The organism is Methylobacterium sp. WSM2598, assembly GCF_000379105.1.
Classification (GTDB): Bacteria; Pseudomonadota; Alphaproteobacteria; order Rhizobiales; family Beijerinckiaceae; genus Methylobacterium.
Genome location: NZ_KB900609.1, coordinates 6,042,684 through 6,098,326, shown reverse-complemented (window position 1 = coordinate 6,098,326; position 55,643 = coordinate 6,042,684). Strand labels below are relative to the sequence as shown.

Sequence of the window (55,643 nt, the reverse complement as noted above, 5' to 3'; positions counted from 1 at the left end):
GCAGGGATCGACCAGGGCCGGCGCCTGCGCGGCCCGGCGCTCCAGCTTGCGCAGGGCCGCCGAGAGGTGGGCGGCGGGGGAGCCCTGGCCGCCGACCGCGTCGAGGGCCTCGTTGAGGTCGCGGGCCACCTTCTCGCCCTGCTGCATGGCGGTGCGGCGCTCGGCGAGGTCGGCCTCCTCGCCGGGCTTCGGCGCGAGCGCGCCGAGCTCCTCCACGGCGTGGCGCAGGAAATCCGATTCCTTGCGGGCGGCCTCGACCCGGACGCGGTGCTCGGCGAGGCGCGCGCGCGCCTGCCGCACGCCCCTCGACGCCTCCGCCACCGCCGCCTGCCGCTCCTGCAGGTTGCCGAAGGCGTCCAGTATGGCGCGGTGGGTGGTCGGGTCGGCGAGCGCCCGGTCGTCGTGCTGGCCGTGGATCTCGACGAGGGCCGCCCCGATGGCGCGCAGCACCTGCACGCCCACCGGCTGGTCGTTGACGAAGGCGCGGGTGCGCCCGTCCGCGACCTGGACCCGGCGCAGCACGAGGTCGCCCTCGGTGTCGAGGTCGGACGCGGCCGCGATGGCGCGGGCCGGGTGGTCGAGGGGCACGTCGAAGACGGCGGTGACCTGCCCCTGCGCCTCGCCGTGGCGCACGAGCCGGCCGTCGCCGCGCCCGCCCAGGGCGAGCGTGAAGGCGTCGAGCAGGATCGACTTGCCGGCCCCCGTCTCGCCGGTCAGCACGCTGAGGCCGTCGCGGAAATTCAGCTCGAGCTTGTCGATCAGGACGATGTCGCGGATGGCGAGCTGAACCAGCATGCCGCCTGGCCGGGTCTCTCTGAGTGCGGAACCGCGCGTCTCTACAGGAGGACGGGCCGCGGCGCGAGGGGGACGCGCGGCCGCACGCGCGGCCATTCGCCCGAGCGCCGGGCGCGAGCGGCGGTGGGCCGGCCCGGGATCCGGGACCCGCCGGCGGCGCGCCGCCGGCGGTCGCTTCCGCCTACTGCGCCTCGGCGGTCTCGATCCCCACGATGCCGCGGAAGGCCTTGCTGATCCACGAGGACTTCTCCTCGCGGGGCTCGACGCCGCCCGATTGCAGCAGCGCGTAGGCGTCCTTGTACCAGGGCGAGTCGGGGAAGTTGTGGGCGAGCACGGCGGCGGCGGTCTGGGCCTCGGCCACGATGCCGAGCGCCATGTAGGCCTCCGCCAGGCGCTCCAGCGCCTCCTCGGCGTGGCGGGTCGTCTGGTACTTGCTCACCACCTCGCGGAAGCGGTTGATCGCGGCCGGGAAGTTGCGCCGATCCAGGTAGTAGCGGCCGACCGTCATCTCCTTGCCGGCCAGCTGGTCGCGGGTGATCTGGATCTTGGCCTTGGCGTCCGCCGCGTATTCCGAGGTCGGGTACTTCTGCACCAGCTCCTGCAGGGCGGCGAGCGCGCGCTCCGAGCGCTCCTGGTCGCGGGTCACGTCCGGGATCTGCTTGTAGTGCGACATCGCCAGGATGTACTGGGCGTAGGCCGCGTCCTTGCTGCCCGGATGGCGCTGCAGGTAGCGCTTCGCCGCCGTGATCGCGTCCTCGTACTTGGCGCCCTCGTAGTTCGCGTAGGCCGTCATCAGCACGGCTTTGCGCGACCAATCCGAGTAGGCGTATTCCTTGTCGAGGTTCTGGAACCGCTTGACCGCCTCGTCGTAGTCGTGGTCCTCGAGCTTGGCGAGGCCCTCGCTGTAGATCTTGTCGGCCGGGCGGCGCTCGATCACCTCCGGCTTGTACTTCTCCGGTCCGAACGGATTGATCGAGTCGAGCGCGTCGCAGGCGCTCAGGCCGGCGCCGCAGGCCGCGAGCAGCGCGACGCGAAGAACGGCACCCTTCGCACCGCGAAGCGAGGAGGCGAGAGGCATACGGTTCATCCTCAGGCAGGCGGCCCGCGCGGGCGCCGCGTTTGTCAATCCACTCCGCCCGCGGGTCCTTGACGGTCCGAGGCGCGGCGTCGACCTGTGCGGGGTGATTTGGGCGCGAAAACGGCGCGGTCCCCGCGGGGAAGGCCGGTCGGCAGGGCGGCGCGGGGTCAGGTCCGGCGGAAAGCTGCGCGCTGTGGCTTCGGTGCCACCTTCGGCCGCGAGGGCCGGTTGCGCGGAAGGGGCTGCCTCAGAGATCGGGGGCGTAGGCTGCCGCGCCGAGGCCGACGCCGAATTCGGCGAGGACGGGCTCGCGGCGGCTGCCGGCCGCCTCGACCACCGCGTAATTGGCGCGGTCCGCGAAGAGGGCGTCGAGGACGGCGACGTTGAGCCCGTGGCCGCCGCAATAGGATTGGTAGGCGCCGAGGATCGGCAGGCCGGCGAGGGCGAGGTCGCCCACCGCGTCGAGGAGCTTGTGGCGGACGAACTCGTCCGGGTAGCGCAGGCCCTCGGGATTGACGACGCCGCCGTCGCCGACCGCGACGGTGTTCTCCAGAGAGGCGCCCAGCGCGAACCCGGCTTTCCAGTAGCGCTCCACGTCGCGCATCATCCCGAAGGTGCGGGCGCGGGCGATCTCGCGGCGATAGGCGGCCGGGGTGAGGTCGAGGGCCTTGCGGCTGCGGCCGATCACCGGGCTCTCGAAGTCGATCTCGACGTCGAGGCGGAAGCCGCGCTCGTAGGGACGAAGCTCCGCGAAGGCGCGGCCCTTCTCGGCCCGTACCGGTTTCAGGACCTTGATGAAGCGGCGCGGGGCGCCGCAGGAGACGAGGCCGACCGAGTCGATGGCGGTGACGAAGGGGGCGCTCGACCCGTCGAGGATCGGCATCTCGGGCCCGTCGATCTCGACGAGGGCGTTGTCGACCGCGAGCCCGCGCAGGGCGGACATCAGGTGCTCGATCGTGGCGACCGCGCCGCTGTGGCGGTCGCCGATCACGGTGCAGAGCTCGGTGGCGGAGACTTGGCTGTGATGGGCCTTGATGATGCGGTCGAGGCCGGTCGGCATCCCGGTCCGGAGGAACTCGATGCCCTCGTGGGACTCGCGGGGGTGGAGCGTGACGGTGACGGGGTTGCCGGAATGGACGCCGATGCCGGAAAGGCTCACGGCTGAGCGGAGGGTCGTCTGCTGACTCGATCTCATTCTTCAGCCCCCGGACGCGATCCACCGTCGCGTCCCGCTTGGGAGACACGCTCGAGTGAGACCCATCCGCTGTTCGAAGCCCCTTGGGCGCTTCGGCCCGTCTGCGGCCCGCGCCCCTGCTTTGCTGTTGGGACACCTATAGTCGCGCTCGAAAGCGCGGCCAAATCACGGTTTCTTACGCTCTGTAACAACGCGGCGGCCCCGTTTCGGTCCCTGATTCGCTTTATATCACAGTGCTTTAGACAAGCGCCTAAGCCCCGGGACAGCGGGTCCCGGGGTGTGTCCGAAACACCTCAATGGCGGGTCGGGATGGCGTCCGTGCGGCGCCATCGCGGCCCTCCCGGGGCGCGTTCGTCCCGGTGCGGAACGGCCCCGTCCCGTTCCGGGACGGGGCGCGTCGGGGCTCAGTTCGCCTGCCGGCGCAGGAAGGCCGGGATCTCGAGCTGATCGTCGTCCATCATGCGCGGGGCGGGCGCGGCCCGGCCCTGCGGGTCGAGGTTGCCCTGGGCCGGCCGGTAGCCCTGCGGCTGCGCCGCGTAGCTCTGCGGCGCGGGGGCGCGCGGCGCCGGCGGAGCGAGCGGGGCCTGCGGGGCGCGGGCGACCGGCGGCTGCGGCGCAGGCGCGTGCAGGCCTTGAGCGTGCAGGCCTTGAGCGTTCAGACCTTGGGCGTGGTGCATCGCCGGGGCCTGCATGGCCGGTGCCTGGGGCGCCGCGGCCGGTGCCTCGTCGGCGCGCAGGCCTCCGAAGCCGACCGTGGCGAGGCGGCGCAGCAGCGAGGTGCGCTTGGCGTCCGGGGCGGCCTGCTGGGGCGCGGGCTCCTCGCCACGGCTGGCGCGGATCTGGGCCTGGGCCGGCAGCGGCAGGTCCTGGACCCGCGGCATCCGCGGCGCCCGCACCACCGCCGGGGACGGCGGGATGAAGGGGGCGGAGGCCGAGACCATCGGCTGCTCGACCTGGGGCGCCGGGGCCGGCGGCTCGTAGGCCGGCATCGCCCGCGGCTGGGCCGGGGTGATCTGCACCTCGTCGTGGATCAGGGCCGGCGCCATCTCGGCGCGGGGCGCCTCGGCCATCGGGGCCGCCATCGGGGCGACCGGCTCCGGCGCCGGAGCCGGGCGCGCGGGCGCCGGCTCGGCCGCCCGGTAGGCGCCGGCCGCGGGGGCCTGAGTCTGGTTGGCGCGGGCGCGGGCCTCGGCGCGCAGCCGGTCGGCGACTTCCGCGATGCGCTGCTCGGTCTGGGCGAGGTCGGGGGCGTTCACCGCGTGGGCGGTGATCAGGGCCGGCTCGATGCCGGTCGCCACCACCGAGACCCGGATGATGCCGTCGAGGCTCTCGTCGAAGGTGGCGCCCAGGATGATGTTGGCGTCCGGATCGACCTCCTCGCGGATGCGGGTCGCGGCCTCGTCGAGTTCGTAGAGGGTGAGGTCGTTGCCGCCGGTGATCGAGATCAGCAGGCCGCGGGCGCCCTTCATCGAGACGTCGTCGAGGAGCGGGTTGGCGATCGCGGCCTCGGCGGCGCGGTTGGCGCGCTTCTCGCCCGACGCCTCGCCGGTGCCCATCATCGCCTTGCCCATGCCGCGCATGATCGCCCGCACGTCGGCGAAGTCGAGGTTGATCAGGCCCTCCTTCACCATCAGGTCGGTGATGCAGGCGACGCCCGAGTAGAGCACCTGGTCGGCCATCGCGAAGGCGTCCGCGAAGGTCGTCTTCTCGTTCGCCACCCGGAACAGGTTCTGGTTGGGGATGACGATCAGCGTGTCGACGGCGGCCTGGAGCTCGGAGATGCCCGCCTCGGCGGTGCGCATCCGGCGCACGCCCTCGAACTGGAAGGGCTTCGTCACCACGCCGACCGTCAGGATGCCCATGTCGCGGGCGGCCCGGGCGATCACGGGCGCCGCGCCCGTGCCGGTGCCGCCGCCCATGCCGGCGGTGATGAAGCACATGTGGGCGCCCGAGAGCTGGTCGCGGATCTCGTCGATCACCTCCTCGGCGGCGGCGCGGCCGACCTCCGGCTGCGAGCCGGCGCCCAGGCCCTGGGTGACGCCGATGCCCATCTGGATCACGCGCTCGGCCTTGGAGGAGGTCAGCGCCTGCGCGTCCGTGTTGGCGACCACGAACTCGCAGCCGAGCAGCCCCGACTCGATCATGTTGTTGACGGCGTTGCCGCCGGCCCCGCCCACGCCGAAGACCGTGATGCGCGGCTTGAGTTCCCGGATGTCCGGCGCTTGGAGACTGATGGCCATGATGCGCGTGCCCCTTGTGGTGTCGTGAGCGCCGACCGGCGCCGGTGTGTCGTCCCGCTCGCCCCCGGGGCCTGTTCGAGCCCGGCCGGGCGCTCGATTGCTCAGAAGCTCTCCCGAATCCAGCGCCCGACGCGCTCGATGTAGGTCGAGTCCGTGTGTCCCTTGCTCCCGTGGTGCCCCTTCGGCTCGAAATGCTCGACGTGGGAGACCTGCGGGTAGACGAGGAGCCCCACCGCCGCCGAGAAGGCCGGCCCCTTGGCGGCCTCCGGCAGACCCTTGATGCCGAGCGGCCGGCCGATGCGGACCTGCCCCTGCAGGATGCGGCGGGCGACCTCCGGCAGGCCGACGAGCTGGCTCGCCCCGCCCGTGAGCACCACCCGGCGGCCGGCCTGGGCGGCGAAGCCCGCATTGCGCAGCCGGTCGCGCACCAGCTCCAGCACCTCCTCGACCCGCGGCCGGATGATGCGCACGAGCTGCGATTTCGGGATGTGATGCGGCAGGTCGCGCTCGTCCTCGTCGACGCCGTGGACCGCGATCATGTCGCGCTCGTCCGAGGCGGTGGCCATGGCGGCGCCGTAGAGCGTCTTCAGCCGCTCGGCGGCCGCCACCCGGGTCGAGAGGCCGCGGGCGATGTCCATGGTGACGTGGTGGCCGCCGACCGCGACCGCGTCCACGTGGACGAGGTGGCCGCCCGAGAAGACGCCGACGCTGGTCGTGCCCCCGCCCATGTCGACCACCGCGACGCCCATCTCGGCCTCGTCGTCGACCAGGGCCGAGAGGCCCGAGGCGTAGGGCGTGGCGATCACCGCCTCGACCCCGAGATGGCAGTTCTCGACCGCCAGCATCAGGTTGCGCGCGGTGGCGATCTCCGAGGTGACGACGTGCAGGTCGACCCCGAGGGTCTCGCCGATCATCCCCGAGGGATCGACCACGGCGCTCTGCTGATCGAGGGAGTAGCCGGTCGGCAGGGCGTGCAGGACGGCGCGGCCGGGACTGACGCTGTGCGTGCTCGCCGCCTCCAGCACCCGCTGCACGTCCGAGCCGGTGACCGGGCCGGTGCGCACCGGCACCCGCGCCTCGAAGTGCTGCGAGCCGAGCCGTCCGCCCGACAGGTTCACGATGACCGATTGCACCTCGCACTTGGCCATGCGCTCGGCGGCGTGGACCGCGTGCCGGATGGCGTTCTCGGCGGCTTCGAGATCCACCACTGCCCCGCCCTTCAGGCCGAGGGAGCGCTGGTGCCCGATGCCGATGATGCGCGCGAGGTGCGTGCGGCCGCGCAGGGTCGACAGGGTCTCGACCGGCAGGAGCTCGGCCACGAGGCAGACGACCTTGCTGGTGCCGACGTCGAGCACCGACAGGGTCGCGCTGCGCCGCGCGGAGAGCGGCTTCAGGCGGGGCGTGAGGCCGTGCTGGAGGAGACTCATGACGCAACGCCCGCGCGGACAGCTGGGATGGGGAGGGAGGGGGCGGAGCGCGTCATGTCTCGGTCCCCTTCGCCTTCGGCTTCTTCCTCATCGCCTCCTGGCGGGCGGCGGCGCCCTCCTCGGTCAGGCGCACCACGACCCGGTCGGGCATCCGCAGGTCGACCGCGATGATGTCCTTCTCCAGGAGGCGCGACTCCGCCTCGATCCGCACGAGGCGGGCCATCGCCTCCCGGGCGCCGCTCTCCGGCAGGCGCACGTCGATGCCGTCGAGCTTGAGCGTCCAGCGCCGGCCCGAGACCAGGGTCCCGGCGCGGATGCGCTCCCGCAGCGGGCCGGCCGCGTCGAGGAGGTCGAGGTATTCCTTGGTGCGCAGGTTCGCCTCGTCCCCGACCACCAGGGGCAGGGTCGCGAAGCGCCCGTCGCGCATGCGGTCGATCACGGTGCCGTCCGCCGAGATCACCGAGATCTCGCCGTTGCGCTGCCACAGGGCGCTCGGCTCGCGCTCGGCGAGCGTGACCACCAGTTCGTGCGGGTAGATCTTGCGCACCGAGACCGAGCCGATCAGCGGCACCTCGGCCAAGCGGTCGCGCACCGCCACCACGTTGAGGAAGGGCAGCGAGTTGCGCCGGTCGATGCCCGCGGCGTGCAGGATCTCGGCCGGCTGCAGCTGCACGAGCCCGGCGATCGTGACCTTGTCGAGGCCGAACCCGGCCGCGCGGGCGACGATGTCGAGGGGCGTGCCGGAGCGCGCCACCATCTCGGCATAGGCGCCGCTCGCGACGAAGCCCGCCGCGCCGACGAGGCCGAAGAAGCCGAAGACGAGGCTCGTCCCGACGAGATGCGGCAGGCGCTGCTCGGCCGGGATCGCCACCGAGGCGCGACGCGGCCGCAGGAAGCGCGGCAGGTAGCGGCTCAGATCCCCGGGCAGCCCCCTTCCGGCCGGAGCCGCGGCGGGGGCGCTGCCGGCCGCGCCGCCGGCGGGGCCGGCGGCGATCGGCGGTTCAGGAAAGCGTCCTCCACCATCCATGGGGCGAGTTCACCGAAACTGGACCCGACGCGGGCGATCTGATCCGACGCGGACGGCCCCCGGTCCCCTGGATCCGGCGTGCCGGCGGCTCCACCTCCCGCCTCGCGCCGGGGCGTGAACCCCGACGGTCGCGGATCGCTGGAGGCCGGCACGCCGCTGCCCGGGCAGCCGAGTGCTTGATGCGCCGTTAACGCCGACTGTCGAACCAGCTGGTAAATTTTCGGTTTAATTTCGCCGGCAGACGAGGTGGCGATCCACTGGTCGCGCCGGCCGTCGCGCCCGCGCAACGCCCCGCCCCGGAGCCTAGGCCGGAACACCGATCCGTTTGATTTCCCAGTGCAATTCGACGCCCGACTGCGCCCTCACCCGCGCCCGGACCTCCTCGCCCAGCCCCTCGATCTCGGCCGCGCTGGCGCCGCCCGTATTGATTAAGAAGTTGCAGTGCATCTCCGAGACCTGGGCGCCGCCGCGGCGCAGGCCGCGGCAGCCGGCCGCGTCGATCAGCTGCCAGGCCTTGCGGCCTTCCGGGTTCTTGAAGGTCGAGCCGCCGGTGCGCTCCCGGATCGGCTGGGCCGCCTCGCGGGCCGCCGTCACCCGGTCCATCTCGGCGAGGATCGCCGCCCTGTCGCCCGGCCGGCCGCGGAAGAGCGCGCCCGTGAAGACCACGCTCTCCGGCACCGCGGCGTGGCGGTAGGAGAAGCCCATCTCGGCATGGCCGAAGCGGCGGATCTCGCCCTCCCGGGTGACGCCGCGCGCCTCGACCAGCACGTCGGTCGTCTCGCCGCCATGGGCGCCGGCATTCATGCGCAGCGCCCCCCCGACCGAGCCCGGGATGCCCCGGTAGAAGGCCATGCCGTCGAGTCCGGCCTCGGCCGCGGCGCGGGCGAGCCGCACGTCCGGCACGGCGGCGCCGGCGCGGACCGTGTCGCCTTCGATCTCAATGCTCCCGAAGGCGCGGCCGCCGAGGCGGATCACCAGCCCCCGCACGCCGCCGTCGCGCACGATCAGGTTCGAGCCGAGCCCGATCACGGCGACCGGCACCTCGGCCGGCAGCGCCCGCAGCGCGGCCGCGAGATCCTCCTCGTCGGCGGGGGTGAAGAGGAGGTCGGCGGGGCCCCCGACGCGGAACCACGTCAGGTCGGCGAGCGGGTGGTCGGGCAGGAGGCGTCCGCGCAGGCCGGCGGGCGCGAGGAGCGCGAGGAGGTCGTGGGAGGTCATGGATCCATCCGCGCTCGACACGGGGTGCCGAGCGGTCTCAAGTGTGATTGACGCGGCGTCGATGGGTCGGACCGTGGTCTTCTCGCGCGCCGCCCGCGCGCTCGGCCGCTTGCCGGGCAACGTCGAGGCCCTCATCCGGGAGAAGCTCGACCCCCTCGCGGCGGAGCCGCACGCGCTGACCGACAACGTCGCCGCGCTGCGGGGATAGCCCGGCGACCGGCTCCGGGTCGGGCCTTGGCGGATCCTCTTCACGACGGCGGGCGATCGCATCATCGTCCACGCGGTCGGGCCGCGCGGCTCGGTCGACGAGTCGGATCCGGCGCATGACCATCGTCCGCACCAAGACCCCGGCCGGCGAGCCCGTCGTGATCCTGTCCGAGGAGGCGTTCGAGCGGCTGCGCAGCCTGGCCGAGGAGACGGAGCACGGCCGCGTCGTCGCGGCCTCCAGGGCGCGGCTCGAGGCCGGAATCCCGGCGCGCCGGCCGGCCGCGATCGAGCGGGATGAAGCCGTCGCCGACATCGAGGTGGATGCTAGGCTGGCGCGGGCGCCGCGGATCGACGTCGAGGATCTCGTCCGGCAAGCCGGATGAGCCCGCGCGCGGTCGCGGGCGGGCACCGCGCCGGTTGGCGCCCGGGGCCGCGCATGCCTCGCGGGGCCGCTCACGCCGCCTTCTCGCCGAGCGCCGAGAGCTCGCCCGGCAGCGCGTAGGCCCATTGCGTGATGTTGCCGGCGCCCAGGCACACGACGTAGTCGCCGGGGCCGACGAGCCCGTTGACCAGGCCGGCGAGATCCTCGCTGCGCTCCAGCGCCACCGCGTTGCGGTGGCCGCGCGACTTCAGGCCCGCCACCAGCGTGTCGCGGTCGAAGCCCTCGATCGGCGCCTCGCCGGCCGCGTAGACCGGGGCCACGATCACCGTGTCGGCGTCGTTGAAGCAGGTGCAGAAATCGTCGAACAGCGAGGCGAGCCGCGTATAGCGGTGCGGTTGCACCACCGCCACCACATTGCCCTCGGTCGAGGCGCGGGCGGCCTTCAGCACCGCCTTGATCTCCACCGGGTGGTGCCCGTAATCGTCGAAGATCTGCGCGCCGTTCCACTCGCCCGTGCGGGTGAAGCGGCGCTTCACCCCGCCGAAGCCGGCGAGCGCCCGGCGGATCGCCTCGGGCGCGACGCCGAGCTCGTGCGCCACCGCGAGGGCCGCGGTGGCGTTGAGCGCGTTGTGCTTGCCCGGCATCGGCAGGACGAGATCCTCCATCTCCAGGCGGAAGCCCGGCCGGCGGTCGCGGATCATCACCCGAAAGCGGCTCTGGCCCCCCCTCAGGTCGACGTCGATCAGGCGGACATCCGCCTGCGGGTTCTCGCCGTAGGTGATGATGCGGCGGTCCTCGATGCGCCCGACGAGGTCCTGCACGGTCGGGTGATCGATGCACATCACCGCGAAGCCGTAGAACGGGATGTTGTCGATGAAGGCCCGGAACGCGTCCTTGATGGCGTCGAAGGAGCCGAAATGGTCGAGGTGCTCCGGGTCGATGTTGGTCACGATGGCGATGTCGGCGGGCAGCTTGAGGAAGGTGCCGTCCGATTCGTCGGCCTCCACCACCATCCACTCGCCCTCGCCCATGCGGGCATTCGTGCCGTAGGCGTTGATGATGCCGCCGTTGATCACCGTCGGGTCGAGCCCGCCGGCGTCGAGCAGCGTGGCCACCAGCGAGGTCGTGGTGGTCTTGCCGTGCGTCCCCGCCACCGCCACGCAGGACTTGAAGCGCATCAGCTCGGCCAGCATCTCGGCCCGGCGCACCACCGGCAACCGGCGCTCGCGGGCCATCGCCAGTTCCGGGTTGTCGCGGCGGATCGCCGTCGAGACCACGACGAGCTCGGCCTCCGCGAGGTTCTCCGCCCGGTGGCCGACGAAGGTGCGGATGCCCTTCTCGGCGAGGCGCTTGACGTTGTAGTTGTCGGCCGCGTCCGAGCCCTGCACCGTGTAGCCGAGATTGTGCATCACCTCGGCGATGCCGGACATGCCGATGCCGCCGATGCCGATGAAGTGGATGGGTCCGAGCTTGTTCGGCAGCTTCATGGGTCGGGTGTCCTTGGCGAACGGTCAGCGGGTCGAGGCCGCGATCGCGGTCTCGACCACCAGGGCGGCGAGGCGCTCGGCGGCGTCGGGGATCCCGGTCCTGCGGGCGGCGGCCGCGGCGGCGGCGAGCCGCTCGGGCGCGCCGAACAGGGCCTCGAGATCGGCCGCGAGCCGCTCAGGAATGAAGTCCGTTTGTGGTCGGGGAAAGGCAGCGCCCGCCGCGCCGAGCACGGCCGCGTTGGCCGCCTGGTCCTGGTCGAGGGAGCCCGGCAGCGGCACCAGGATGGCGGGCCGGCCGATCACCGCGAGTTCCGCCACCGTCGAGGCGCCCGAGCGCGCCACCACCAGGTGGGCGGCGGCCATCCGGGCCGGCAGGTCCTTGAAGAAGGGCGCGACCGAGGCCGAGGCGAGCCCGGCGCGGCCGTAGATGGCCTCGGCCCGGGCGAGGTCCTCGGCCCGGGCCTGCTGCACCACGTGCAGCCGGGCGCGCAGGGGGGCCGGCAGGCGGGCGACCGCCTCGGGCACGACCTCGCTCATCACCCGGGCGCCCTGGCTGCCGCCGAAGGCCAGGAGGTGGAGCGGGCCGTCCGGTGACAGGGCCGGGTACGGCGTGTCCGCCGCCGCCAGCACCGCCGGGCGCACCGGGTTGCCGGTGTGGACGCGCCGCGCGCCCGCCCGCGCGGGCACGCCGCGCACCTCGGAGAACCCGGTCGCGATCACCGAGGCGCCGCGGGCGAGGAAGCCGTTCGCGCGGCCCATGACGGCGTTCTGCTCGTGCAGGAGGGTCGGCACCCTCAGCATCTGGGCGGCGAGGAGCGGCGGCACGGTCGGGTAGCCGCCGAAGCCCACCACCACCGCCGGGTTGAGCCGCCGCACCGCCCGGATCGCCGCCGCGAAGCCGCGGCCGAGCGTCAGGAAGGCCGCCCCGCGGGCGAGCGGCGAGCGCCCCGAGGGGGTGGCCGAGGGGATCGACACGATCTCGGAGGCCGGGAAGCCGCCCGAGAGCGCCTCGACCCGGCCGTCGCTGGCGAGCACCACCCGGATGCCGCGGTCGCGCAGGCGCAGCGCCAGGGCCTCCGCCGGGAACAGGTGCCCGCCGGTGCCGCCGGCGGCGAGGAGGACGAGGGGTTGCGCGACCGTCATGGCGGGCCTTCCATCTCCGATGCCGGCCGCTCTTTAGGCAGGTTCGGCCGCAAGATCACCCCCGGGTTGCGTCCCTTCGGGGGCGCCGCGCCGGCGGGCGCCCCTCACCGCGCGAGGCCCTCGTCGCGGTTGAGGAGGGCGGTGCGCGGGCGGCGCCGGGTGAGCGCGACCAGGAACCCCATCCCGAGGGCGAGCGAGATCAGCGACGAGCCGCCGGAGGAGATGAAGGGCAGCGTCATGCCCTTGGCCGGCATCAGGCGGACATTCACCAGCATGTTGATGCAGGCCTGCAGTCCGAACAGCGTCGTCAGGCCCGTGATGGCGAGCCGGCAGAAGATGTCCTCGCTGCGCCGCGCCAGCGTCAGCCCGCGCATCACGATGAAGGCGAAGAGCAGGACGACGCCGATGCAGGCCAGGGTGCCGAACTCCTCGCCCGCCACCGAGAAGATGAAGTCGGTATGCGCGTCCGGCAGGTGGCGCTTGGCCACCCCCTCCCCCGGGCCGGTGCCGAACCAGCCCCCCATCAGGAAGGATTCCTTCGACCAGAAGCCCTGGAAGTTCTCGGTCGGCTCCTTCTCGAGGAAGCGGTGGATGCGGTCGCGCACGTGCGGCAGGAACTGGTAGGCGGCGCCGACGCCGAGCAGGCCCGCCCCGCCGAGGCCCCCCACCCAGATCCAGTGCAGGCCGGCCACGAACACCATGCAGCACCACACCATGGTGAGCAGCATGGTCTGGCCGAAATCGGGCTGCAGGATCAGCGGCACGATGGTCATCGGCAGGAGCATCACCGCGAGCGTGCCGCCCGGCATGTCCCGGCGCCGCGCTCCCTCGGCGAAGGCCCAGGCGGCCAGCACCACGAAGGCCGGCTTCACGAATTCGGAGGGCTGGACGCCGATCGAGCCGAACTGGATCCAGCGATGCGCGCCCTTGATCTCCGGCCCGTACTTGGTGGCGACCACGCAGAGCACGATCCCGATCAGGTAGGTGACGAGGGCGAGCCGGCGCACGTGGCGCAGCGACAGGAACGACACCGCCAGTATCAGCCCGATCGAGGGCACCAGGAACATCACCTGGCGGTTCAGGAAGTGGAAGGTCGGCAGGCCGAGGCGCTCGGCCACGGGCGGGCCGCCCGCCATCAGGAAGACGAGGCCGATCGTCATCAGCGTGCCGAGGCCGGCGAGCAGGGCCCGGTCGACGGTCCACCACCAGTCGCCGAGATGCGAGCGTTCCGCGCGGGAGATCATGGGGTCGGGGATCCTCGCTGGCGGGCGGGCGGCCGCCCGCCGGGCCGCCGCCTGCCGGGCGTCCGCGGCCTGCGCCGCCACGGCGGGCCGAGCCGCGGGCGGCCTCTCCATCCCCTGAGGATCGGGCCGAATGGTAAACCGCGCGTTTCCGCGCCGCCCGGAACGGCCATCCTCGGCGCGAGGGGGCGATTTCCCCCTGGACAGCGGCTCCCCGCTCGCCACATTCCGGCGTGACGGAATCAGGGAGACCGGCATGAATCCGCTGAAGGCGCTGCATGCGGAGCAGGGTCAGGCCGTGTGGCTCGACTTCGTGGCGCGCGGCTTCGTCGCCGGGGGCGACCTGCAGCGCCTCGTCGCCGAGGACGGTCTGCGCGGCGTCACCTCCAACCCGGCGATCTTCGAGAAGGCGATCGGCCACTCGGACGCCTACGACGCGGCCCTGCGCGAGGCCGGCGACGGGGCGGTGATCGAGCTCTACGAGGGGCTCGCCATCGCCGACATCCGGGCGGCGGCGGACGTGCTGCGGCCGGTCTACGACGCGTCCGGCGGGCAGGACGGCTTCGTGAGCCTCGAAGTCTCGCCCTACCTGGCGATGAACACCGCCGAGACCCTCGAGGAGGCGCGCCGCCTCTGGGCCGCCGTCGGCCGCGACAACCTGATGATCAAGGTGCCGGCGACCCCCGAGGGGCTGCCGGCGATCCGGGCCCTCACCGCCGAGGGCATCAACGTCAACGTCACTCTCCTGTTCTCGCAGGAGGTCTACGAGGAGGTGGCGACGGCCTACATCGCGGGCCTGGAGGAGCTCGCCGCCAGGGGTGGGCCGGTCGGCCGGGTGGCGAGCGTCGCGAGCTTCTTCGTCAGCCGCATCGACTCGGCGGTCGACGCGAAGCTCGACGCGCGGATCGCGCGGGCGGGCGGCGACGAGAGGGCCGCCCTGGAGGGGCTGAAGGGCAAGGTCGCGATCGCCAACGCCAAGCTCGCCTTCCAGCGCTTCCGGCGGCTCTTCGCCGGGCCGCGCTGGGCGGCGCTGGCGGCCAAGGGTGCGCATCCCCAGCGCCTGCTCTGGGCCTCCACCGGCACCAAGAACAAGGCCTACTCGGACGTGCTCTACGTCGAGGAACTGATCGGGCCGGACACGGTCAACACCATCCCGCCCGCCACGATGGACGCGTTCCGCGATCACGGCCGGGTGCGGGCGAGCCTGGAGGAGGATGTCGGCGGGGCCGAGCGGGTGCTCGCCGACCTCGCGCGCGCCGGCATCGACCTCGACGCGGTGGCCCGGGACCTCGTCCGCGAGGGCGTGCAGCTCTTCGTCGACGCCGCCGACAAGCTCCTCGGCGCGGTGGCGGCCAAGCGGGCGCAGATCCTGGGCGACCGCCTCGACCGCCAGGCCCTGTCGCTCGGCGCCCTGCGAGAGGGCGTCGACAGGGAAGCCGAGCGCTGGCGCGCCGAGGGGCTGGTGCGCCGCCTGTGGCAGCGCGACGCCTCGGTCTGGACCGGGGCCGACGAGGCGCGCTGGCTCGGCTGGCTCGACATCGTCGCGGACCAGACCGCCCGGGCCGGCGACTACGCCGCCTTCGCCGAGGAGATCCGCTCCGAGGGGTTCACGGACGCGGTGGTGCTCGGCATGGGCGGCTCCAGCCTCGGGCCCGAGGTGCTGGCCGAGACCTACGGCCGGCGGCCCGGCTTCCCGCGCCTGCGCATCCTCGACTCGACCGACCCGGCGGAGGTGAAGGCCGTCGAGGCGGCGGTCGACCTGCCCCGCACCCTGTTCATCGTGGCGTCGAAATCCGGCTCGACGCTCGAGCCGAACGTCTTCCGGGACTACTTCCTCGCCCGCATGCGCGAGGTCGTGGGCGAAGCGGCCGGGCGCCACTTCGTCGCCGTGACCGATCCGGGCTCGGCCATGGAGAAGGCCGCCACCGCCGGCGGTTTCCGGCGGATCTTCCACGGCGTGCCGGAGATCGGCGGCCGCTACTCGGTCCTCTCGGCCTTCGGGCTGGTGCCGGCGGCGGCGAGCGGCATCGACGCGGCGGCCTTCCTGGAGGGCGCGCGCCGCATGGTGCGGGCCTGCGGCCGGGACGTGCCCCCGGCGGTCAATCCCGGGGTCCAGCTCGGCCTCGCCCTCGGGATCGCCGCGCGGGAGGCGGGCCGCGACAAGGTCACGCTCGTGGCCTCGCCTGGCATCGCGACCTTCGGGGCCTGGGCCGAGCAGCTCATCGCCGAGTCGACCGGCAAGGAGGGCAAGGGCCTGATCCCGATCGACAACGAGCCCCTCGGGGCGCCCGAGGTCTATGGCGGCGACCGGTTCTTCGTCTACCTGCGCCTCGACGACGGCGCCGACGCGGCCCAGGATGCGGGCGTGGCGGCGCTCGAAGCCGCCGGCCACCCGGTGGCGCGGATCGCGCTCGCCTCCCGCGAGGGCTTGCCGCAGGAGTTCTTCCGGTTCGAGATCGCCACGGCGGTCGCCGGGGCGGTCCTCGGCATCAACCCGTTCGACCAGCCCGACGTCGAGGCGAGCAAGATCAAGACGCGGGAGCTGACGGAGGCGGCCGAGCGGGACGGCGCGCTGCCCCCGGAGACGCCGCTGGCGCAGGATGCGGGCCTCGCCCTCTACACGGACGCGGCCAATGCGCAGGCGCTGCGCGAGGCCGGGGCCGCGGACCCGGAAGGCCTGATCCGCGCGCTGATCGGGCGGGCGGGCGCGGGCGACTACGTCGCGCTCCTCGCCTACGTGGCGCGCAACGCGGAGAACCTCGCCCCCCTGCAGGCGGCGCGCCTCGCCCTGCGCGACGGAAAGCGGGTGGCGACCTGCGTCGAGTTCGGGCCGCGCTTCCTGCACTCGACGGGCCAGGCCTACAAGGGCGGGCCCGACAGCGGCGTCTTCCTGCAGATCACCGCCGAGGGGCCGGACTTGCCGATCCCCGGCCGCGCGGTCGGCTTCGGCACGGTCCTTGCGGCGCAGGCGCGGGGCGATTTCGGGGTCCTGTCGGAGCGCGGGCGGCGGGCGCTGCGCGTCCACGTCAAGGGGGACCTCACGGCGGGGCTCGATCGAATCCGCCGGGCCCTGACCTAACTGGTGGCGGGTGCGCGGCCGCCTCGGCCCCGCACGGGACGCGGAGGGGCGCGATGCAGCTCGGGATGGTCGGTCTGGGGCGGATGGGCGGCAACATCGTGCGGCGGCTCATCCGGGCCGGCCACGGCGCGGTCGTCTACGACCGCTCGCCCGAGGCCGTGGCGGCCCTGGTCGAGGCGGGCGCGGCCGGTGCCGCGACCCTGGAGGAGTTCGTCGCCAAGCTCGGCCGGCCGCGGGCGGCCTGGGTGATGCTGCCGGCCGGTGCCCCGACCGAGGAGACGGTCGCGCGCCTCGCCGAGCTGATGGAGCCGGACGACGTCGTCATCGACGGCGGCAATTCCTTCTACAAGGACGACATCCGGCGGGCGGCGCGGCTGCGCGAGAAGGGGCTGCACTACGTCGACGTCGGCACCTCGGGCGGCGTCTGGGGGCTGGAGCGGGGCTACTGCATGATGATCGGCGGCGCCAAGGAGGCGGTCGACCGGCTCGACCCGATCTTCGCCACCCTGGCGCCGGGCCTCGGCGAGGTGCCGCGCACCCCGGGCCGCGAGGGCCGCGATCCCCGCGCCGAGCAGGGCTACATCCATGCCGGCCCGAGCGGGGCGGGCCACTTCGTCAAGATGATCCATAACGGGATCGAGTACGGCCTGATGCAGGCCTACGCGGAGGGCTTCGACATCCTGCGCCACGCCAATTCGGAGGAATTGCCGGAGGCGCAGCGCTTCGACCTCGACCTCGGCGACATCGCGGAGGTGTGGCGGCGGGGCAGCGTGGTGTCGTCCTGGCTCCTCGACCTGACGGCGGCGGCGCTGGCGCGGGACGAGCACCTCGACGCGTTCTCGGGCTTCGTGGTCGATTCGGGCGAGGGGCGCTGGACCCTCAACGCCGCGATCGAGGAGGCGGTGCCGGCGAACGTGCTGGCGGCCGCCCTCTACGCCCGCTTCCGCTCGCGGGAGACCGCCTCCTTCGCCGACAAGCTGCTCTCGGCCATGCGCAAGGGCTTCGGCGGCCACCAGGAACCCCGGTAGCGCGTTGTCCGACGAAGCGGCCGCCCCTTCTTCGTCGCGGAACTCGCGTCCGCAGCAAGGACCGAGAGCAGGACCCGGCGGCGGCGTGATCGGATCCTGCTCTCGTGGCACGACCCCCGGAGCCCCCATGACCGAACGGATCGGCCGCACGAGCGCCCCGCCCGCCCCCGCCTGCACCCTGGTGATCTTCGGGGCGACCGGCGACCTGACGCACCGGCTCCTGATGCCGGCCCTCTACCACCTCGCGCGCTGGAACCTCCTGCCGGAGCGCTTCGCGATCGTCGGGGTGAGCCGCAGCGAGATGTCCTCGGAGGCCTATCGCGACGACCTCACCGGGAAGGTGCGGGGCTTCGTGACCGCCAAGGGCGGCGAGGCGGGCGGCGGCTCCTTCGACGAGGCGGTCTGGAACCGCCTCGCGCGGCGGATCACCTACCTGTCGGGCGACCTCGCCGAGGCCGGGACCTTCGCGCACCTGAAGGCCCGCCTCGCCGAGGTGGCGGGGGCGCCGGAGGGCGGCAGCGCCCTGTTCTACCTCGCGGTGGCGGCGAGCCTGTTCGGACCGACGGTGACGCGGCTCGGGCAGGCGGGGCTCACCCGGGCGCCGGAGGGCGCGTGGCGGCGGGTGATCATCGAGAAGCCCTTCGGCCACGACCTCGCCTCGGCCCAGGCCCTCAACCGCGAGATCCGCGAGGTGCTCGCGGAGGACCAGATCTTCCGCATCGACCATTTCCTCGGCAAGGAGACGGTCCAGAACATCATGACCTTCCGGTTCGGGAACGGGCTGTTCGAGCCGCTCTGGAACCGCGACCACATCGACCACGTGCAGATCACCGTGGCGGAGACCGTGGGCGTCGAGGGCCGCGGGCGCTTCTACGAGGCGACGGGCGCGCTCCGGGACATGGTGCCGAACCACCTGTTCCAGCTCTACACCCTGGTCGCCATGGAGCCGCCGATCTCCTTCGCGCCCGAGGCGGTGCGCGACAAGAAGGAGGAGGTGCTGCTCGCCACCCCCTCGGCCGCCGTCGAGGCGGCGGTGCGCGGGCAGTATGCGGCGGGCCGGGTGCAGGATCGCCGCGTGCCCGATTACCGGCGCGAGCCCGACGTCGCCGCGGACAGCCGCACCGAGACGTTCGTGGCGCTCAAGCTCGGGATCGACAATTGGCGCTGGGCCGGGGTGCCGTTCTACCTGCGCACCGGCAAGGCGATGGCACGGCGCGACACCGAGATCGCGATCCGCTTCAAGCAGGCGCCCCTCGCCCTGTTCCGCGGGACCGGCGTCGACGCGGCGGTCGAGAACTGGCTGATGCTGCAATTGCAGCCCGACGAGGGCATCTCGCTGCAATTCGGCGCCAAGGTGCCGGGGCCGAGCGTGCGGCTCGACACCGTGGAGATGCGCTTCTGCTACCGGGACTTCTTCCAGGTCGAGGCGAGCACCGGCTACGAGACGCTGATCTACGACGCGATGACGGGCGATTCGACCCTGTTCCAGCGGGCCGACATGATCGAGGCGGGCTGGCGCATCGTGCAGCCGATCCTCGATGCGCCCGCGCGCGAGCCCGCCCCCTACCCCGCCGGGAGCGCCGGCCCGGCCGAGGCGGACGACCTCCTGGCGCGCGACGGGCGGGCGTGGCGCCCGCTGGGGACGCACTGACATGGCGATCCTGCCTCCCGGAACCGAGGTGCTGCCCGACGCGGAGGCGGTCGCCCGGGCGGCGGCCGAGCGGCTGGTGGCGCTCGCCGCGGCACCCGGGACCTGCCGGGTCGCGCTGGCGGGCGGTTCGACGCCCAGGCGCCTCTACGGGCTGCTCGCCGGCCCGGACTTCCGCACGCGGCTGCCCTGGGGGCGGATCCACTGGTTCTTCGGGGACGAGCGCGTCGGCCCCGCGCCGGAGGCCGGCAGCAACCGGCGCATGGTCGAGGAGGCCTTCGGTCCCGATTCGCCGCTGCCGCCGGGCCACCTCCACCCGATCCCGACCGGGCCGAGCCCGGAGGCCGCGGCGGAGGCCTACGCGGACCGGCTGCGGGCCGCCTACGGGGGCGCGGTCCTCGACCCGGCCCGGCCCCTGTTCGACCTCGTGCTGCTCGGCCTCGGCGAGGACGGGCACACGGCCTCGCTGTTCCCGGGCAAGCCGGAACTCGCGGCGGAAGCCTGGGTCGTCGCCGTCCCGGAGGCCGGGCTCGCGCCCTTCGTGCCGCGGGTGAGCCTGACCTTCCCGGCCCTGGCCTCGGCGCGGCTGGTGCTCGTCCTCGTCACCGGCGAGGGCAAGCGCGCGCCGCTGGCGCGCCTCGCCGCGGGGGAGGACCTGCCGGCCGGCCGCGTCCGGTCCGCGGGCGACCTCGTCTGGCTGCTCGACGCGGCCGCGGCCGGCTGACGCGATCCCCGCCGCCTCCCGCGCGGCCGCGGTTCATTTGCCGCGACGCGCCCGGTTTCCACGCTGTCGGAAAGCGCCCAGGATCGCCGGAACCGCGACGAGGTGGAGACGCCGATGTACGCCGAGGGAGGATGGAAGCCGTTCTGGGAGCCGCCCCCCCGCCGGCCTCGGCTGACCCGGCGCCAGGAGCAGCTGCTCCTGTGGCTGGTCGTCGTGAACGCCCTGCTCCTGCTGATCGCGCCGATCGGCGGCGCGACCCTGATCCACGCGGTCCTGGCGATGCTGGGGCACGGCTGAGCGGACCTGCCTCGGCAGGCCGGCGGGTCATCCGCCGGGCGCCCGATGGGCCGTGGAGGCTCGTGGCGGAACCGGAGCGGAGAGCGGGCGTGCGCCGGGCTCGGCGCGCCCGGCGGCCAGCGCCGCCCGTCCCGCGTCACGCGCGGTGACCCGCGCGATCAACGCGACCGCGCCCTCCGCCACGCTCCGCAACCGCCGCCCCGCACGCGTCCGGTTTGCGCCAGATCAAGGCGCGCGGCCCCCGCCCGCGCGACGGAGACCGGCAGCGCCCGCCCTCCCGGCGGGCAGGATCTCGCCGGATGGACGCTCTCGACACCGCCCCCAGGGCGGGGACCACCACCCTCCTCGTCGGGCGCGAGCGCGTCGTCCCGGGCGTCGTGCCCGAGGAGACGGGCCAGCTCTACGCGGCGCGCCGGAAGATCCACCCGCAGGGCGTGCGCGGCACCTTCCGCACCATCCGCTGGTGCGTGCTCGCCGTCACGCTGGCGATCTACTACCTCGTGCCCTTCCTGCGCTGGGACCGCGGCCCGCACGAGCCGTCCCAGGCGGTGCTGATCGACCTCGACCGCGGCCGCCTCTACTTCTTCTCGATCGAGCTGTGGCCGCAGGAGGTCACCTACGTGATGGGGCTGCTGATCCTGGCGGCCTTCACGCTGTTCTTCATGAACGCGGTGGCGGGCCGGGTCTGGTGCGGCTACCTCTGCCCGCAGACGGTCTGGACCGACCTCTTCCTCGGCATCGAGCGCCTGATCGAGGGCGACCGGCGCGCCCGCATGCGCCTCGACGCCGCGCCCTGGTCGCTCGAGAAGCTGAGCGCCCGGATCCTCAAGCACGCGATCTGGATCGGCATCGCGTGGTGGACCGGCGGCGCCTGGGTCCTCTACTTCGCGGACGCGCCGACCCTGGTGCACCAGCTCGCCACCTTCCAGGCCCCGCCCGCCGCCTACGCGGCGATCCTGACCCTGACCTTCACCACCTACACCCTCGCCGGCCACATGCGCGAGCAGGTCTGCACCTACATGTGCCCCTGGCCGCGCATCCAGGGCGCGCTCACCGACGACGATTCCCTCGCCATCACCTACCGGTACGACCGCGGCGAGCCCCGCACCGCCGCCAAGCGGGCCCAGGCCCTGCGCCGCGCCGGCGAGCCCGCGGGGGACTGCGTCGATTGCCGCCAATGCGTCGTCGTGTGCCCGACCGGGGTCGACATCCGCGACGGGCTGCAGATGCCCTGCATCCAGTGCGGCCTCTGCGCGGATGCCTGCGACGCGGTGATGACCAAGCTCGGCCGGCCGCGCGGCCTCATCGCCTACGACACGGAGGCGAATTGCGAGCGGCGGCGGCGCGGCGAGGCCCCGGTGACCCGCCTCGTGCGGCCGCGCACGGTGCTGTACGGCCTGCTCGTCGCGGCGGTCGGGGGCACCATGCTGGTCGGGCTCGCCACGCGCAGCTTCACCAGCCTCAGCGTCCTGCACGACCGCAACCCGCTCTTCGTCACCCTGGCGGACGGCACCATCCGCAACGGCCTGACCCTGCGCATCGTCAACAAGCGTCCGGAGGTCCGCCGCTTCGCCCTCGCCGTCGAGGGCGTGCCGGACCTGCGGGTCGAGGTGCTGGGCGCGCCGGACGGCCGCCTCGCGGTCGGCCCGGACGCCACGCAGGAATTCCGGGCCCTCGCCTTCGCGCCGGCCGGCGCCGGCCGCGACAAGTCCACCCCCCTCACCCTGCGCGTCACCGATCTCGACTCGGGCGAGACCGCCACCGCGCAGGATCACTTCAAGGCCCCCTGACCATGGCGAGCACGATGTCCCCCCCCGGCGCGCCCCTCACCGGCCGCCGCGTCCTGATGATCGGCCTCCTCTTCTTCGGGACGGTCGCCGCCGCGAACGCGTTCCTGGTCACGTCGGCCCTGCGCACCTGGTCGGGCCTCGACGAGAAGTCGCCCTACCATGCCGGGCAGGTCTACAACGCGGAGATCCGCCTCGCCCGCGCCCAGGCCGAGCGCGGCTGGCACTTCGCCGCCGAGGTCGCGCGCGCCGGGGCGGGGGTCGCCGTCACGGCCCGCCTGAGCGACCGCGCCGAGGCGCCGCTCCCGGGGCTGCGGGTCGAGGCGCGGCTCGAGCGCCCGACCGACAAGCGCCAGGACGTCGTGCTCCCCCTCTCCGAGGCGCGGCCCGGCACCTATGCGGGGCGGGCCGAGGCGGTGCTGCCCGGCCAGTGGGACCTCGTGGTCGACGCCGCCGACGCGACCGGCCGGGTCTTCCGCCGCCGCAGCCGCCTCGTCCTCGACTGAGTGGGAGACACCGCATGTGCTGCACCGATGCGGCGCTCGCCTACGTGGAGGCGCACGCCGCCTGGAGCGCGGCGAACACCCGGTCCTCGCTGCCGCGGGACTACGCAGCCTTCCTGGCCGAGGAGCCGGACGGGGCAAGCCGCGCCGTCTTCGCGGTCGAGGGCGTGCGCTGCGCGGCCTGCCTCGGCACGATCGAGGGCGGGATCGGCCTGCTCCCGGGCGTCCGGGCCGCGCGCCTGAACGTCACCGACCGGCGCCTCTCGGTGACCTGGGCGCCCGGCGCGCCGGCCGAGATCGGGGAGGTGCTCGCCGCGCTCACCCGCCTGGGCTATCGCGGCCACCCGTTCGACCCGCACCGGCGCGGCGACGCGGTGGCGGCGCGCGAGACCGAGCGGCTGATCCGCGCCCTCGCGGTGGCGGGTTTCGCGTCCATGAACGTGATGCTGCTGGCGGTCTCGGTCTGGGCCGGCAACGTCTCCGACATGACGCCCGAGAACCGCGACCTCTTCCACTGGATCCAGGCGCTGGTGGCGCTGCCGGCGGCGGCCTATGCGGGGCGGCCCTTCTACGAGGGCGCGCTGCGCGGCCTGCGCGCCGGCCGCATCACGATGGACTTCCCGATCACCCTCGGGGTCGTGCTGACCCTCGCGATGTCGGTGGTCGAGACGGCGATGAGCGCGCCGCACGCCTATTTCGACGGCGCCATCATGCTGCTGTTCTTCCTCCTGATCGGGCGGGTGCTCGATCAGGTGATGCGCCGCCGCACCCTGGCGCTCGCCGAGAACCTCGCGGCGTTGCGCGCCGAGACGGCCGCCCGGGTCGGGGCGGATGGGGCGGTGCGCGACGTGCCGGTGGCCGATCTCTCCCCCGGCGACACGGTGCTGGTGCGGCCCGGCGAGCGGGTGCCCGTCGACGGCGTCGTGGCGCAGGGCCGGTCGGAACTCGACCGCAGCCTCGTCACGGGCGAGACCGCTCCGGTGACGGCCGGGCCGGGGGACATGGTCCATGCCGGCTCCCTCAACGCCAGCGGGGCGCTCACCGTGCGGGTCACGGCCGCGACGCGGGGCACCCTGCTCGACCAGGTCGAGGCGCTGATGCGCCGGGCGCTGGAGGCGAAGTCCCGCGCCCTGGTCCTCGCCGACCGGGCAACGCGCCTCTACGTGCCGGTGGTCCACGCGGCCGCGCTCCTCACCCTCGCGGGCTGGCTGGCCGCGGGGGCCGGGTTCCACGCGGCCCTCCTCACCGCCGTGGCGGTGCTGATCGTCACCTGCCCCTGCGCCCTCGGCCTCGCCATCCCGGCCGTGCAGGTCGTCGCCGCCGGGGCGCTGTTCCGCGAGGGCGTCCTCCTCAACAGCGGCGAGGCGCTGGAGCGCTTCGCGGCGATCGACACGGTCGCCTTCGACAAGACCGGCACCCTGACCCTGCCGGAGCCGGTCCTGGCCGGGCGCTACGAGTCCGAGGCCCTGGCCCTCGCCGCGCGGCTCGCCCTGTCGAGCCGGCACCCGATGGCGGCCGCCCTGGCGACGGCGGTGCCGGAGGCCCGGGCGCTGCCCGATGCCGAGGAGGCGGCCGGGCTCGGCGTGCGGGCCGTGGTCGAGGGGCGCCTCGTGCGGCTCGGCGCGCCGCGGTTCTGCGAGGCGGAGGCCGAGGCGGAGCGGGCCCTCGCGCAGGATCCCGGCTCCTCGGCGATCTGCCTCAAGGACGGCGACGCCCCGCCGGTCGTGTTCCGGGTGCGCCAAGCCCTGCGCCCCGACGCGGAGCGGGTGCTCGGCAGCCTGCGGGCGGAGGGGTACCGGGTGCTGATCCTCTCCGGCGACCGGCCGGAGGCGGTGGCCGCCGCGGCCGGCGCCCTCGGCGTCGCCGAGTGGGAGGGCGGGCTCGCGCCGCAGGACAAGATCCGCCGCATCGAGGCCCTCGGCGCGCAGGGCCGCCGGGTGCTGATGGTCGGCGACGGGCTCAACGACGCGCCCGCCCTCGCGGCCGCCCACGCCTCGCTCTCCCCGGTCACCGCGGCGCATGTCAGCCAGGCGGCGGCCGACGCGCTCTTCCTCGGCCGCGACCTCGCGCCGGTCCTGGCGGTGCTGCGGATCGGCCGGGCGGCGCGGCGGCTCATGCTGGAGAACCTGTGGGTCTCGGCCGCCTACAACGTCGCGGCGATCCCGCTCGCCGCCGCGGGCCTGCTCACGCCGCTCATCGCCGCCCTCGCCATGTCCGGCTCGTCCGTCATCGTCACGCTCAACGCCCTGCGGGCGCGCCGGACGCCCCACCGGCCGGAGATTGCTCAGCCATGAACGTGCTCATCCTGATGATCCCGATCGCCCTCTTCCTCGGCGGGATGGGCCTCTGCGCCTTCCTGTGGGCGCTGCGCTCGGGCCAGTACGAGGACATCGACGGCGCCGAGTACCGCGTGCTGGCGGACGATTGAGGCTCCCCGCGGGAGCCGGGCCGGCGCCCCGCCTCAGGCCGCGCGGGCGACGGCGCCCGCCTGCGCCACCGGGCGGAAGGCGGCGAGGAGCGCCGCGTCGAGCTTCGGCCCCATCCGCTCCATCACCGCCCAGGCCTCCTCGGCCGCCATCGGGGCACGGTAGGGCCGCCGCTCGGTCAGCGCCGAGAAGATGTCGCAGATCGTCACGAGGCGCACGAGGTCGCCGATCGCGCGGCCCGACAGGCCGTCCGGGTAGCCCGACCCGTCCAGCATCTCGTGGTGGTGGCGCACCACGTCGAGGGTCTCCGCGTCGAAGCCCGGCTGGCGGGCCAGGAGCTGCGCCCCGATCACCGGATGGGTGCGCATCACCGCCATCTCCTCCTCCGTGAGGCTGCTCGGCTTGTCCAGGATGGCGTGGGGGATGCGCGCCTTGCCGACGTCGTGCAGCAGGGCGGCCCGCACGAGGCGCATCTGGTCCTGGTGCCGGAAGCCGAGCCGCCCCGCCAGGGCCGCCGCGTAGCCGGCCACCCCCAGCGAGTGCTGGTAGACGCTGATCGCGTGGGCCTGGATCACGTCGAGCCACGCCCGGATCCCGGCCTCGCTCATCGCGTCGAGCACGATCTCGGTGCCGAGGTCGATGTCCTCGCGGCTGATCGCCCTGCCCGCGGTGGCGGCGTGAAACGCCTGGGTGACGAGCGTGCTCGCCTCGGCGGCGCGGATGCGGGTCTGCCAGAGCGGCTCCCGCGCCCGCGCGGCGGCCTCGCCGGCGATCGCGTCCGCGATCTCGCGCGCGATCACGTGCGAGGGTGCATGCGCGTTGAGGACCGTCGCCGCCCCGCGCGCCCGCGCGAGCGCGGCGGCCGGCGCGTCGCGGGCGAGGCCGAGGCAGGGGACACCCCGGGCGCGCAGGCCGCTGATCGAGCGCCGCAGGCCGGTGCCGAGCGCGACCTCGGCCGGACCCAGATCGAGCACCACGGCGGCGTGCGGGCCGGGCGGCGGCGGATCCTCCGGCCGCATGGCGATGCAGGGCATCAGGCGGGCGAGTTCGTGCGCGAGCCCGAGAGCCGGCGCGGAATCGTCCGCGATCAACAGGATGGAGCCATCCGGCATGTCGTGCCCCGCACTGGCCTCTCCGACGCAGGAGCGGCTCCTCCGTCCCTCGGACCGGCTTCGAGGTATCGGATGGCTCGGTTAAGCTTCCCCTACGCCAGCGCAGATCCGCCGCGCAACCAGCAGTTCCGCAAGGTGGAGACATGCCACAGGAGCGCATCTCCCACCACACGCAAACTGTCGCCGCGGGCGCGAGGCCGGCCATCACCCTGCTCTACGCTGCGCGCGCCTGCCTGATCGCGACGCGGCCCGGCGTCACCATGCGTCAGCTGCGGGAAGGAAGGTGTTCGCGCCGGACCACGCGTCATCGGCGCTTCCCCTCGACCGGGATCAACCAGGCGTCGTCCCGATCTGCGGGGCCGAGAGGGGCTCGCGCGCGGCGGATGACGGCCGTCCGCGCGAGGGTTACGGGTCGAACCGGAGCCGGGGACGGTTCAGTACTTGCCTCAGGAGGTAATTGCCTCAGTACTTGCGGATGAGGCTGACGAGGCGGCCCTGGATGCGGACCCGGTCGGGCCCAAGGACCCGGGTCTCGTAGGCCGGGTTGGCGGCTTCGAGGGCGATCGACGAGCCGCGGCGGCGCAGGCGCTTGAGGGTCGCCTCCTCGTCGTCGATCAGCGCCACCACGATGTCGCCCGTATTGGCGGTGTCCTGGCGGCGGATCACCACCAAGTCCCCGTCCAGGATGCCGGCCTCGATCATCGAGTCGCCGCGCACCTCCAGGGCGTAGTGCTCGCCGCCGGCGAGGAAGTCCGGCGACATCGCGACGCTGCGGCTCTGGCTCTGGATGGCCGAGATCGGCGTGCCGGCGGCGATCCGGCCCATGACCGGGATGCTGACCGCGTGCCCGGATTCGTCGGAGACCAGGGCGGTCGGCAGCGGGGCGGGCTTGACCGGGGCCGAGGAGCGCCCCCCCTCGACGACGCTCGGCGTGAAGCGCACCACCTCCGCGGGGCCGCTCGCCACCGCCTCGGGGATGCGGATGACCTCGATCGCGCGGGCCCGGTTCGGCAGCCGGCGGAGGAAGCCGCGCTCCTCCAGGGCCGTGATGAGACGGTGGATGCCGGACTTGGACTTGAGGTCGAGGGCGTCCTTCATCTCGTCGAAGGAGGGCGGGACGCCGGTCTCGCGCATCCGCTGCTGGATGAAGCGGAGCAGGTCCAACTGCTTACGGGTGAGCATGGGTCACTCTCATCGCCTGCGCCGACGCGCGACATGGTACAAATCGCGAACAGGTTAAGCGTTCTTCAAGTGTTCCGCAAGCCGTTGCGGCGCAGGTCGACTTGCGTCGGGCCGGATTCGGGCCGGCTCAGGATCCGGCGCCGTCCCGCGTCACCTCGGTCCGCGCCCGGAGGCGGGCCGCGGCGTCCTCGTCGCACGCGGCGGCCCTGGCGAGGATCTCGTCCGCGCGGTCCGCGCCTCGCAGCCCCTGGAGGATCCACTGCTCGCAGCGCAGCACCGTCAGGGCGTCGATGGCGGCCCAGAGCCGCTGCTCCACCTCGCCGGCCTCGAGACCGAGGCTGGCGAGCTGCGCCACCCGCGCGGCGAGGGCCGTCGACCGCAGCTCGATCTCGACGATCCGGCGGCTGATCTCGCGGAGAAGCGCGTCGACATCCATCGCGACGTCCCGCCCGTGCGGCTCCCGCGGGGGAGCCTAGCACGTGCCGCAGCGTCCGGTCACGCGACGGCGGCAGGCGTCATCCGGCGAGGTCGGCGCCGGCCTCCCCGTCGGGCGCCGCCTCGTCGGGCTCGTCGGACAGGGCGGCCTCGGCGGGGCGAACGCCCCGGTAGAATTCCCCGGCCCGGACGGCCTCGCCGCCCGCGACCATGACGCTGAGATAGGTGTTGAGGGTCCCAGGCGCGACGTCCGGCAGCTGGCGGGCGATCTGCGCGCTGGTCAGGCCCTGCGGTCCGGCGCCCTCCAGCAGCGCCTTGAGGCGCCCCTTGGCCGAGTTCGCCCGCGGCCCGCGGCTGCCGCGCCCGACCGTCCTCGCCGCCTCGGCCGGCTCCCGCGAGCGGCAGGCCGGCGGTGCCCGCCAGTCCGGCGAGCGGCAGGTCGGTGTCGTCGACGATCGCCCGCAGCGCGTTCTCGGCGAGGCGGAGCTTCGCCAGCTCGCTGCCGATGCGCTCGTACTCGGCTTCCAGCGCGGCCCGCCGCTGGCTCACGTCGGCGAGCGCCTGCGCCAGGGTGTCGCTCTCAGACATCCTCTTCCCCTCGGTCCCGGCGGGCTGGTTCCACAGATCGACGGGCGGGTCAACGCGGTCCGGCCCTGCGCCGGGGCGCGCCGGGAGAGCGCCGGACGGGGACGCCGCGACGGCCCGCACCAGTGCCCGGATCACTTGCGAGGGGCGCAGGCGCGGCACCGGGCTCGCCGCCGCCCGATCCGGGCGAGGCGCGGCCGGCCCTCACTCCGTGCGTCGCGCCGCGGCCGCCTCGTCCTTGCGGTGATCGGCGGTGCGCGACCGCTTCTTGGCCGTGACGGGAGCCTGGATCGGGGCTGAGCGGGTCAGCTGCTCCAGACTGATCCCGGCCGGGCCCGCGACGGCCGCCCTCACCAGCGCGGTCGCCGTCATCATCGCGACCCAGATCGCCGCGATCCTGAGTCCCGTTCCGTGTCCGCGCCGCATTCCCTGCCTCGTGCGTCATCCCCGACGAGCATGGCAACGCCGCGCCTCGCGAACGGTTCAGCCAGAAAGCCGAGGCGCACGGGGCGGGCCTCGCGGCAGCGGGCGCGCGGGCCGCGGTGCCGAACCCGGGCTCCTCGTCCCGGGGACGCGGTGCGGGTGGCGGCCAACTTGCCGCATTGCGGGATCGCCGTCAGGCTTCGTGCGTTGAGTGGGCGACCTCCAACAGCACGGGGCGGTGCGGTGCAGGCGCTTCATGATCATGACCTCTCCGACCAGGGGCTCGCGGGCGCTCGGGCGCCGATCGAGAGCCTGACGGCCAAGCAGCGCGCGGCCTGGGCGAGCGCCGGCGAAGCCCTCCTCGCCGGCTGCCTGAGTCACCTCAGCGCCGAGGAGCGGGAGGCGTTCTGGATCGCCGTCCGGCTCTGCTACAATCGCCCCTACAACGCGCCGGACGCGGCGCCGCGCGCGCCCGTCCTGGTGCCGCCGCCCGAGGCCGGTGCGCCCCGGGCCGTGCCGGGGATTCCCCTGCCGGCGGCCTGATTGCGGCGTCGCGGCCGGCGCGGCCCCTCCGATGCGGGGTCTCGCCTCGGCCCTGCGCGGCGTCCATGGAGGCTGCGTCCTCCCGGTCCTGGCGCCCGTCCTCTACCGTGGCCGCGCGCGGGGCGGTGCGGACCCTCCGCTCCCGACGGCGGACGGGGTCCGGTGCCCGCTCGCGACCGGAGCGGCCGCGTTCCCCGAGGCGCGAGGCAGGTCTCCTCCCCGCGGCTGCTGACGCCGGTCCGGCCCGGCTGCGCGCCGGCGCGCTTGGCCCGCGCGTTCGGCCTCGCGGCGGTTCGCCCGCGCCGATCCGGCCGAACCCGAAGCAGAGCAGCGCTTGGCCGTGGGACCAACCGGCACTTGGCTCGCGGAGCGAGGAACCAACCCGGTATCGGCAGTCTTGCTGGTGCGGACCGACTGTACGGACCAAGTGCGGAGTGGAGCCCCAGACCCGGGCGGTGCGAAGATGAAACGGCGTCAGTTTCTGGCGACTTTGGGCGCCGCCTCTGTGAGCCGCCCCATGCTGGCGCGATCCCAGCCGGTGCTGCCGCGAATCGGCTTCCTGGGTGCGGCCACGCCGAATGGCTACGCGCGGCAGGTCGAGTCCCTGAAGCTCGGATTGCGGGAATTGGGGTACGAGGACGGCAGGGACGTCGTTCTCGATTTTCGGTGGGCGCTCGGCGATTACGTGCGGCTTGCCGCGCTTGCGCGCGAATTGGTCGATAGCCGGCCCAACGTCATCGTCACGCACGGCTACCCCGCGACGGCCGCGCTCAAGCAGGCCTCGCGAGACGTGCCGATCGTGGTGGCGACGACCAGCGACATCGCGATGACCGGTTTGGTGGACAGCCTCGCGCATCCCGGCGGCACCATCACCGGCTTGAGCTTCTTTGCGCCTCAGATCTCCGCGAAACGCCTGGAGATCCTCAAGGAGTGCATCCCCGGGCTGACCAGCCTCGCGACCGTGTTCAACGTCGCCAACCCCGTCGCCCAGCCCGATCTGCGGGCGCTCGGATCCACCGCCCGCTCCCTCGGCGTGGAACTCAGGCCCGTCGCAATCCAGTCCCCGCAGGAATTCGAGGCGGCCTTCGCCACGATCGCGAGCAGCCGCGTCGGTGCGGTGTCGCTGATCCACGACGCCTTGCTCACGGACAACGTGCGGACGTTGGCGAACCTCTGCCTAAAGCACAGGTTGGCGTCGATCGGAGAGGGGCCGTACGTGAAAGCCGGTGGCTTGGTCGGGTACGGTCCCGACTTCTACGACATGTTCCGGCGCTCGGCCTCCTACGTCGCGAAGATCCTGCGCGGCTCTCATCCGCGAGACCTGCCGATCGAGCAACCGATCAAGTTCGATTACGTCTTCAATCTGAGGACGGCCGATTACCTCGGCCTCGAGGTGCCTCCCTCCGCGCTCGCTCGGGCGAGCGAACTGGTCGAGTGAGCGTCGGGCGGAACGCCGCCGGCTGGCGGGCGGAGCGGGCCGGCGGTGCCGGGCGAGGATGCGGCCCGAGGCTGGTGCGGACGGCGGGACTCGAACCCGCACGGCCTTGCGGCCGCAAGATTTTAAGTCTCGTGCGTCTACCGATTCCGCCACGTCCGCGCCCGCCCCGGTTACCCCGGCGCCGGGGCGCAGATCAAGCGCCGGTCGGTTCGGCCGGCCTCCAGCCGTACAGCCAGGCGTAGCGCTCGGTCATGCGGGCGGGGCCGAGCCGGGCCATCACGGCGTCGCGGGCCGCCGCCACCAGCCCGCCCGCGTGGTAGACGCGCCCGTTGCGGCGCGCCTGACGCTGAACCTGGCGCGCCCGCGGGCGGCGCGCGGCCGCGTAGGCCGCGAGGGCCTGCGGCACCGGGGCGCCCGCCAGGCAGGCGGCGAGCACCGCCGCGTCCTCGATCGCCAGCGCCGCCCCCTGGGCCAGGAAGGGCAGCACCGGATGGGCCGCGTCGCCGAGGAGCGCGAGCCGCCCGCGGGCCATCGGCCGGGCCGCCGGCCGGTCCGCCAGGGTCCAGACCAGCCAGTCCCGCGGCTGCGCCAGCAGCTCGGCGAGCGGGGCCGCGGCGTCCGCGAACCCCGCGCGCAGCCGGGCCGGATCGCCCGGGGCGCTCCAATCCGCCTCGTCGCGCCGGTCCGGCAGGACCGCCACGACGTTGATCCGCTCGCCGCCGGCGATCGGGTAATGCACCACGTGCCGGCCGCGGCCGAGCCAGAGGCCGGTCTCGTCCCCCTGGAGGGCGCCCGGCGCTTGGCCGCGCGGCAGCGTCGCGCGCCAGGCCGCCGCCCCGACCGGCCGCAGCGCACCCCCGTCGAGGCGCGCCCGCAGGGCCGAGCGGATTCCGTCCGCCGCGACGACGAGGTCGGCCTCGAGGGTCTCGGCCCGGCCGCCCGCGCTCTCCACCGTCAGGCTCGCGCCCGAGGCCGTCTCGCGGAACCCCGTCGCGGCGCGCCCGACCAGGAGCCGGATGCCGGGCCGGCCGCGCACCGCGTCGAGCAGGATCGTCTGCAGGTCCGCCCGGTGGATCACCAGGTAGGGCGCCCCGAAGCGCTCGCGCATCGCCGCGCCGAGCGCGACCTCGCCGATCGTCCGCCCGCTCGCCAGGCCGCGGATCCGCACCCGGGCGGGCTCGCCCGCCACCCGGCGCAGGGCCGGCCCGAGGCCGAGATCGGTCAGGAGCCGGCTCGCATTGGGCGAGAGCTGCAGCCCCGCCCCGACCTCGCTGAAGGCGGTGCGGCGCTCGACGAGGGTGACCGTGTGGCCGCGCGCCGCGAGCGCCAGGGCGGCGGTCAGCCCGCCGATCCCCGCCCCGGCGATCGCGATCCGGAGGCCCGGCCCGTCCGGGAGCGGCTTATTCGGCGGCAAGGCGGGCGCGATCGTCCCAGACCGCCGAGGCCGGGTCGGCCGTGCCCGGCTTCAGGTCGCCGCGGTAGCGGTACAGCGTCGAGCAGTACTGGCAGATGATCTCGCTCTCCGCCCCCATGTCGAGGAACACGTGCGGGTGGTCGAAGGGCGGCAGCGCCCCGATGCACATGAACTCCTTCGAACCGACGTGGATGACGCGGGCGCCGTCCTGGTTGTGGAAGTGGGGTACGGCCTTGTCTGCCATCGCGGGGATCCTGCCTGGAGCTTGGCTCTCGGCGTCCCTCTAGCCCCTCCCGCCCGGGGCGCCTAGGGGGCGGCGCGTCGCCGGTCCTGCTTTCGACACGATCCCCTGCGACGGCTCCGCCATCGACAGGCGCGAGGACGAGGGGGACCCGCATGAGGCGCTGGATCATCGCGGGGGCCGCCGCGGCCGCGCTCCTGGTGCCGCGGCCGGGCCTCGCCCAGAGCAGCACGGCGATCGGGGCCGGCGCCGGGGTCGTGGCCGGGGCCGTCGTGGCCGGGCCGATCGGCGCCGTGGTCGGCGGGCTGGTGGGCGCCGCCTGGGGCGAGACCGCCAAGCCCCGCCGGCACCTGCGCCGCCGCGCCGCGCGGGTGCGGACGGCGCGGCCCGCGCGGGCCGCCCCGCCGGCCCGGGTCGCCCGGGCCGCGCCGGCGCCCTGGGTCGATCCCCGCTGAGCGCGGGCCCGCGGCGCGGGGCGCCGCGCGCGGGGGAGACATGCGGCGGTGCGCGCCGCGGCGCGCTTGGCTTCCGTGCCGGAAGAGCCTACATCCACCGCACGCCCGCAGCCCGCGCACCCCGTCAAGCCGGATCCGGTTCCATGAGTCGTGACGAGCAGAGGACGGCCGAGACCGGCCGCCGCCAGGAGCCGCCGATCCACGGGGCGGAGGCCTTCGAGGCAATGCGCAAGGCCGGCCGGCTCACCGCCGAGGCCCTCGACCTGCTCATGGAGGCGGTGGCGCCCGGCGTCACCACCGAGGCCCTCGACCAACTCGCCTACACCTTCGCGATGGACCACGGCGCCTATCCGGCCTCGCTGTTCTACCGCGGCTACCCGAAATCGATCTGCACCTCGATCAACCACGTCGTCTGCCACGGCATCCCGAACGACAAGCCCCTGCGCGAGGGCGACATCGTCAACCTCGACATCTGCCTGATCGTCGACGGCTGGCACGGCGATTCCAGCCGCATGGCCTATGTGGGAGAGGTGCCGCGGCGGGCCGCGCGCCTGTGCGAGATCACCCACGAGGCGATGATGCGCGGCATCGCGGCGATCAAGCCCGGCGCCACCACCAACGACATCGGCGCGGCGATCCAGGCCTACGCGGAGGCCGAGCGCTGCTCGGTGGTGCGCGACTTCTGCGGCCACGGCCTCGGGCGCAGCTACCACGACGCGCCCACCATCCTGCACTACGTCGAGCCGAGCTACAGCGTGGTGCTGCGCCCCGGCCAGTTCTTCACCGTCGAGCCGATGATCAATCTCGGCCGGCCCCACGTGAAGGTGCTCTCCGACGGCTGGACCGCCGTCACCCGCGACCGCTCGCTCTCGGCCCAGTTCGAGCACACGGTGGCGGTGACGGAGACGGGGGTCGAGATCTTCACCCTGTCGCCCAAGGGCCTCGACCTGCCGCGCCCGCCCGCCTGAGCGGGGCCATGCGCCGCGGCAGGCCGCCGGAGCGGCCAGGCAGGCCGCCGGAGCGGCCCGGGGGCCTGGCAGAGGCTCCCGGCGAGGCGCCCCACTACCACGGGCACCGCGAGCGGCTGCGGGCGCGCTTCGCGCAGGGCGACACGCTGCCCGACTACGAGTTCCTCGAACTCGTCCTGTTCCGCTCGATCCCGCGCCGCGACGTCAAGCCGATCGCCAAGGCGCTGATCGCCCGCTTCGGCAGCTTCGCCGAGGTGATCACCGCCCCGGCCGAGCGCCTCGCCGAGATCGACGGCATCGGGCCCGCGGTCGTGGCCGATCTCAAGATCCTGGAGGCGGCGGGACGGCGGCTCGCCCGCGGCGCCGTCGCCGACCGCCCGCTCCTCTCCTCCTGGAGCGCGGTCCTCGACTATTGCCGGGCCGCCATGGCCTTCGCGCCGCGCGAGGAGTTCCGCATCCTCTTCCTCGACAAGCGCAACCGCCTGATCGCCGACGAGGTGCAGGGGCGCGGCACCGTCGACCACACCCCGGTCTATCCCCGCGAGGTGGTCCGCCGCGCCCTCGAACTCTCCGCCACCGCCCTCATCCTGGTGCACAACCACCCCTCGGGCGACCCGAGCCCGTCGCAGGCGGACATCCGCATGACCCGGGACATCGTGGGGGCCGCCGAACCCCTCGGCATCGTCGTGCACGACCACATCATCGTCGGGCGGGACGGCCACGCGAGCTTCAAGGGTCTCAAGCTGATCTGACGGCGCGGCCCGGCCGGTCCCGACCCGGCGCGGCGCCGGACTTGCCTAGGGCCGGACTTGCCCAGGGCCGGACTTGCCTATGACCGGACCTGCCCATGGATTGGGCAGGGGGCGGCTCGCATTTGATCGCAAGATTCGGCCCCGCCAACCCCGATCCCCGCGAACCCCATGCCCCAACGGCGCATTTCCTTTGCCTTGGCCCCCGTCTTGCGTCTAGCTTCCGGGCCAACCAGAGGGACGCCCATGCCGCTCAGCGCGTTCGACGAGATGAACGGAATCCCCGGGAGCGGACGCGACCAATCCTCAGTCCGCGGCGCCTACGCGGCCCTGAAGACTTGGCTCGACTCGACGCCGCCCGAGCACTTCAACACGCGCCGCAGCCAGGCCGAGCTGTTCTTCCGGCGCATCGGCATCACCTTCGCGGTTTACGGGGACAATGAATCGACCGAGCGATTGATCCCGTTCGACATCATTCCGCGGGTGCTCACCAAGCCCGAATGGGGCTTCCTGGAGCGCGGACTGAAGCAGCGCGTGACGGCGCTGAACGCCTTCCTGGCCGACATCTACGGGCCGCAGGAATGCATCAAGGCCGGAATCATCCCCGGGGATCTCGTCTACCGCAACCCGCATTACCGGCTGGAGATGCGGGATTTCGAGGTGCCGCACGGCAAGTACGTCCACATCGCCGGCATCGACATCGTGCGCACCGGCGAGGACCAGTTCTACGTGCTGGAGGACAACGCCCGCACCCCGTCCGGCGTCTCCTACATGCTGGAGAACCGGGAGGTGATGCTGCGCCTCTTCCCCGAACTGTTCTCGAAGCACCGGGTCTCGCCGGTCGAGGCCTATCCGGACGCGCTGCTCGCCACCTTGCGCAGCCTCGCCCCCAAGAGCGCCGCCCGCGACCCGACGGTCGTGCTGCTCACGCCCGGCCGCTTCAACTCGGCCTTCTACGAGCACTCCTTCCTGGCCGACAAGCTCGGGGTGGAACTGGTCGAGGCCTCCGACCTCTTCACCAGGGACGACGTGGTCTACATGCGGACCACCGAGGGGCCGCGGCGCGTCGACGTGATCTACCGGCGCATCGACGACGACTTCCTCGACCCGCTGGTGTTCCGGCCCGATTCGGTGCTGGGCGTGCCCGGGCTGATGAGCGCCTACCAGAGCGGCAGCGTGACGCTCGCCAACGCGGTCGGCACCGGCATCGCGGACGACAAGGCGGTCTACAGCTACATGCCGGAGATCGTGCGCTTCTTCACCGGCGAGGATCCGATCCTGCACAACGTGCCGACCTGGCGCTGCCGCGAGAAGGACGCCCTCGCCCACGTGCTGGCCAATCTCGGCGACCTCGTTGTCAAGGAGGTCAACGGCTCGGGCGGGTACGGCATGCTGGTGGGGCCGCACGCGACGAAGCGCGAGATCGAGGAGTTCTCCCGCAAGCTGCGCCACGCGCCGGACGGCTTCATCGCCCAGCCGACGCTCGCCCTCTCCACCTGCCCGACTTTCGTGGCCTCCGGGGTCGCCCCCCGCCACGTCGACCTGCGGCCCTTCGTGCTGACGGGGGCCGACGAGATCCGGATCGTGCCGGGCGGCCTCACCCGGGTCGCGCTCAAGGAGGGATCGCTGGTGGTGAATTCGAGCCAGGGCGGGGGCACCAAGGACACCTGGGTCCTCGACGCGTGACGGCGCGCCCCGCCCCGGTCCCCCGCCCATCCTCTCCCGAAGCGCGCCCCATGCTCTCCCGCACCGCCGACAACCTCTACTGGCTCTCCCGCTACAGCGAGCGGGCGGATTTCATCGCCCGCATCCTCGACGCCGCCCTCCGTCTCACCGCGCTGCCGGCGAGCTACGGCGGCGGCGAGAGCAACGAATGGGCCTCGGCCCTGGCCTCGGCGGGCAGCGCCGAGGTGTTCAAGCCGCTCTACGACAGCGTGAACGAGCACACGGTGCGGGACTTTCTCGCCTTCAGCCCGCACAACCCGTCCTCGATCCGCTCCTGCCTGCAGACCGCCCGCGAGAACGCCCGCAGCGTCCGCACGGCGCTGACGGTCGAGATGTGGGAATCGATCAACGAGGCGTGGCTGACGCTGCGCTCCTACGAGGGGCGCGACCTCAGCCGCGAGGAATTCGCCCGCTTCCTCGACTGGGTGAAGGGCGTGTCCCTCGCCTTCGACGGCTCGGCCTACCGCACCATGCTGCGCAACGATGCCTACTGGTTCACGAGGCTCGGCGTGGCCATCGAGCGCGCGGACAACACCGCCCGCATCCTCGACGTGAAGTACCACGTGCTCCTGCCCGAGACTGAGCGGGTCGGCGGCAGCCTCGACTACTTCCAGTGGACCACGATCCTGCGCGAGGTCTCGGCGCTCACCGCCTATCACTGGGTCTACCGGGAGAGCATCAAGCCCTGGCTGGTGGCGGACCTGCTCATCCTGAACCGGCAGATGCCGCGCTCCCTGGCCAATTGCTACGAGATGCTGGTGCGCCACCTCGACCTGATCGCGGACGCCTACGGCCGGCGCGGCCCGACCCAGCGCCTCTCCAGCAACATGCTGGCCCGCCTGGACAGCGCCTCCGTGGAGAGCATCTTCGCCGGGGGATTGCACGAGTTCATCCAGGGCTTCATCCAGGACAATAACCGCCTCGGCGCAGCCATCACGGAGCAGTACCTCGTGTGATGGCGATCCGGGCGGTTGCCCCGCCCGGCCCCTTCCCGGCTTCGCCCCAGCCACAGGTTCCCATGCGCATCCGCGTCGTTCACGAGACGGCCTACGAGTACGACTCCCCGGCCCGCGGCCTGATCCAGATCCTGCGCCTCACCCCGCGCGACCACGACGGCCAGCACGTGCGCCTCTGGCGCATCGAGCCGACCGCGGACGGGCGCCTGAGCCGCCGCGAGGACGGGTTCGGCAACATCGTCCACGTCTACAGCGCCGACGGGCCCGAGGAGGCGCTGGTGGTGCGGGTCACCGGCGAGGTCGAGACCAGCGAGACGCACGGGGTGGTGCGGGGCGCGGTCGAGCGCCTGCCCGACCTGTTCTACCTGCGCGAATCGCGCTTCGCCGCCGCGGACGCGGCGATTCGGGAATTCGCCGACGACGTCACCGCGGGCGCCACCGAGCCGCTCGGCCGCCTTCACGCCCTGGTGGACGCCGTCCACCAGGAGGTGGCCTACGCCCCGGGCGGCCCGACCCACTCGAGCAGCACGGCCGCGGAGGCCTTCGGCCTGCGCAAGGGCGTGGGCCAGGATCTCGCCCACATCTTCATCGCGGCGGCGCGCCACCTGGAGATCCCGGTGCGCTACGTCTCGGGCTACTATTACCGGGCCGGGACGCCGGCCCAGGAGGCGGGCCATGCCTGGGCCGAGGCGCTGGTCCCGGATCTCGGCTGGGTCGGGTTCGACCCCTGCTTCGGCATCTCCGCCACGGAGGCGCATCTGCGGGTGGCGGTGGGGCTCGACTACCTCGACGCCGCCCCGGTGCGCGGCAGCCGCCTGGGCGGCGGCACCGAGACCATGACCGTGCGGGTGCTGGTCGACGACGTGCGCGCCCAGGCCCAGGCCCAGGCACAAGCATAGGCCCAGGCATAGGCGCAATCGCAGTCCTGACCCCGCCCGTGGCGCAATTGCGACGGCGCGGGCGAATCCGCCGCCGCACCCGGCTGCCACCTTGCCTCGGGGACGCGGCGCCTTAACGGTGGGCGACGCCTCCGGCCACGGAGCGCCCGCGCGGGCGCGCCGCGACCGCCCGGCCCCACGCGCTCAGACGATCCCGACCATGGCCATCCCGTTCGATCTCCCGCTCGCGCACCTCCTCGCCATGACGGCCTCGGTGATCGCCGGCGCCCTCGTCGCGGATTCCGTGGAGACGTCGGGGCGGCGCTGGCTCGACCGGGCGCGGCGGTTCCTCGGCGGCTGCTGAGCCGCGTTTCATCTCTGGACCCGGTCCGGCGGCTCTGAGAGGGTTGCGGCGGACTTGCGCCGGCGGCGGCCGGGGGAGCGCTGAGCCATGACCTACTGCGTCGGGATCCTGGTCGAGGAGGGTCTCGTCATGATCGCCGACACCCGCACCAATGCGGGTCTCGACGACATCTCGACCTTCCGCAAGCTGCACCTGTTCGAGGTGCCGGGCGAGCGCGTGCTGGCGCTCGCCTCGGCGGGGAACCTGTCGGTGACCCAATCGGTGGTGGCGCTGCTCACCGAGGGCGTCGCCAATCCCGAGACCGGCGCCGTCGAGACCATCATGGACGCCCCGACGATGTTCCAGGCCGCCCAGCTGATCGGCCGGGCGATCCGGCGGGTGCGGGCGATCGAGCGCGAGGGCTTCGAGGCGGCGCAGCTGCGTTTCGAGGTGTCGTTCCTGTTCGGCGGCCAGATCGGCGACGGGCCGATGCGGCTCTACATGATCTACTCGGCCGGCAACTTCATGTCCTGCAGCCAGGACGCGCCCTTCCTGCAGATCGGCGAGCACAAGTACGGGAAGCCGATCCTCGACCGGGCGGTGACCTACCGGACCGACCTCTACGACGCGCTGAAGGTCGGGCTGATCTCGATGGATTCGACCATGCGGTCGAATCTCGGCGTCGGGCTGCCGATCGACTTCGTGGTGATCCGCCGCAACACCGTCCGGATGGAGGTGGTGCACCGGATCGAGGCGGGCGAGCCGTATTTCCACGACCTGCGCGAGCGCTGGTCGGCGGCCCTGCGGGCGGCGCACCGGGCGATTCCCCGCCCGCCCTACGGACCGGCCGCCGAGGGCTGAGGGCGCGCGCGCCCGACTCACCGCCGCGTCGGTGCGGGCCCGCGCCCGATCGCGAGCGCCCCCAGCAGCGCGCCGACCGCCGCGCCGGGATCCCGCGCCCGCATCACCCCGCCCATCACGGCGATGCCGGCGGCGCCCGCCTCCAGGCAGGAGGCGGCGGTCTCCGGGGTGATCCCGCCGAGCGCGACCACCGGCAGGCCGAGTTCCGCCGCCGGCGCGAGGGCTGCCGGCCCGAGGGCCGGGCCGTAGCCGGGCTTGCTCGCCGTGGCGAAGATCGGGCTCAGCGTGACGTAGTCGGCGCCCGCTTCGCGCGCCGCCCGCACCTCGGCGAGGGAGTGGGCCGAGACCCCGACCAGGGCCCCCGGGCCGAGCCGCGCCCGGGCCGCCGCGGCGGCCGCCGCGTCCCCGGCCTGCACGCCCCCCGCCCCGACCCGCGCCGCGAGCCCGGCATCGCGCCCGATCGTGAGCGTCCCGCCGGCCTCGCCGACCAGCCGGGCGAACTCGCCCGCGAGCGCCGCGCGCTCCGCCTCCGGCAGGTCGCGGTCGCGCAGCCAGATCCAGCGGGCGCCCGCCGCCAGCGCCGCCGCGACCCGCGCGACGAGGGGCCGGTCCGAGCCGTGCCGGTCGCTGACGACGAGGAGCCGGGCGGGCAGCGGCCTCACGAGCCGACGAGGCCGAGCTGCGGGCTCGACGGTTCGGCCCGCGCCCGGCGCGGGATCCGGCCGGCCCCGTGCGCGAGGCGCCCCGCCTCGACCGCGTGGCGCATGGCCCGGGCCATCCGCACCGGGTCGTCCGCCTTCGCGACCGCCGTGTTGAGGAGCACCGCCGCGGCGCCGAGTTCCATCGCGATCACCGCGTCCGAGGCCGTGCCGATCCCCGCATCGACGATCACCGGGACCGGCGAGCGGCGGCAGATCAACTCCAGGTTGGCCGGGTTGGCGACGCCCATCCCCGAGCCGATCAGCGAGCCCATCGGCATCACGGCCGCGGCCCCGAGATCGGCGAGCCGGGCGCACACCACCGGGTCGTCGTTGCAGTAGGGCAGCACCACGAAGCCGGCATCGACGAGCTGGCGCGTGGCCTCGAGGGTCTCGGCGACGTCCGGGTAGAGCGTCTCGCGGTCGCCGATCACCTCGACCTTGATCCAGGCCGTGCCGAGGGCCTCGCGGGCGAGTTCGGCGGTCATCACGGCGTCGCGGGCGGTCTCGCAGCCGGCGGTGTTCGGCAGGAAGCGGTGGCTCGCGAGAAGCGAGACGGTGTCCGAGCCGTGGCCGCGCAGGGAGACGCGGCGGATCGACACCGTGACGATCTCGGCGCCGCTCGCGCGCACCGCCTCGGCCATGATCGCCTGGGTCGGGTAGCCGGCCGTGCCGATCAGGAGGCGCGAGCGCAGGGGGGTGCCGGCGATCACCAGCGGATCGTCGCCGTCCGGGGCGAGGGGGGTGGGTGTGGTCATGCGGGACTCCTGTGACGCGGCGCGGCTCGGAGCGCGCCTCTCCCCCGGGCCGAGCCCGGGCGCGGGCCGGCGGCATCAGCCGCCCTGCGGCGGCGCTAGCCGCCCTGCAGCGGCGCTAGCCGCCCTGCATGGCCCGCACGATCTCGACGCGGTCGCCCTCGCGGAGCGCCGTCGCGGCCCAGTCCGGCCGGCGCACCACCGCCCCGTTGAGGGCGATGGCGAAGCCCTGCGGGCCGGCGAGGTCGAGCGCGGCGGTCTCGTCGCGCCAGAGCGCGTCGAGGGTGGCGGCCTCGCTCTCGCGGGCCTCGCCGTTCACGGTGAGCTTCATGGCAGCCTCTGGAGGCGCGCCGTCCGGGGCGCGAAGCGGGCGGGGCCGAAGGGGGCGGCGACGGGCGGCAGCGCGCCGCCGCCGATCAGGCCGGCGATGGCCGAGGCGGTGACCGGCGCCAGCAGGACGCCGTTGCGGTGGTGGCCGACCGCGAGGACGAGGCCGGGCCGCGCCTCGCCGAGGATCGGCGCGTCGTCGTCCGAGGTCGGGCGGAATCCGGACCACACGTTCTCCACCTGCATCTCCTCGATGCCCGGGAAGGCCCGCCGCGCCCCCTCCAGCAGGGCGTAGAGGCCGCCCGCGGTGAGGCTCGCGTCGAAGCCGATCTCCTCCACGGTGGCGCCGACGATCAGCTGGCCGTCGCCCTTCGGCGCCATGTGGACCTGCTCGGTCCAGACCACGTGGTCGAGCCGGCCGCTGCGCGGGCCGACCCGGAGGGCGAGGGACTGGCCCCGGAGCGGCCGCACCGGCAGGGCGAGGTCGGGCACGAGGCTCCCCTCGCCCGCCCAGGCGCCGGAGGCGAGCACCACGGTGCCGGCCCGCAGGGAGCCGCCGGCGGTGATCACGCCGGTGACGCGCCCGCCCTCGCGCTCGAGGGACAGGACCGGGCAACCCTCGACGAGCCGCCCGCCCGCCCCGCGCAGGGCGCGCCGCAGGGCCGCCACGGTGCGGACCGGGTCGACCTGGTGGTCGGCGGGACAGAACAGGCCGGCGGTGACGGTCGGGCGCAGGGAGGGCTCGCGCGCGCGCACCTCGGGACCGGACAGCCACGCGACGTCGAGCCCCGCCCGGCGCTGCAGGTCGTGGCGGAAGCGCAGGCGCTCGACCTCGTCGCGCCCGAGGGCGATCACCAGGGTGCCCTCGCTCCGGTAATCGACGGCGAGGCCGGAGGCGGCCTCGAGCGCGTCGCGGAACGGGTGCCAGAGGCGCTGGCTCTCCAGCGCCAGCGGCAGCAGCGCGTCGCCGCCCGGCTCGTGCTCGGCCGCCGCGGCCAGCATGCCGGTGGCCGCGAGGCTCGCCCCGTCGCCCGCCCTGCCCCGCTCCAGCACCGCGACCGCGAGGCCGGCCTCGGCCAGCCGCCAGCCGATCGCCAGGCCGATCAGCCCGCCGCCCACCACCGCCACGTCGGCGCGCTCGGGCAGGCGGTCATTGGCGGGATCGGCTGCGGGCCCGCCTTCGGGCCCGCCCGGGGCGGCGCGGCGGCGCCCGATCGGGGATGGAGAAGACATCAGCAACCCTCGTCTCCACGGTGGCCCGTCGAGATTGGAGTTGCGCCACGAAACGTGTTGAAGCGCCCGGGTCCGCGGACCCCGTCCAATCCCTACGCCGGTATGAGCCGGATCAGGTTCGAAGGATTTCCGCGCTGACCGGCCGCGGCCGGTCCATCGGTGTCTCAGCCCCTTGTCGGGGATCTCCCTGGAACGGACGGAATGTGGGCGAGGGACGGCGCCCCGTCAACCGCTCCGGGCGGGCCGGTAGAGGGCGATCTTCTCCGCGAAGCCGTCGAGGGGATGGCAGCCCACCGGCTCGGGGTCGCCCCACAGGAAGTCCACGAAGGGCTTCGACATCAGCAGCGGCTCGCCCAGGAGCTTGTTGAGCTTGGCGAGGCGGCTGGCGAGGTTGACGTCGCGCCCGATCACCGTGAAGTCGAGGCGCGCGCCCGAGCCGACATTGCCGTAGGCGGCCTCGCCGTGATGGAGCGCGATGCCGGCCGCGATCCGGGCCGGGAAGCGCCCGGCCGCATTCGCCTCGTCGAGGCGGCGCAGCGCCGTCTGGGCCGCGGTGAGCGCGCTCTGGGCCGCCCCGCCCAGCCCGTCGCCGGTTTCGCGGAAGATCGCCAGCAGGCCGTCCCCCATGTATTTCAGCACCTCGCCGCCCTCGCTCTCGATCGGCGGCACCAAGCAGTCGAAGTAGGTGTTGAGGAGATCGACCGAGGCCTCGGGCGTCAGCGTGCCGCTCAGCTGCGTGTAGCCGCGCATGTCGGCGAACAGGATCGCCGAGCGGATGCGCTCGACTTGGCCGCGCCGGATCGAGCCCGACAGGATGGCCTGGTGCGGCCCGTCCCCGACGTAGATCCGCAGCACCTGATCGAGCCGGGTGTTGAGGCCGCGCATCTCCATCACGGCCGACAGGGTCGGCACGATGAAGCGCAGGATGGCGAGGTTCTCGGCGGTGAAGCCGCGCGGGCTGCGCGTCGCGAAGGTGATGCCGTTGTTGGTGCCGTTGGTGAAGAAGATCGGGATCGCGACGTAGTGGCGGTAGCCGCTGGCCTTCAGCTCCGGGATGATGCTGAAGCGGTCGTCGGGCGTGCGGTCGAGGTCGAGGAGCAGCCACTCGCGGGTGGCGAAGATGTGGGCGAAGGGTGAGCGGGCGAGCGCCTGGTCGGTGGCCTCGCCGTGCGGGAACAGGCGGAAGCTGACGCCGCCCTCGCGGGTCCAGAACCGGCCGACGCCGGAATACTCGGAGTGGAGCGCGTCGATCGCCGTGGTGGCGCGATCGACCGGCAGGCCGAGGTCGTTGAGGCGCTCGGCGAGGCCCGCGAGCAGGTCGCCGGATTCCGGCATCCGCGCGCCCTCGCTCAGCAGCCAGTCGCGCAGGGCCACGCAGGCGCGAAACAGCCCGATCGGGATGCCGCCGGCCTCCGACCCGTCCGCCACGGCCGTGGGCGCTGGGATGGGTCGATCGGTCGGCAGGACGTGCGGCATCCGGCGGAAATGGGCAGCCCGCACGGCCAAGGCAAGGCGTGCCGCGCCACCGCCCTTCGGCCCCGCGCGGGCCGGAGTGTCCCGGCCCGCGCGACCGGCGGCCGTTCGGGCGGAAGCGGAATCTCGGGCCGAGGCGTGTGATTCCGGCGCTCTCGCCCCACAGGTGGTTCGGAAGCCGTCGGATCGGAACGGATGGGCGCATGTCTGGAACGGGTCCGCCGACCTTCGGCGGATCGGCTGCGGCGAGGGTGCGGGCGCGGGGCGTCGGAACGCCTCGCGGACGCGACGGCCATCCCGTCGCCCCCGGATCGCTCCGAGTCGACCACGTCCGCTCCCGCTCGGGCGGGTTCGGTCGTTCCTCCCGGACGGCCGCGTCATCACCTGCGGACCGGCCAGAGGCTCATCCGGAGATCTCCGATGGGCTCGGCTGGCCGAGCAGATTGTCCCGACCCTCGTCCACGTCGATCTTAGGGGTGCCTCATGTCCGGTGGATCTTCTCCGTCCTTGACTTTCAGATACGCCGTCAATCTCGACCCTGTGGCCGATAGCAATGATTTGGTGATCAGGTCGATTTTCAAATCTGGCAATTACACGATCAGCGATATCGCGGATTCGCCGTCGGACGACACGACGCAGCTCGGTGACGTTGCGGACGAGAAGTTCCAGGTCGTGGCGCCGGACGGGACCATCTTCAAGCCGAGCGAAACCTATTACGGCAGGACGCTCAACAATCCGGGGATCGTGGCGAGGCTCCCGAGCAAGCGCGGCGGTTTCACGTATTACCTGTTCACGAATAATGCCTATCAGCAGGGTGCGACGGTCTCGAAGGGCGATATCTCGCAGACGCCCACGGCCCTGTGCTTCGCCGCGGGCACGCGGATCCTGACGTCGCGCGGCGAGGTCGCGGTGGAGGATCTCCGGGTGGGCGATGCGGCGGTGACGGCCTCGGGCCGGGCCCGCCCGATCGTCTGGATCGGCCACCGCGAGCTCGCCGGCCCGCTCTCCCCCGACCAGCATCCGGTGCGGGTGCGGGCGGGGGCGTTCGGGGCGGGTCTGCCCGCGCGCGACCTCCTGCTCTCGCCCGGCCACCCGGTGCTGGTCGGCGCCGGGGCGGACGGCGAGGGCGGCGTGCTGGTTCCGGTGATGTGCCTGATCAACGGCACCAGCATCGCGCGCGAGCCGGCGGCGCGCGTCACCTACTGGCACGTGGAACTGGACGCGCACGACCTGCTGCTGGCCGAGGGGCTGGCCGCGGAGAGCTACCTCGACCTCGGCAGCCGGCCCTGGTTCGAGGAGGGCTCCGCCAGCGCCCTGCACGACCCGGACCTGGTGCCGGCGGGCGTGCCGGGCCGCTGCCGGCCGGTGGCGACGCGGGGGCCGGCCGTCGAGGCCGAGCGGCGGCGCCTCGACGCGGTCTTCGCCGCCTCCCTCTCCGCCCAGTGCGCCTGGCCCGAGACCGGGGCCGTCGCCCTGCCGGGCTGACCGGCGCGGGCCGCCGTGCCGGGCGGCCCGCCCGCGCGTAAGGGCGCCGCCCGGTCCCCCGGACCGGGCTGCGGCGACGCGACCTCGGCCCCCTCCTCGGGCCGCCGCACCAATGCCGCCACCGGCCCGCGCGCCTGCCCCGACCAGCTGTGCGGGCCCGGCGCCGGCCCATCACCGGGAGATGACGATGGACGATCTGACGTCGGCGCAAGAAGACGAAATCACCTTCATCTCCGGCGTCGACCGAAGCGGCGCCGTCGCCAACAACACGTATTTCACCTATAATGTCGAAGGATATAATTTCAATCCGCCGAGAGCCTACATCTCGAAGTGGTACAACGACGACAAGGGCTCGCCGATCGCGGCGACGAGCAAGGCCGGGACGCCGGGCGGCGTGGTCAGCTACGCCTTCGATTCCAGCGTCGGGGTCGAGCCGCAGGCCGCCTACAAGGCGGCCCTGACCCTGTGGTCGGACATCGCCGACATCAAGTTCCAGGAGGTCGCCTGGAGCGCGGCGGCGAGCATCCAGATCAGCAACACGCCCGAGGCCAACGGAGATACGTTCGTTCCGTCGAACGGTTACAGCGTGCCCGGCAGGGGCGTGACGGACCTTCCGACCCAGATGGCGCCCCACACGCGCGGCGGCGCGGTCCAGATCAACGTCTCGGCGGACGACGCGGCGTTCAAGATCTCCAGCATCGGTGCGCCCAGCCAGATCGGCACCGTGGTCCACGAGACGGGCCACGCGCTCGGCCTCGGTCACGCCGGGCGCTACAACGGGAGCTACGACGCGTCCGGGCAGTTCTCCGCCTACGACACGCAATCCTGGTCGATCATGTCGTACATCGATACCCAGGATTCGGCTGCGCCGTATTTCGACAAATACCCTGTCCAGGGCACGCAGTGGACCAGCTACTACAAGGGCGCCGAGTTCAAAGGCGGTGCGCAATCGCCGATGATGCTGGACATTCTGGCGTCCCAGCGCCTCTACGGCGCTTCCAAGAGTTCGACCTTCTCGGGCGGCCAAGTTTACGGTTTCAACAGCAATATATCGGATGCGTCTCGGCTGCTCTTTGATTTCGGCGTCAACAGGGTGCCGATCGTCACGCTCTACAACTCCGGAACCAACAACACGCTCGATCTGTCCGGCTTCGATACGCCGAGCACGATCAACCTGAATCCCGGCAGCTTCTCCAGTGCCAGCGCGAGCGGCCTGCTCGTCAACAATATCGGGATCGCCTACAACACGCGGATCGACAAGGCCGTCGGCGGGGCGGGCGACGACACCTTCATCCTGAACGCCGACGGCGACACGATCGATGGCGGCGGCGGCACCAACAGGGTGGTCATCAAGGGCGACAGGGCGAATTACAGCGTCGACAGGACCGGCGCCGCCAGCGCCACCGTCACCAACACGGCGACGGGCGCCATCGACCGGCTGACCAACGTCCAGGACATCACCTTCGACCCGCCGGTCTGCTTCGCCACCGGGACCCGCATCGCCGTGGTCCGGGACGGGGTCGAGGCAGCGGTCGCGGTGGAGGATCTCCGGGTGGGCGACGCGGCGGTGACGGCCTCGGGCCGGGCCCGCCCGATCGTCTGGATCGGCCACCGCGAGCTCGCCGGCCCGCTCTCCCCCGACCAGCATCCGGTGCGGGTGCGGGCGGGGGCGTTCGGGGCGGGTCTGCCCGCGCGCGACCTCCTGCTCTCGCCCGGCCACCCGGTGCTGGTCGGCGCCGGGGCGGACGGCGAGGGCGGCGTGCTGGTTCCGGTGATGTGCCTGATCAACGGCACCAGCATCGCGCGCGAGCCGGCGGCGCGCGTCACCTACTGGCACGTGGAACTGGACGCGCACGACCTGCTGCTGGCCGAGGGGCTGGCCGCGGAGAGCTACCTCGACCTCGGCAGCCGGCCCTGGTTCGAGGAGGGCTCCGCCAGCGCCCTGCACGATCCGGACCTGGTGCCGGCGGGCGTGCCGGGCCGCTGCCGGCCGGTGGCGACGCGGGGGCCGGCCGTCGAGGCCGAGCGGCGGCGCCTCGACGTGGTCTTCGCCGCCCGCCTCTCCGCCCAGTGCGCATGGCCGGAGGCCGACGCGGTCGCCCTGCCGGGCTGACCGGCGCGGGCCGCCCCACCCCCTCCCCTTGCGACGCCGCGGGGCCGCGCGACCGGCTCCCGCGCCGGTCCGGGCGGAAGCGGACATCCCCGCGCCGCGGCGCGCGATTCCGGTGCCCACGCCCCCGGATCATTCGGAAGCCGCGGATCGGACCGGATGGGCGCATGTCCGGAACGGGGCCGCCGAAGGAAGGCGGCGCCGCGGCCGTCACCTGCCCGCAGGTGGACCGGGACGCGCACGACCCGCTGCCGGCCGGCGGCGAGCGGCGGGCCGCCACGGCTGTGTGGGATGCACTGCCAGACCACGCCGTCGCACGCCCGCTCCGGCGAGAACGAGAGGGTCCTTCTCAGCTGCCGAGGGGGCGCCCGCGCGAGCGGCCGCGCCCCGCGCGGGCGCGCCCGGGGCGACCCGAAGGCCGCCCCGCCGGGGCTCAGTTGTCGAGGAAGCTCCTGAGCTTGCGCGACCGGCTCGGGTGCTTGAGCTTGCGCAGCGCCTTCGCCTCGATCTGGCGGATGCGCTCGCGGGTCACCGAGAATTGCTGGCCGACCTCCTCCAGGGTGTGGTCGGTGTTCATGCCGATGCCGAAGCGCATGCGCAGCACGCGCTCCTCGCGCGGCGTCAGCGAGGCCAGCACCCGCGTCGTCGTCTCGCGCAGGTTCGACTGGATCGCCGCGTCGATCGGCAGCACGACGTTCTTGTCCTCGATGAAGTCGCCGAGATGCGAATCCTCCTCGTCGCCGATCGGCGTCTCGAGGGAGATCGGCTCCTTGGCGATCTTGAGGACCTTGCGGACCTTCTCCAGCGGCATCGCCAGCTTCTCGGCGAGCTCCTCCGGCGTCGGCTCGCGGCCGATCTCGTGCAGCATCTGCCGCGAGGTCCGCACGATCTTGTTGATCGTCTCGATCATGTGCACCGGGATGCGGATCGTGCGGGCCTGATCGGCGATCGAGCGCGTGATCGCCTGCCGGATCCACCACGTCGCGTAGGTTGAGAACTTGTAGCCGCGCCGGTACTCGAACTTGTCCACCGCCTTCATCAGGCCGATATTGCCCTCCTGGATCAGGTCCAGGAACTGCAGGCCGCGGTTCGTGTACTTCTTGGCGATCGAGATCACCAGCCGCAGATTCGCCTCGATCATCTCCTTCTTGGCCTGGCGGGCTTCGCGCTCGCCCTTCTGGACCATGTGGACGATCTTGCGGTATTCCTGGATCTCCAAGCCGGTCTCGGAGGCGAGCGACATGATCTGCTCGCGCAGGGTCTTGATCCCGTCCTGCCCGCGCTCGGTGAAGTTCTTCCAGCCCTTGCCGCCGAGCTTGCCCACCCGCTCGACCCAGTGCGGATCGAGCTCCTGGCCCTGGTAGTGGCGCAGGAACTCGTCGCGGGCGACGCCGTGGCTCTCGGCGAGCCGCATCAGGCGGCCCTCCTGGGAGATCAGCCGCTTGTTGATGTCGTAGAGCTGCTCGACCAGCGCCTCGATCCGGTTGGCGTTGAGGGAGAGCGACTTCACGTCCGCGACGATGCGGCTCTTGAGCTCGGCGTATTGCCGCCTCTGGCCCTCGTTCGCCCCCGCCCCCTGCAGCCGCGTCTCGGCCTGCTGGGCCTGCACCTGGCGCAGCTTGCGGTAATTCTCGGCGATCGCGTCGAAGGTCTCGAGCACCCGCGGCTTCAGCTCGGCCTCCATGGCCGAGAGCGAGACGTTGTTCTCGAGGTCGTCCTCGTCGCCGTCGCCCTCCGGCGCGGCAACCTCGCCCTCCGGCCCGTCGCCCTCGGCCTCCACCTCGCCCTCGGCCGGGCCGGCGCGGCCGTCCGGCCCCGCATAGGTGGCTTCGAGGTCGATGATGTCGCGCAGCAGCACCCGGCCGTCGACGAGTTCGTCGCGCCAGATGATGATCGCCTGGAAGGTCAGCGGGCTCTCGCACAGGCCCGCGATCATCGCCTCGCGCCCGGCCTCGATGCGCTTGGCGATCGCGATCTCGCCCTCGCGGGAGAGGAGCTCCACCGAGCCCATCTCGCGCAGGTACATGCGGACGGGGTCGTCCGTGCGGTCGGTGGGCTCCTTGGTGGTCTCGGTGCGCAGCACGGCCGGCCGGTTCGGCGCGACCTCGGCGACCTCGGTCCCCTCGCTGGCCTCCTCGTCGTCGCCGCCGCCCTCGGCCGCGGCCCCCTCGGCCTGGTTGTCGTCCGCCTCCTCGGCCTCGACGACGTTCACGCCGAGTTCCGACAGCTGGCCGAGCACGTCCTCGATCTGCTCGGAGGTGAACTCCTCCTGAGGCAGCACCTCGTTCAGCTCGTCGTAGGTGACGTAGCCGCGCTTCTTGGCCAGCTTGATCATCCGCTTGACGGAGGCATCCGTCAGGTCGAGGAGCGGTCCGTCGGTCTGCTGCTCGGGAGCCGCTTCGGTCTCTTCTCGTTCCGTTGCCTTCGTCGCCATGATCAGCCTATGGTTCCGGTGCCGGCCCGCCCCGGCGGGGCGGGGCCCGCCTCGACGACACCGTGATGTACAGATGGGCAGCGGAGCCACCGGCCCTGCCGCCCTTCGATCCCGTCCGAATTGTGCAAGCGAGACGCTTGACTTATTGCTAACTATCCTGGTTCGGGGTCCGAAGTCACGCCTCGCGCGTCAGAGGGCCGCGACCTCCGCGGCCTCCGCCACGTCCGCCTCCGCGGCGGCGACCACGGCCAGCCGCTCCTTGACATCGCGAAGCCACGCGAAGTTCGCCTCCGTCTCCTCCTCGGCGAGCGCGCGCTCGGCCGCCCGAAGCTCGCTATGTAGAGACCCGGCCCTGCGGTGCAAGATCACGGCCTGCCGAAGCGCGTCCTCCAGACGCACCGGGTCGGCGTGCGGGTCGAGCGCCCAGCGGTCGCCGGGGCGCACATGCGCGGCGATTCGCCCGGCCGCCGCCGCGAGCCCCGCCCGCTCCAGCCGGGTGCTGAGTGCGGCCGCGTCGCCGGGCCCGCCCTCCGCCGCGTGGTCGAGCAGGGCCTGGCGCAGGTCGCGGGCATCCGCGCTCGCGAGGTCGAGGGCGGCGAGGTCCTCCGCCTCCCCGGCGAGCAGCTCCGGATGCACGACCAGCACTCCGATGATCAGCGCCTCCCGGGGCGACGTCCCCCCAGCGAAGAGCGACGAGCGGGCGAGGAGCGGGCTCGCCCGCGCGGTCAGCCGGGGCGAGGCGGGCCGCTCGGGCTGGCCCCGCCCCCGGCGGGCGAAGGCCGGGGCGGCGTCGCGCCGCCCGCCTCCCGCCGGCGCCGGGCCGAACGCGCGCAGCCGCGCCTCGATCTCGTCGCGGTAGTAGCGGCGGAGGGTCTCGTCGCGGATCTGCCCGACGAGCTCGCGCAGGCGCTGGGCGAGGCCGGCCCGGCGCTCGGGCGTGTCGACCGGCGCCATCTCGGTCTCGCGCGACCACAGCACCTCGACGAGGGGGCGGGCGCCCTCCAGCACCCGGTCGAGGGCGACGGCGCCGCCCGCGCGCAGCAGGTCGTCCGGGTCCTGGCCCTCCGGCAGCAGCGCGAAGCGCAGGGACTTGCCGGGGGCGAGGCCCGGCAGCGCCACGTCGAGGGCCCGGTAGGCGGCGCGCCGTCCCGCCCCGTCCCCGTCGAAGCACAGGATCGGCTCGTCGGCCATGCGCCACATCAGGCCGAGCTGGTCCTCGGTGAGGGCGGTGCCGAGCGGGGCCACCGTCTCCGGGTGGCCGCCCATCGTCATGGCGATCACGTCGACGTAGCCCTCGACGGCGATGACCCGGCCCGTGTCGTGGGCGGCGCGGCGCGCCGCGTGGTGGTTGTACAGGACCGTGCCCTTGTGGAAGAGCGGCGTCTCCGGGGAGTTGAGGTATTTGGGCTTGGCCTCCGGCGCCAGCGCCCGGCCGCCGAAGGCGATCACCCGCCCGCGCAGGTCGCGGATCGGGAAGATGATCCGGTCCCGGAAATGGTCGTACGGGACCGCGACGTCCTCGCCCCCCTTGATCAGGCCGAGTTCGATCATCAACTCGGCCGGCACGTCGCGGGCCGCGAGGTGGTCGCGCAGGGCGTAGCGCTCCGCCGGCGCGTAGCCGAGGCGGAACTCCCGCTGCACCGCCTGGCTCAGGCCCCGCCGGGCGAGGTAGTCGCGCGCCCGGGCGCCGCCGCGGCCGGCGAGCTGCGCCTCGAAGAAGGCGGCGGCGAGCTCCATCACCTCGAGGCCGCCGCGGCGGCGCTCCTCGCTGTCGCGGCTCTCGCGGCTCGGCGCCGGCAGCGCGACGCCGGCCTCGGCCGCGAGCCGCTCCACCGCCTCCGGGAAGGACAGGCCCTCGGTCTCCTGCAGGAACGTGAAGATGTCGCCGTGCTTGCCCGACGAGAAGCAGTGAAAGAACTGCTTCTGGTCGTTCACGTAGAAGGACGGGGTCTTCTCCGCGTTGAAGGGCGACAGCCCGCGCCATTCCCGACCCGCCTTCTTCAGCCGCACCTTGCGGCCGACCACGTCGGAGGCGGGCAGACGGGCGCGGATCTCTTCCAGGAGGTGGGGCGGGTAGCGCACGCGTGGGATCCGGGGCGGGGTGGGAAGCCCTTATAGCAGAGGCGAGCCGCCGGAGTCCTTAACGGCCCCGCGCGACGCGCCGGGGCCGCACCAGCCCGTCGAGGAAGTTGCGGATCTCCCGGCGGCGGCGCTCGGGCGCGGTCACCTCCTCGCCGAGGCCGAGCCGCCACGCGAGGTCGGGCCGCCCGCGCGGATCGGCGTGGAGGGCGCGCAGGGCCTCGGCCTGCGCGGCGACGTCCCCCTCCCCCCGGCAGAGCCCGGCCGCCACGACGCCGCCCGCCGACAGGCAGAGCATGGCCGCGACCTCGTCGAGGTCGAGTTCCGGGTGGTACTGGGTGCCCCAGAACAATCCCGGCCCGTACGGGACCTCGATCGCCTGGACGTCGAGCCGGCCGTTGCCGGCGAGCACGGTGCTGCCGGGCGGGGGGGTCAGCACCGCGTCGTCGTGGATCGCGGGCGCGTCGTAGGCGGCGGGGCGCCCGGCGAGGAGCGGGTGCTCCCGCCCCGCCGCGGTCGGCGCGATGTTGCGGGCGAAGCCGTATTCCGGCCCGCGCGGGTTGCGGCCCGCCTCCCCGCCCGCCACGGCGGCCGCCACCTGGACGCCCCAGCAGGAGCCGAAGACCGGCACCCCCGCCTCCAGCGCCGCGCGCATCAGCTCGATCTGCCGGCGCACCGCCGGACCGCCCTCGGCGACGTGGAGCGTCGAGCCGGTGAACACGACGCCGTCATAGGCCTCCACCGCGACGGGCAGGTCCCCGTCCGCATCCGCCGGGGCGACGCGGTCGCAGGCGACGTCGGCCGCGAGCGCGCGCAGCACCCCCGCGTAGGTCTCGGCCGAGGTCTTGCCGCAGCGCGCCACGTGCCGCTCGCGACCGGCGCGCTCGTTCCCGTCCACCACCAGCAGACGCAGCATCCCATCTCCCTCCGTTGCGCGGGGCGTGGCGCAACGTGGGATCGCGCGGCGACGTTCCGGGCGATGGGGTCGCGCCCCCCGGGATTTCGCATAAGGCACTGGATAATAAAGAGGAAAAATCGAGTAACGGCCCTTAAACCCGCCTCATTTAGGGTCTCTTCAGGACCCGTACGACCGATTCCGCTCACGGCGCGGGCCTCCGGGCCGCGGCTTTGGAGGCCGGATCGGGACAGGTCGTCCGGGATCGCGAGGGCAGGAGCAGATGGCGAAGGGACGCGGCGGCCGGGTCGAGCCGACCTTCGACGCGCCCGGAGGGCGCCCGGATCCGGCGGACCTCGACCTGCGCCTGACGCGCAGCGACCGGGCGGGAGCGAGCGTGGCACGATCGAGAACCGGACGAAGCCGCAAGGCGCCCGCGCGCGGCCCCGCGCCGCGGCGGCGCTCCCTCCTCGGTCGCCTCGTCTACGGCCTCTTGATCCTCGGGGTCTGGGGCGTGGTGGGGCTCGCCGGGATCGTCGCCTACCACGCCTCGCAGCTGCCGCCGATCGACCAGCTCGCGGTGCCCAAGCGGCCGCCGAACATCGCCATCCTGGCGTCCGACGGTTCGCTCCTCGCCAACCGGGGCGAGACGGGCGGGCGCACGGTCACCATCCGGGAATTGCCGCCCTACCTGCCGCGCGCCTTCGTGGCGATCGAGGACCGGCGCTTCTACGGCCACATGGGCATCGACCCGGTCGGGATCCTGCGGGCGCTCATGCGCAACCTGACCTCGCGCGGCGTGGCGCAGGGCGGCTCGACCCTGACCCAGCAGCTCGCCAAGAACCTCTTCCTCACCCAGGAGCGCACCGCCTCGCGCAAGATCCAGGAGGCGATCCTGGCCCTGTGGCTGGAGCACACCTACAGCAAGGACGAGATCCTCGAACTCTACCTCAACCGCGTCTATTTCGGCGCCGGCGCCTACGGGGTGGAGGCGGCGGCCCAGCGCTACTTCGCCAAGCCGGCCAAGGACGTGACCCTGGCCGAGGCCGCCATGCTCGGCGGCCTCGTGCAGGCGCCCTCGCGGCTCGCCCCCAACCGCAACCTGCCGGCCGCCCAGGCGCGGGCCGCCCAGGTGCTGGCCGCCATGCAGGAGCTCGGCTTCGCCAAGCCGGCCGAGGTGAAGCTCGCCCTCGACCGGCCGGCCAAGCCGAGCCGGGCGGCCGGCGGCGGCTCGGCCAACTACGTCGCGGACCTCGTGATGGACGTGCTCGACGACTACGTCGGCACGATCGAGGGCGACGTCACCGTCTCGACGACCGTCGATCCGGCGCTCCAGGCCGCGGCCGAGAAGGCCCTGGTCGACGAGCTCAACCAGAAGGGCGGGCGCTACAACGTCTCCCAGGGCGCCGTGGTGGCCATGAAGCCGGACGGGGCGATCCGCGCCCTGGTCGGCGGGCGCGACTACGCGCAGAGCCAGTTCAACCGGGCCACCACCGCCAAGCGGCAGCCCGGCTCGGCCTTCAAGCCCTTCGTCTACCTCGCGGCGCTGGAGCGCGGCCTCACCCCCGACACGGTGCGGGAGGATTCGCCCGTCGCCCTCAAGGGCTGGAACCCCGAGAACTACACCCGCAGCTACGCCGGGCCGGTGACCCTGCGCGACGCGCTCGCCCATTCCCTCAACACGGTGGCGGTGAAGCTCGGCCTCGAAGTCGGGCCCAAGGCGGTGGTGCAGACGGCCCAGCGCCTCGGCATCACCTCGCCCCTGCAGGCCAATGCCTCGATCGCGCTGGGCACCTCCGAGGTGACGCCCCTCGAACTGGTCGGCGCCTACGCGGCCTTCGCCAATGGCGGCACCGGGGTGATTCCCTACGTCATCGCCAGCGTGAAGCGCGCGGATGGCAAGGTCGTCTACAAGCGCAGCCCCACCGGCCTCGGCCGCGTGATCGACCCGAACGCGGTCGGCATGATGAACGCGATGCTGCACGAGGTCTTCGTCAGCGGCACCGCCCGGAAGGGCGACATCCCGGGCCTCGACCTCGCCGGCAAGACCGGCACCAGCCAGGATTTCCGCGACGCGTGGTTCGTCGGCTACTCGACGAGCCTGGTCGCCGGCGTCTGGCTCGGCAACGACGACAACGAGCCGACCAAGCGGGTGAGCGGCGGCAACCTGCCGGTCGAGATCTGGAACCGGTTCATGGTCGCGGCCCTGCGCGGCGACAAGCCGGGCCCCCTGGCGGGGGCCGGGCGCTGGCGGCGCGGCGGCGCCGCGGTGGCCTCGGCAGCGCCGGAGCCCGGCGGCCTCGGCGAACTGATCGGCGGCCTCTTCAACGAGCCGCAGGCCGCCCCCCGCCCCGCGCCCCAGCCGCGCCCCGGCCCGAGCCGCGAGGACCGCAACTTCCTGGAGCGCCTGTTCGGCGTCGGGGATTGACGGCGGCCGCCGCGCCGATCGGGCGGGATCGCTCCAGTCGAAGATCAAAACCGGGACGATCAAGCAAAAACGATTGCCACATTATCCCGGAGGCGCGCCGCCTCCGGTATTTCGATCGTGGCCCAAAAGTCACGGCCGGTTCCGGCCTGCCGGCGACCATGCCTTGATCCCCGTCTGTTGTGCAAGCCGGCGTCAGTCGGGATTGCCGCGGAACGGCCAAGTTGGTTATCCCGACCCCGAGGCACCCCCGGCGATGCGCCGGGGAGAGACCGTGGGGCGGAGGGAACGATGGCGTGGCGTCGCGGGCTGCTGGTCACCACGATCCTGGTTCCGGCGGCCGCGCTCGGCGGTGCCGGGCGGGCGGCCGCCCAGGGTGACACGATCGCCCTCGAGCAGATCGACGTGGTCCCGGTCACCCCGGTCGCGGGCGCGGGCGGCCTGCGCCGCGCGGAGGGCGGCGCCCCCGTCGCCGCCGGCGGCGCCCTG

General features: G+C 73.5%; 50 protein-coding genes, 1 tRNA gene and 1 riboswitch (1 of these 52 only partly in view). Of the genes, 25 read left to right on the top strand and 26 right to left on the bottom strand.

The features are described 5' to 3' along the window. From recN to murB, 7 genes are all read right to left on the bottom strand, one after another. Positions 1 to 795, bottom strand: partial view of a DNA repair protein RecN gene (recN, locus tag MET2598_RS0128440; protein WP_012336321.1) — the start only. Its footprint begins 879 nt before the window's first position; the window shows 795 of its 1,674 coding nt (coding positions 1-795); its start codon is at positions 793 to 795; the stop codon falls past the left edge of the window. Positions 796 to 976: 181 nt separating this feature from the next. Further along, positions 977 to 1,873, bottom strand: a complete 897-nt coding sequence (locus MET2598_RS0128435; RefSeq protein WP_012336322.1) for an outer membrane protein assembly factor BamD — start codon at positions 1,871 to 1,873, stop codon at positions 977 to 979. Positions 1,874 to 2,120: 247 nt separating this feature from the next. Further along, positions 2,121 to 3,068 (bottom strand): UDP-3-O-acyl-N-acetylglucosamine deacetylase, encoded by a 948-nt coding sequence (lpxC, locus tag MET2598_RS0128430; protein ID WP_026190990.1) that lies wholly within the window; start codon positions 3,066 to 3,068, stop codon positions 2,121 to 2,123. 404 nt (positions 3,069 to 3,472) lie between these two features. Beyond that, positions 3,473 to 5,308: a cell division protein FtsZ gene (ftsZ, locus tag MET2598_RS0128425; protein ID WP_018263168.1), complete on the bottom strand. Its 1,836-nt coding sequence runs from the start codon at positions 5,306 to 5,308 to the stop codon at positions 3,473 to 3,475. Positions 5,309 to 5,409: 101 nt separating this feature from the next. Beyond that, complete coding sequence (gene ftsA / locus MET2598_RS0128420) at positions 5,410 to 6,735, bottom strand: cell division protein FtsA (protein ID WP_012336325.1); 1,326 nt, start codon at positions 6,733 to 6,735, stop codon at positions 5,410 to 5,412. A 52-nt stretch (positions 6,736 to 6,787) separates the two neighbouring features. Further along, positions 6,788 to 7,762, bottom strand: coding sequence for a cell division protein FtsQ/DivIB (locus tag MET2598_RS0128415; protein ID WP_012336326.1), 975 nt, complete (start codon positions 7,760 to 7,762; stop codon positions 6,788 to 6,790). Positions 7,763 to 8,065: 303 nt separating this feature from the next. Beyond that, entirely contained in the window at positions 8,066 to 8,980 is a 915-nt protein-coding gene (gene murB / locus MET2598_RS0128410; RefSeq protein ID WP_018263167.1) for a UDP-N-acetylmuramate dehydrogenase, read from the bottom strand. Positions 8,981 to 9,041: 61 nt separating this feature from the next. Between murB and MET2598_RS43115 the strand changes: the two genes are divergently transcribed. After that, positions 9,042 to 9,188 carry a hypothetical protein gene (locus MET2598_RS43115; RefSeq protein ID WP_236728829.1) on the top strand — a complete coding sequence of 49 codons (147 nt, stop codon included), beginning with the start codon at positions 9,042 to 9,044 and terminating at the stop codon, positions 9,186 to 9,188. A gap of 115 nt (positions 9,189 to 9,303) precedes the next feature. After that, positions 9,304 to 9,570 carry a hypothetical protein gene (locus MET2598_RS38275; RefSeq protein WP_051086536.1) on the top strand — a complete coding sequence of 89 codons (267 nt, stop codon included), beginning with the start codon at positions 9,304 to 9,306 and terminating at the stop codon, positions 9,568 to 9,570. A 70-nt stretch (positions 9,571 to 9,640) separates the two neighbouring features. Here the strand turns inward: MET2598_RS38275 and murC are convergent, their stop codons facing one another. From murC to MET2598_RS0128390, 3 genes are all read right to left on the bottom strand, one after another. Then, entirely contained in the window at positions 9,641 to 11,056 is a 1,416-nt protein-coding gene (gene murC, locus MET2598_RS0128400; RefSeq protein WP_012336329.1) for a UDP-N-acetylmuramate--L-alanine ligase, read from the bottom strand. Between the two features lie 24 nt (positions 11,057 to 11,080). Then, complete coding sequence (gene murG, locus MET2598_RS0128395; protein ID WP_018263166.1) at positions 11,081 to 12,199, bottom strand: undecaprenyldiphospho-muramoylpentapeptide beta-N-acetylglucosaminyltransferase; 1,119 nt, start codon at positions 12,197 to 12,199, stop codon at positions 11,081 to 11,083. Between the two features lie 104 nt (positions 12,200 to 12,303). Beyond that, positions 12,304 to 13,443, bottom strand: a complete 1,140-nt coding sequence (locus tag MET2598_RS0128390) for an FtsW/RodA/SpoVE family cell cycle protein (RefSeq protein WP_012336331.1) — start codon at positions 13,441 to 13,443, stop codon at positions 12,304 to 12,306. A gap of 253 nt (positions 13,444 to 13,696) precedes the next feature. Between MET2598_RS0128390 and MET2598_RS0128385 the strand changes: the two genes are divergently transcribed. The 9 genes from MET2598_RS0128385 to ccoS all read left to right on the top strand — a co-directional run bounded on the left by MET2598_RS0128385 (position 13,697) and on the right by ccoS (position 24,934). Continuing rightward, on the top strand, positions 13,697 to 16,519 hold the full coding sequence (locus MET2598_RS0128385) for a bifunctional transaldolase/phosoglucose isomerase (RefSeq protein WP_018263164.1): 2,823 nt from the start codon (positions 13,697 to 13,699) through the stop codon (positions 16,517 to 16,519). Between the two features lie 53 nt (positions 16,520 to 16,572). Further along, complete coding sequence (gene gnd / locus MET2598_RS0128380; RefSeq protein ID WP_018263163.1) at positions 16,573 to 17,547, top strand: phosphogluconate dehydrogenase (NAD(+)-dependent, decarboxylating); 975 nt, start codon at positions 16,573 to 16,575, stop codon at positions 17,545 to 17,547. Between the two features lie 127 nt (positions 17,548 to 17,674). Next, positions 17,675 to 19,198, top strand: a complete 1,524-nt coding sequence (gene zwf / locus MET2598_RS0128375; RefSeq protein WP_018263162.1) for a glucose-6-phosphate dehydrogenase — start codon at positions 17,675 to 17,677, stop codon at positions 19,196 to 19,198. Between the two features lies 1 nt (position 19,199). Beyond that, complete coding sequence (gene pgl, locus MET2598_RS0128370; RefSeq protein ID WP_012336335.1) at positions 19,200 to 19,919, top strand: 6-phosphogluconolactonase; 720 nt, start codon at positions 19,200 to 19,202, stop codon at positions 19,917 to 19,919. A gap of 114 nt (positions 19,920 to 20,033) precedes the next feature. Beyond that, on the top strand, positions 20,034 to 20,216 hold the full coding sequence (locus MET2598_RS0128365; protein WP_018263161.1) for a hypothetical protein: 183 nt from the start codon (positions 20,034 to 20,036) through the stop codon (positions 20,214 to 20,216). 299 nt (positions 20,217 to 20,515) lie between these two features. Next, entirely contained in the window at positions 20,516 to 22,006 is a 1,491-nt protein-coding gene (gene ccoG, locus MET2598_RS0128360) for a cytochrome c oxidase accessory protein CcoG (RefSeq protein WP_012336337.1), read from the top strand. A gap of 14 nt (positions 22,007 to 22,020) precedes the next feature. Beyond that, the gene (locus MET2598_RS0128355) at positions 22,021 to 22,509 is read left to right on the top strand and encodes a FixH family protein (RefSeq protein ID WP_236728828.1); all 489 of its coding nucleotides are present in this window, start codon (positions 22,021 to 22,023) and stop codon (positions 22,507 to 22,509) included. 14 nt (positions 22,510 to 22,523) lie between these two features. Then, positions 22,524 to 24,800 carry a heavy metal translocating P-type ATPase gene (locus tag MET2598_RS0128350; protein ID WP_018263159.1) on the top strand — a complete coding sequence of 759 codons (2,277 nt, stop codon included), beginning with the start codon at positions 22,524 to 22,526 and terminating at the stop codon, positions 24,798 to 24,800. Beyond that, the gene (gene ccoS, locus MET2598_RS0128345) at positions 24,797 to 24,934 is read left to right on the top strand and encodes a cbb3-type cytochrome oxidase assembly protein CcoS (protein ID WP_012336340.1); all 138 of its coding nucleotides are present in this window, start codon (positions 24,797 to 24,799) and stop codon (positions 24,932 to 24,934) included. Before MET2598_RS0128350 ends, ccoS begins: the two co-directional genes overlap by 4 nt. A gap of 33 nt (positions 24,935 to 24,967) precedes the next feature. Here the strand turns inward: ccoS and MET2598_RS0128340 are convergent, their stop codons facing one another. The 5 genes from MET2598_RS0128340 to MET2598_RS0128320 all read right to left on the bottom strand — a co-directional run bounded on the left by MET2598_RS0128340 (position 24,968) and on the right by MET2598_RS0128320 (position 28,672). Then, entirely contained in the window at positions 24,968 to 26,044 is a 1,077-nt protein-coding gene (locus tag MET2598_RS0128340; protein WP_018263158.1) for an HD-GYP domain-containing protein, read from the bottom strand. Between the two features lie 462 nt (positions 26,045 to 26,506). After that, the gene (gene lexA / locus MET2598_RS0128335) at positions 26,507 to 27,226 is read right to left on the bottom strand and encodes a transcriptional repressor LexA (protein ID WP_012336342.1); all 720 of its coding nucleotides are present in this window, start codon (positions 27,224 to 27,226) and stop codon (positions 26,507 to 26,509) included. 127 nt (positions 27,227 to 27,353) lie between these two features. Beyond that, entirely contained in the window at positions 27,354 to 27,662 is a 309-nt protein-coding gene (locus tag MET2598_RS0128330) for a hypothetical protein (RefSeq protein ID WP_018263157.1), read from the bottom strand. Positions 27,663 to 27,741: 79 nt separating this feature from the next. Then, the gene (locus MET2598_RS43475; protein WP_018263156.1) at positions 27,742 to 27,873 is read right to left on the bottom strand and encodes a hypothetical protein; all 132 of its coding nucleotides are present in this window, start codon (positions 27,871 to 27,873) and stop codon (positions 27,742 to 27,744) included. Positions 27,874 to 28,450: 577 nt separating this feature from the next. Beyond that, entirely contained in the window at positions 28,451 to 28,672 is a 222-nt protein-coding gene (locus MET2598_RS0128320) for a hypothetical protein (RefSeq protein WP_012336345.1), read from the bottom strand. A 240-nt stretch (positions 28,673 to 28,912) separates the two neighbouring features. On the opposite strand from MET2598_RS0128320, the gene MET2598_RS0128315 reads away from it, so the two are divergent. Together MET2598_RS0128315 and MET2598_RS0128310 are read left to right on the top strand one after the other, a co-directional pair. Continuing rightward, entirely contained in the window at positions 28,913 to 29,212 is a 300-nt protein-coding gene (locus MET2598_RS0128315) for a hypothetical protein (protein ID WP_012336346.1), read from the top strand. 517 nt (positions 29,213 to 29,729) lie between these two features. After that, positions 29,730 to 30,650, top strand: a complete 921-nt coding sequence (locus MET2598_RS0128310; protein WP_018263155.1) for an ABC transporter substrate-binding protein — start codon at positions 29,730 to 29,732, stop codon at positions 30,648 to 30,650. A 72-nt stretch (positions 30,651 to 30,722) separates the two neighbouring features. On the opposite strand, the gene MET2598_RS0128305 is transcribed toward MET2598_RS0128310, so the two are convergent. From MET2598_RS0128305 to MET2598_RS0128295, 3 genes are all read right to left on the bottom strand, one after another. Continuing rightward, positions 30,723 to 30,809, bottom strand: a tRNA-Leu gene (locus tag MET2598_RS0128305). A 34-nt stretch (positions 30,810 to 30,843) separates the two neighbouring features. Continuing rightward, positions 30,844 to 32,064 carry an FAD-dependent oxidoreductase gene (locus tag MET2598_RS0128300; protein WP_018263154.1) on the bottom strand — a complete coding sequence of 407 codons (1,221 nt, stop codon included), beginning with the start codon at positions 32,062 to 32,064 and terminating at the stop codon, positions 30,844 to 30,846. Continuing rightward, positions 32,051 to 32,308, bottom strand: a complete 258-nt coding sequence (locus MET2598_RS0128295; protein WP_012336378.1) for a zinc-finger domain-containing protein — start codon at positions 32,306 to 32,308, stop codon at positions 32,051 to 32,053. The genes MET2598_RS0128300 and MET2598_RS0128295 overlap by 14 nt, the downstream gene beginning before the upstream one ends. Positions 32,309 to 32,460: 152 nt before the next feature. Here MET2598_RS0128295 and MET2598_RS0128290 point away from each other — a divergent pair, with 152 nt between their 5' ends. From MET2598_RS0128290 to MET2598_RS0128255, 8 genes are all read left to right on the top strand, one after another. Then, positions 32,461 to 32,760: a hypothetical protein gene (locus MET2598_RS0128290; RefSeq protein WP_012336379.1), complete on the top strand. Its 300-nt coding sequence runs from the start codon at positions 32,461 to 32,463 to the stop codon at positions 32,758 to 32,760. 143 nt (positions 32,761 to 32,903) lie between these two features. Beyond that, the gene (map, locus tag MET2598_RS0128285; protein WP_012336380.1) at positions 32,904 to 33,728 is read left to right on the top strand and encodes a type I methionyl aminopeptidase; all 825 of its coding nucleotides are present in this window, start codon (positions 32,904 to 32,906) and stop codon (positions 33,726 to 33,728) included. A gap of 8 nt (positions 33,729 to 33,736) precedes the next feature. Then, positions 33,737 to 34,480, top strand: a complete 744-nt coding sequence (radC, locus tag MET2598_RS0128280; RefSeq protein ID WP_012336381.1) for a RadC family protein — start codon at positions 33,737 to 33,739, stop codon at positions 34,478 to 34,480. A gap of 243 nt (positions 34,481 to 34,723) precedes the next feature. Beyond that, positions 34,724 to 36,163: a circularly permuted type 2 ATP-grasp protein gene (locus MET2598_RS0128275; protein WP_012336382.1), complete on the top strand. Its 1,440-nt coding sequence runs from the start codon at positions 34,724 to 34,726 to the stop codon at positions 36,161 to 36,163. A 50-nt stretch (positions 36,164 to 36,213) separates the two neighbouring features. Next, on the top strand, positions 36,214 to 37,158 hold the full coding sequence (locus tag MET2598_RS0128270; protein WP_018263153.1) for an alpha-E domain-containing protein: 945 nt from the start codon (positions 36,214 to 36,216) through the stop codon (positions 37,156 to 37,158). A gap of 62 nt (positions 37,159 to 37,220) precedes the next feature. Continuing rightward, positions 37,221 to 38,057, top strand: coding sequence for a transglutaminase family protein (locus MET2598_RS0128265; RefSeq protein ID WP_026190988.1), 837 nt, complete (start codon positions 37,221 to 37,223; stop codon positions 38,055 to 38,057). Positions 38,058 to 38,256: 199 nt separating this feature from the next. Next, entirely contained in the window at positions 38,257 to 38,400 is a 144-nt protein-coding gene (locus MET2598_RS42400) for a hypothetical protein (RefSeq protein WP_012336385.1), read from the top strand. A gap of 87 nt (positions 38,401 to 38,487) precedes the next feature. Further along, on the top strand, positions 38,488 to 39,240 hold the full coding sequence (locus MET2598_RS0128255) for a peptidase (RefSeq protein ID WP_012336386.1): 753 nt from the start codon (positions 38,488 to 38,490) through the stop codon (positions 39,238 to 39,240). 17 nt (positions 39,241 to 39,257) lie between these two features. On the opposite strand, the gene MET2598_RS0128250 is transcribed toward MET2598_RS0128255, so the two are convergent. From MET2598_RS0128250 to MET2598_RS0128230, 5 genes are all read right to left on the bottom strand, one after another. Then, positions 39,258 to 39,902 carry a thiamine phosphate synthase gene (locus MET2598_RS0128250; RefSeq protein ID WP_018263151.1) on the bottom strand — a complete coding sequence of 215 codons (645 nt, stop codon included), beginning with the start codon at positions 39,900 to 39,902 and terminating at the stop codon, positions 39,258 to 39,260. Continuing rightward, a complete protein-coding gene (locus MET2598_RS0128245) occupies positions 39,899 to 40,696 on the bottom strand; it encodes a thiazole synthase (RefSeq protein ID WP_018263150.1) in 798 nt (265 codons plus the stop codon). The genes MET2598_RS0128250 and MET2598_RS0128245 overlap by 4 nt, the downstream gene beginning before the upstream one ends. 115 nt (positions 40,697 to 40,811) lie before the next feature. After that, positions 40,812 to 41,024, bottom strand: coding sequence for a sulfur carrier protein ThiS (thiS, locus tag MET2598_RS0128240; protein ID WP_018263149.1), 213 nt, complete (start codon positions 41,022 to 41,024; stop codon positions 40,812 to 40,814). Further along, positions 41,021 to 42,253, bottom strand: coding sequence for a glycine oxidase ThiO (gene thiO, locus MET2598_RS0128235; RefSeq protein WP_012336390.1), 1,233 nt, complete (start codon positions 42,251 to 42,253; stop codon positions 41,021 to 41,023). The genes thiS and thiO overlap by 4 nt, the downstream gene beginning before the upstream one ends. Positions 42,254 to 42,324: 71 nt before the next feature. Next, a riboswitch (TPP riboswitch) is annotated at positions 42,325 to 42,451 on the bottom strand. Positions 42,452 to 42,478: 27 nt separating this feature from the next. After that, positions 42,479 to 43,729, bottom strand: a complete 1,251-nt coding sequence (locus tag MET2598_RS0128230; RefSeq protein ID WP_012336391.1) for an adenylate/guanylate cyclase domain-containing protein — start codon at positions 43,727 to 43,729, stop codon at positions 42,479 to 42,481. Positions 43,730 to 44,284: 555 nt separating this feature from the next. On the opposite strand from MET2598_RS0128230, the gene MET2598_RS0128225 reads away from it, so the two are divergent. Together MET2598_RS0128225 and MET2598_RS43915 are read left to right on the top strand one after the other, a co-directional pair. Next, positions 44,285 to 45,211, top strand: a complete 927-nt coding sequence (locus MET2598_RS0128225) for a Hint domain-containing protein (protein WP_018263147.1) — start codon at positions 44,285 to 44,287, stop codon at positions 45,209 to 45,211. Positions 45,212 to 45,398: 187 nt separating this feature from the next. Beyond that, on the top strand, positions 45,399 to 47,324 hold the full coding sequence (locus tag MET2598_RS43915; RefSeq protein ID WP_018263146.1) for a Hint domain-containing protein: 1,926 nt from the start codon (positions 45,399 to 45,401) through the stop codon (positions 47,322 to 47,324). A 430-nt stretch (positions 47,325 to 47,754) separates the two neighbouring features. Here MET2598_RS43915 and rpoD read toward each other — a convergent pair whose 3' ends face one another. From rpoD to MET2598_RS0128205, 3 genes are all read right to left on the bottom strand, one after another. Then, complete coding sequence (gene rpoD / locus MET2598_RS0128215; protein WP_018263145.1) at positions 47,755 to 49,755, bottom strand: RNA polymerase sigma factor RpoD; 2,001 nt, start codon at positions 49,753 to 49,755, stop codon at positions 47,755 to 47,757. 189 nt (positions 49,756 to 49,944) lie between these two features. Then, positions 49,945 to 51,837: a DNA primase gene (gene dnaG / locus MET2598_RS0128210; RefSeq protein WP_018263144.1), complete on the bottom strand. Its 1,893-nt coding sequence runs from the start codon at positions 51,835 to 51,837 to the stop codon at positions 49,945 to 49,947. 58 nt (positions 51,838 to 51,895) lie between these two features. Further along, entirely contained in the window at positions 51,896 to 52,750 is an 855-nt protein-coding gene (locus MET2598_RS0128205; RefSeq protein ID WP_012336396.1) for a type 1 glutamine amidotransferase, read from the bottom strand. Positions 52,751 to 53,012: 262 nt separating this feature from the next. Here MET2598_RS0128205 and MET2598_RS0128200 point away from each other — a divergent pair, with 262 nt between their 5' ends. Both MET2598_RS0128200 and MET2598_RS42395 read left to right on the top strand, forming a co-directional pair. Beyond that, positions 53,013 to 55,157 carry a transglycosylase domain-containing protein gene (locus tag MET2598_RS0128200; RefSeq protein WP_018263143.1) on the top strand — a complete coding sequence of 715 codons (2,145 nt, stop codon included), beginning with the start codon at positions 53,013 to 53,015 and terminating at the stop codon, positions 55,155 to 55,157. 288 nt (positions 55,158 to 55,445) lie between these two features. Continuing rightward, positions 55,446 to 55,643: hypothetical protein (locus MET2598_RS42395; RefSeq protein WP_036270578.1), on the top strand; the 198-nt coding region annotated here is incomplete at its 3' end.

What these genes read in the sequence shown, in the direction of transcription:
- MET2598_RS0128435 (WP_012336322.1), bottom strand. Translation starts at nt 1,873, where the DNA reads ATGCCTCTCGCCTCCTCGCTTCGCGGTGCGAAGGGTGCCGTTCTTCGC.
- lpxC (WP_026190990.1), bottom strand. Translation starts at nt 3,068, where the DNA reads ATGAGATCGAGTCAGCAGACGACCCTCCGCTCAGCCGTGAGCCTTTCC.
- ftsZ (WP_018263168.1), bottom strand. Translation starts at nt 5,308, where the DNA reads ATGGCCATCAGTCTCCAAGCGCCGGACATCCGGGAACTCAAGCCGCGC.
- ftsA (WP_012336325.1), bottom strand. Translation starts at nt 6,735, where the DNA reads ATGAGTCTCCTCCAGCACGGCCTCACGCCCCGCCTGAAGCCGCTCTCC.
- MET2598_RS0128415 (WP_012336326.1), bottom strand. Translation starts at nt 7,762, where the DNA reads ATGGATGGTGGAGGACGCTTTCCTGAACCGCCGATCGCCGCCGGCCCC.
- murB (WP_018263167.1), bottom strand. Translation starts at nt 8,980, where the DNA reads ATGACCTCCCACGACCTCCTCGCGCTCCTCGCGCCCGCCGGCCTGCGC.
- MET2598_RS43115 (WP_236728829.1), top strand. Translation starts at nt 9,042, where the DNA reads ATGGGTCGGACCGTGGTCTTCTCGCGCGCCGCCCGCGCGCTCGGCCGC.
- MET2598_RS38275 (WP_051086536.1), top strand. Translation starts at nt 9,304, where the DNA reads ATGACCATCGTCCGCACCAAGACCCCGGCCGGCGAGCCCGTCGTGATC.
- murC (WP_012336329.1), bottom strand. Translation starts at nt 11,056, where the DNA reads ATGAAGCTGCCGAACAAGCTCGGACCCATCCACTTCATCGGCATCGGC.
- murG (WP_018263166.1), bottom strand. Translation starts at nt 12,199, where the DNA reads ATGACGGTCGCGCAACCCCTCGTCCTCCTCGCCGCCGGCGGCACCGGC.
- MET2598_RS0128390 (WP_012336331.1), bottom strand. Translation starts at nt 13,443, where the DNA reads ATGATCTCCCGCGCGGAACGCTCGCATCTCGGCGACTGGTGGTGGACC.
- MET2598_RS0128385 (WP_018263164.1), top strand. Translation starts at nt 13,697, where the DNA reads ATGAATCCGCTGAAGGCGCTGCATGCGGAGCAGGGTCAGGCCGTGTGG.
- gnd (WP_018263163.1), top strand. Translation starts at nt 16,573, where the DNA reads ATGCAGCTCGGGATGGTCGGTCTGGGGCGGATGGGCGGCAACATCGTG.
- zwf (WP_018263162.1), top strand. Translation starts at nt 17,675, where the DNA reads ATGACCGAACGGATCGGCCGCACGAGCGCCCCGCCCGCCCCCGCCTGC.
- pgl (WP_012336335.1), top strand. Translation starts at nt 19,200, where the DNA reads ATGGCGATCCTGCCTCCCGGAACCGAGGTGCTGCCCGACGCGGAGGCG.
- MET2598_RS0128365 (WP_018263161.1), top strand. Translation starts at nt 20,034, where the DNA reads ATGTACGCCGAGGGAGGATGGAAGCCGTTCTGGGAGCCGCCCCCCCGC.
- ccoG (WP_012336337.1), top strand. Translation starts at nt 20,516, where the DNA reads ATGGACGCTCTCGACACCGCCCCCAGGGCGGGGACCACCACCCTCCTC.
- MET2598_RS0128355 (WP_236728828.1), top strand. Translation starts at nt 22,021, where the DNA reads ATGTCCCCCCCCGGCGCGCCCCTCACCGGCCGCCGCGTCCTGATGATC.
- MET2598_RS0128350 (WP_018263159.1), top strand. Translation starts at nt 22,524, where the DNA reads ATGTGCTGCACCGATGCGGCGCTCGCCTACGTGGAGGCGCACGCCGCC.
- ccoS (WP_012336340.1), top strand. Translation starts at nt 24,797, where the DNA reads ATGAACGTGCTCATCCTGATGATCCCGATCGCCCTCTTCCTCGGCGGG.
- MET2598_RS0128340 (WP_018263158.1), bottom strand. Translation starts at nt 26,044, where the DNA reads ATGCCGGATGGCTCCATCCTGTTGATCGCGGACGATTCCGCGCCGGCT.
- lexA (WP_012336342.1), bottom strand. Translation starts at nt 27,226, where the DNA reads ATGCTCACCCGTAAGCAGTTGGACCTGCTCCGCTTCATCCAGCAGCGG.
- MET2598_RS0128330 (WP_018263157.1), bottom strand. Translation starts at nt 27,662, where the DNA reads ATGGATGTCGACGCGCTTCTCCGCGAGATCAGCCGCCGGATCGTCGAG.
- MET2598_RS43475 (WP_018263156.1), bottom strand. Translation starts at nt 27,873, where the DNA reads ATGGTCGCGGGCGGCGAGGCCGTCCGGGCCGGGGAATTCTACCGGGGC.
- MET2598_RS0128320 (WP_012336345.1), bottom strand. Translation starts at nt 28,672, where the DNA reads ATGCGGCGCGGACACGGAACGGGACTCAGGATCGCGGCGATCTGGGTC.
- MET2598_RS0128310 (WP_018263155.1), top strand. Translation starts at nt 29,730, where the DNA reads ATGCTGGCGCGATCCCAGCCGGTGCTGCCGCGAATCGGCTTCCTGGGT.
- MET2598_RS0128295 (WP_012336378.1), bottom strand. Translation starts at nt 32,308, where the DNA reads ATGGCAGACAAGGCCGTACCCCACTTCCACAACCAGGACGGCGCCCGC.
- MET2598_RS0128290 (WP_012336379.1), top strand. Translation starts at nt 32,461, where the DNA reads ATGAGGCGCTGGATCATCGCGGGGGCCGCCGCGGCCGCGCTCCTGGTG.
- map (WP_012336380.1), top strand. Translation starts at nt 32,904, where the DNA reads ATGAGTCGTGACGAGCAGAGGACGGCCGAGACCGGCCGCCGCCAGGAG.
- radC (WP_012336381.1), top strand. Translation starts at nt 33,737, where the DNA reads ATGCGCCGCGGCAGGCCGCCGGAGCGGCCAGGCAGGCCGCCGGAGCGG.
- MET2598_RS0128275 (WP_012336382.1), top strand. Translation starts at nt 34,724, where the DNA reads ATGCCGCTCAGCGCGTTCGACGAGATGAACGGAATCCCCGGGAGCGGA.
- MET2598_RS0128270 (WP_018263153.1), top strand. Translation starts at nt 36,214, where the DNA reads ATGCTCTCCCGCACCGCCGACAACCTCTACTGGCTCTCCCGCTACAGC.
- MET2598_RS0128265 (WP_026190988.1), top strand. Translation starts at nt 37,221, where the DNA reads ATGCGCATCCGCGTCGTTCACGAGACGGCCTACGAGTACGACTCCCCG.
- MET2598_RS42400 (WP_012336385.1), top strand. Translation starts at nt 38,257, where the DNA reads ATGGCCATCCCGTTCGATCTCCCGCTCGCGCACCTCCTCGCCATGACG.
- MET2598_RS0128255 (WP_012336386.1), top strand. Translation starts at nt 38,488, where the DNA reads ATGACCTACTGCGTCGGGATCCTGGTCGAGGAGGGTCTCGTCATGATC.
- MET2598_RS0128245 (WP_018263150.1), bottom strand. Translation starts at nt 40,696, where the DNA reads ATGACCACACCCACCCCCCTCGCCCCGGACGGCGACGATCCGCTGGTG.
- thiS (WP_018263149.1), bottom strand. Translation starts at nt 41,024, where the DNA reads ATGAAGCTCACCGTGAACGGCGAGGCCCGCGAGAGCGAGGCCGCCACC.
- thiO (WP_012336390.1), bottom strand. Translation starts at nt 42,253, where the DNA reads ATGTCTTCTCCATCCCCGATCGGGCGCCGCCGCGCCGCCCCGGGCGGG.
- MET2598_RS0128230 (WP_012336391.1), bottom strand. Translation starts at nt 43,729, where the DNA reads ATGCCGCACGTCCTGCCGACCGATCGACCCATCCCAGCGCCCACGGCC.
- MET2598_RS43915 (WP_018263146.1), top strand. Translation starts at nt 45,399, where the DNA reads ATGGACGATCTGACGTCGGCGCAAGAAGACGAAATCACCTTCATCTCC.
- rpoD (WP_018263145.1), bottom strand. Translation starts at nt 49,755, where the DNA reads ATGGCGACGAAGGCAACGGAACGAGAAGAGACCGAAGCGGCTCCCGAG.
- MET2598_RS0128205 (WP_012336396.1), bottom strand. Translation starts at nt 52,750, where the DNA reads ATGCTGCGTCTGCTGGTGGTGGACGGGAACGAGCGCGCCGGTCGCGAG.
- MET2598_RS0128200 (WP_018263143.1), top strand. Translation starts at nt 53,013, where the DNA reads ATGGCGAAGGGACGCGGCGGCCGGGTCGAGCCGACCTTCGACGCGCCC.